Raw genomic sequence first — 56,167 nt, forward strand, 5'->3', positions numbered from 1 at the left:
TGCCGACCTTCGGATTGCCGAACACGATCACTTGGGTCGGGCGCAGCTCCAGATCGGCGTCCTTGGCGTTGGCGCCGTGGTCGAAGGTGGCGAAGACTGGAACTTTGTCGGCGGCAAGCTGCGCCTTGATCCGTGCGACCGTCTCGTCGGCACCGAACTTGCTCTCCTGGGCGACCACCATCTGCGGGTCGACATCTGGGCCGAGGCCGGCCTTGTAGGCCTCCGCGATCTCCCGGGCCAGGCCGGTCATGTCGACGCCTTCCTTGTTGGTCAGCAGCGTCACGCAGACCAGTTCCTTGGCGGCCGTGAAACGGCTCATATAGGAGCTGAAGCCCGGCGAGTTGCCCTTGATCTCCATGAAGCCGGGATGATGGGTGAACTCCCACCCCGCCATCGCCGGCACGACCTTGCCGTTGGCCAGGGTGGCCGGCTTGTAGATCAGGTCGCGATTGGCCTTGTCCTTGACCAGGACGCTGCCTGCCAGGGCGATGTCCCACTTGCTGATGTCCTCGGCGGAGGACCAGATGCCGCCGAAGGCGTAGAGGCTGGCGGAGGCGTCGGTTCCGACCGGGGGCATCCGGCCGTCGGCCTCCCGGTAGCCCGTCGCCGGCTCGACCGGGTCGATGTACTCGACCTGCGACGTGAACTTGACGTGCTGGTTGACGCCGGGCTGCGGCGCCGGGCGGTCGAGGAAGCTCTTGGTCGGCAGGTCGCCGGCGAACATGGTGCTGGTCAGGCCCAGCGGCTCGATCTGATACCTGGTCACATAGTCGTGATAGGACATGCCGCTGGCCTTCTCGACGGCCAGGCCCAGCAGGATGAAGTTGGTCGCGCTCAGCCGGGCGTCCGTCCCGGTCTCGAACAGCAGCTTCCTGTCCCGGACGAGGTTCAGCAGATCGGCCGGCTGGTACGGCTTGGCGGCGTCGAAGCCGTTGTCCCGGAAGTCCGGAATCCCCGACGAATGCTGCAGCAGCTGCAGGATGGTCACCTTGCCCCACTCGGCCGGCAGGTCGGCAACGTAGTTCGAGATGGGGTCATGGATGTCGAGCTTGTGCTGCTCCTGCAGCTGGAACACGGCGACCGCGGTGAAGGCCTGGGTGATGGGTCCGACATTCCACATCGTTTTGGTGGAGGCGAGCTCGTCATTATCCAGGTTGATGCGACCATAGCCGGCTGAGCGCGGAATATACGGCGCCTGCACGATCGCCATCGTGATGCCGGGCAGGCGGTTCTTGGCGACGAAGTCGGCGATCATCTTGTCGATGGTCTCGCCATGGCTCTGCAGCACGGCGCTGCCTCGCGTGATCGGGTAGCGGGCGGTCGCGTCGGGCTGCGCGGCGAGCGCGACCGGTACGCTGGAGATGGTAGCGAGCAGAGTCGCCGCCAGAAGGTGACGTTTCCTGAACAAGCTTGCGTACTCCAAGGAACGAGGGGGCTGGTGCGAGTGGATGTCGGATGGCGCTCTGCGGTCGGCCGATGCAGATTTAATCCGATCCTTGATGGGACGGGATGCCCCCTGGGCTCATTGAAATGACCGATCGGATCAAACCGATCGTGTCGCGACGAGCGCCGGATCCGCCTGCCCCGCTTCGGCAGCGACCTCGATCGGGACCGGCGATCGGCCCATGCCGGCGAAGCCGGTCCCCGGTCGGCATGCCAGCGGCTACTTGCCGAAAGCGGCGGCGATCTGGCCCACGAGCGTGGCCCAGGGCATGTCGAGCGCGCCGTAGACCGCGGCCGCCTCCGGCCGCCCGTTATCCTTGAGGATCTCGACCATCAGGGTCGCGTAGTCGGACAGGACGACCCCGGCCTGCAGCATGCGCAGCAGGCCCGCTTGCCGCTTGGTCTCGCTGAAGGTGCCGGACGCGTCGACGGCCACATACGCGTCCAGCCCCCGCGCGACGGCGGTCATAGCCGGGAAAGCGGCGCAGACCTCCAGCGAGATGCCGGCGAAGATCAGCTTCCTGCGGCCGGTGGTCTCGATCGCCCGGGCGACGCGGGCGTCGTCATAGGCGTTGACGGTGGAGCGGTCGATGATCTCGACGCCGGGCAGTGCGTCGACGAGCTCGGGGAAGGTCGGTCCCCACATGCTGTCACGCGCCGTCGTGGTGACGACGATCGGAAGGCTGAGCGCCTTCGCCGCCTTGGCCAGGGCGACGACGTTGTGCTTCAGCTCGCCGGTCGAATAATCACGGACGCCGGTCATCAGGCCGATCTGGTGATCAACGAGGATCAGCGCGGCGTTGTCGGCGGTGAGCGGCTCATAGCTGCGAACGGACATGGCATCCTCTGCGAGGCTTCGGTTGTGAAGGTGTGATGAGGCGGGGCTTGGCGCTCCGAGGTGGAAGCGCCCGGGCCAGCCGTCGTGACGACCGGAAGCTAGTTCCTGGCCCAGCGGCCCAGAAGCCGGCAAAATCGGAACCCAGCGTCCGTGTGAATGAACGATAGGGCTGAGCATGCTGGATCTGAACGACTTCTTCTACTTTGTGCAGATCGTCGACCGGGGCGGGTTCACGGCGGCCGGGCGGACGCTGCGGGTGCCTAAATCGACGCTCAGCCAGCGCATCCAGCAGCTCGAGGGCGGCCTCGGCGTCCGGCTGCTGAACCGGACGTCACGGCGCTTCGGAATGACCGATGCGGGCGAAGATTTCTACCGACACGCGGTCGCGATGCTGCGGGAGGCCGAGCAGGCCGAAACGGTGGTCCGTCAGCGACTGACGGAGCCGACCGGGACGGTGCGGTGCACCGCCGGCGTCGCCACCATGCAGTTCGCGATGTCGGACATCATTGCCGACTTCCTGGCCCAGTATCCGAGGGTGAATGTCGTCGCGCATGCGGCGGACCGGACGGTCGATATCATCGGAGAGAATTATGATATTGCCATCCGGGCGCATTCGGATCCGCTGCCGGACTCCAACCTTGTGCAGCGGACGCTCGCCCCGGCCCCCTGGTTCCTCTTCGCGGGAGCGGACTACCTCGCCGCCCACGGCGCGCCGAAGACACCCCAGGAACTGCAAAACCATCCTGCGCTGTTCATGATGAGGACGGGCGTCGCCCCGGTCTGGCGGCTTCGCCACGCGCGGCAGGCGAAGAACGAGATCGTGATGCCGCTGGCTCCTCGGCTGCTGGGCGACGACATGGTCGGCCTGCAGCGGGCGGCGATCAAGGGCCTCGGCGTGGTCGCGCTGCCGGGATATGTGTGCCGGGCGGCGGTGCGGTCGGGCGCGCTGCAGCGAGTGCTGCCCGACTGGCTGGCCGGCGATTCCATCATCACGGCCCTGATTCCCTACAGGCAGGGGCTGCTGCCCTCGGTGCGTGCCTTTCTCGACCATCTGGCGGCAGAGTTCCCGAAGGCCGTCCTGATGTAGATCGTTCGTCCTGGTGGACGATGCGTTTGAAACTGGGCGGCTTCCCGGTCGATACGCCCGGCTTCTAGTTTGGCCTCCGTCACAACCATCGTGCTGGAGCAGCCGGCGATGCAGGCGATCGACAGAGATCTCGAAATTCCGGTCCTCGCCGAAAGGCTTGGGCGCGTAGTCGCGGGGATTCCTCACGCCATCGGGGCGGGATTTACCGCGCATCACTTCTCGGAGGAGATGTTCGGCGGAGAGATGGATCCGCTGCTGATGGTGGATGACTTCACCATGAAGGCGCCGACCTTCGAACCCCACCTCCACGCCGGCATCTCCGCCGTGACAGTGATGTTCGAGGACTCGATCGGCGAGTTCCTGAACCGGGACACGCTCGGCCATAACATCGCGCTGAAGGCGGGCGATCTGTACTGGCTGGCCGCGGCCAGCGGTGCCGCCCATGAGGAGCGGCCCGAGGCCGGGGCGCGGACGCATGCCCTGCAGATCTTCGTCAACCTTCCGGCACGGCTGAAGGCGGAGCCGGCGCGCTCGCTTCTCGTACGGGCGGAGGACGTGCCGGTCGTCGAAGGGCAGGGGCACCGCGTGCGGGTCCTGCTGGGGCGCAGCGGCGGGGTCGCCGGAGCCAGCGGTACGCCGGAGGAAACGACGATGCTCGACGGCGTCCTGGGTGGGGCCGGCCGCTTCTCCCATGGCTTGGCGGACGGGCATCAGGCCTGGATATACGCTGTCTCGGGCCGGCTGGCCGTTCGCTGCGGGGAAGAGGCGCGCCTGCTGGAGGAGGGTAGCGCGACGACCGTCGCGGCCGGGCCTGGGATCGACATCGTCCTGGACTCCGGGGCGCCCGCCCATTTCGTCCTGATCGCGGCGAAGCCGATCCGCGAGGCCTTCGTCAGGCATGGACCGCTGGTGATGTCCACGGCGGCGGATGTCCGGCGGACGCTGGTTCGTTACGCCGAGGGCAGTTTCGGCCGCATCCCGGCCTAGCCCTCCCTTTCCCATCAACATCCCTTGCGCCGCGCGCGCTGACGCACCGCGCGGACGGCAGAGCCTTGCCTTGTGGAGCCGACCATGCCGAAGCTCGACACGATCGTGATGGAGATCTCGATCGCAGAGCGCGAGCGGGAGCGCGCCCTGCGCGACCGGTTCGCCCGCTTCTGGAGCAGCGCGAGCGGCGGGCCGAGAACGGTCTACGACGCCTTCATCGCCGCAAGCCCTGTCGCCGGCGGTGTGTCGCTCGAGCCCGCCCGGGCTGGCGGCATCCGGGGCTGGTGGGTCCGCCCCGCGCAGGCCGAGCCGGGGCAGGCGATCCTGTTCCTGCATGGCGGCGGCTATGGGCTGGGCTCCGCCGAGGCCTATCGCGGCTTCGTCAGCCAGATCGTGAGCCGCTCCGGCATCCCCGCGCTGATCATCGACTATCCGCTGGCGCCGGAGGCGACGCTGCCGGCCGCTCCGGCGTCGGCCCTGGTCGCATTGCGGTGGCTGGCAGGGCGGGGGTTCGGGCGGATCGCCGTCGTCGGGGACTCCGCGGGCGGCGGGCTGGCGCTGGTGACGCTGGCGGAACTGGCCCGGCACGCCGAAGGCGCGACACCGGTGGCCGGGGTTGTCTTCTCCCCCTGGACCGACCTGGCCTTCACCGGGGCGTCGATGACCGACCCGGCCGTGGAGGATCCGCTGATCACCCAAGATTATCTGCAAGGCTGCGCCCGCAACTATCTCGGTGCCGTGGAGGCCACGGACCCGCTCGCTTCGCCGCTGTTCGGCGACCTGCGGGGCCTGCCGCCGCTGCTCATCCAGGTCGGAACCGACGAACGCCTGCTCGACGACTCCCGGCAATACGCTGATCGCGCGGCGCAGGCGGGCGTACCCGTGACCCTCCAGATCTGGCAGGGCATGCATCACGTCTTCCAGCTCGATGTCGCGCATCTCGACAGCAGCCGCGCCGCGCTCGACCGGGCCGCCCGCTTCCTTGCCGACGCGTTCCAGCACCAGCGTGAGGCCGCCCGGGCGCGGCCTTCCCATCAGGACATTGGAGATACGACAAGGCATACGAAACCATGACCGAGACGTCTTGCGACGTCGTCATCGTCGGCGGCGGGTCCGCCGGCGCGGTGCTCGCCAACCGGCTGAGCGAGGATTCGGCCCGGCGGGTCCTGCTGCTTCACGAGCCACGATATAGCCCGTTACGGGCGCTCTCCGGCGCCAAACGCAACGGCTGCTCACGAGCGCCGTGCTCCAGCCCGGCTGGCCGGAAGTGCCGGAGTCCCGCGGGCTCTGTCAATGTCCGCTATCGGGATGCCGCCTCTTTGACCGCATATGGCGCACCCCAGCCAGCCAGGCTGGCCGGGAGGGGCAGCGGATGTGAGGGGGAACAGTAGCCGCGTCCTGATCTCGCCGCCGGCGCCGCAAGCCTCGCGAACGTTTCGGGCTGTGCGGCACACCTGGTGATCGGGATGTCCGAGGATCGACCCATCCGCGACGCCGCATGGTACGATTGTCGGCGCCTGCGGCTGCTCAGCCGGTCTTTCGCCGATTGGGGGTTTGGTCCATGGACGATGCAGCCCTCCCAATTCTCGATTGCCATCAGCATTTCTACGATGCGAGGCGCCTGCACTACCCGGTCTTCGCGCAGCGCAGTGCCGGCTTCGAGGCCCTTGTCGGCGACTACGGTGCATTGCCGAGGGTGTACCGTCCCGAGGACTATGCGCAGGACACGGCGGGGTTGAACGTCGTCAAGACGATCTGGGCCGAGTTTATCTCGGAGGATCCGGTGGGCGAGGTGCGATGGGCCGGGGAGCTAGCGCGGGCGACCGGCCGGCCGGACGGCATGATCGGGCTCGCCGACTTCCGAAGCCCCGATCTGGAGCGCAGGCTGGATGCCTACGCTTTGGCGGGGCCCATCCGGTGCGTTCGCCAGCATCTGGGCTGGCATCCGACAGATCCGCTGCTTCGCTACGCGCCGGGACCGGATCTCCTCTCCGATGCCGCGTGGCGGCGCGGGGTGGCGTCGCTCCGCGGCCGCGAACTCGTCTGCGAAATCGAGGTCTTCGGTCCTCAGCTGCCCGATCTCGCCGCCGTGGCCGCCGTCTGCCCCGACATCCAGTTCGTCCTGCCGGTCATGGGCTGGCCTGTCGACCTCACGAACGACGGCCGATCGGCCTGGAAGCGCGGCGTCGCCGCTGTCGCCGACCGGCCCAATGTTGCGCTTAAGATCTTCGGGATGGAGTGCATCTTCGGCATTCGCTGGACGGTCGCCCAAATCCGCCCGTGGATCCTGGAGGCCATCGATGCCTTCGGCCCGCGCCGCTGCATGTTCGCGAGCCATATGCCGATCTGCAAATTGGCCTGCACCTTCCGGCAACTCTATGATGCCTATCTCGAGGTGATCGACGGCTGCAGCCCTTCGGAGAAACGCCAGCTGATGTGCGACACGGCCGCGAGCGTCTACAGGCTGTAAAGCGAAGCCGAACGGATGGCTCCGAATCCCAGTCTTGTGTCCGCAACGGGCCGCCTGCGATCACGTCCGCTCAGGGGAACCTCGGACGATGTCTGGTTGTGGAGCGCTCGAGCTCGCCCCGATAGCCCGCAAATGTCCGGATCCTTTGAGTTCGGGCAATGTCCGCTATCGGGGCATCGGATCTCTGTCCGGAAATGGCGGATATCGTTGAAAAAGTCCCGAACGATTATTTGGAGTGTAAAATCGAGCAAGTTTGCTGCAGATTCGTCCGCCATCTAGCATCTTTTTGTGCTCCGGCCGCCTACTTTTAGTCTCTTTGTTGCGCGCGGAAATGGCGCTCCGACTTTTTCAACAGAATCGGCGCATTCCGGCCGCCCAGTCAGACGCCCCCTACAGTCTCTGTTGTTACCCGATCGGCAACTGTTCTCGTGGTGAACACGTCGCCGATCACCGCTCCATCGGAACCGCGCCGCAACCGGCAATGATGAATGAGGGCGCCGGTCGGCTCGCGGCGCGCCAGCAGGCAAGCCGTAACGGTCTCGCAGCGGTCCACATTGCCGTAGAAGAAGACATCGCGCCGGACCGTCGCCACGGCCCGCGCAAGGACAGGCTCGAACCGCCATTCGGCACGATCGACCATGACGACGAAGCTGGCGAAGTAGAGAAACCCAGCACCGTTGAAATCGAGGCTGGGGCAGGGATTGAATGTCCACGTTCCAAGCTCACTCTCGCGGTGCAGGTCGAACCCCATATGGCGTTCGACGCGGCCCGCCCGGAATCCCGCCGCAAGACCGGCCAGTTTGCTGGCGGACGTGCCTTCGCCGACCGGCGGCAGCCCCTCGATCGCGACGCGCGCCACGGTATGGTTGCCGCCATCGGGCGCGCGGCGCACGAAGGTCGAGATCATGGTGACGACGCCGATCGGCCGGTCCTCGATCGCCAGATGGTGCCGGCTCGACATCTGGGTGCGCGACAGGCGCGCGAGCGACGATGTGATCCTGAGCCTGTCGTTCGCGCGGGCGGCGGCGAAGTTGGCGTCCTCGATCGAAAGCGCGCAGAAGGCGGCATAGACCGGCTGGCCCGCCTCGTCCCGGAAATCCGGCGCGGGCCTGCCGGCGCTCTCGGCCAGGAGCAGCCAATGCCTGTGCCCAAGTTCCTTGAGCAGCCAAATCTCCGACAGGCCGTTGCCGCTGAGATGCGGCATGCCAAGGAGAATCCGGTCCGACCGGGACGGTGGGGCCGCCGGCTCGGCCGGCGCGTGCACGCCGAGCCGGCAGGAGTCACCGAGATCGCTGACAGTGAAAGGCCAATTCATCATCTAGATCAGCCCGCCGCGACAAACTGACGGATGCCGTCGGACCGGACCTCCTCCGGGGCCTTCAGCCTCTCCACGATGCGGTCGGCGAGGTAGCGCGCGTCGCGCGACACGCCGGAGAAGCGCCCGGAGCCCCAGCTGTGCAGCCAGGGCAGCCCGAGGAAATAGACCCCCGTCTCGGCGGCGACGCCGCGGCGATGCTTGGGATGGCCGGCGCCATTGAAGGCGGGGACGTCGAGCCAGGCAAAATCGGGCCGGAAGCCGATGCACCAGATGATGGCGGTGACGCCGGCGGCGTCGAGATCGAGCGCGGTCGGCTCCGCCGCGGGCTGCCAGACCGGCGTGTAGACGGAGGCCGGCGGGGCAGCGATGCCGGCCTCGGCGATGTGCCGGTCGATCGCGGCGTTGATGCCGTTGTAGACGCGGTCGGCCTCGTCGAGGGCGGCTGTCAGCGTCGGGCGGAAGGTGACGCTACCGCCGTCGAGGCCGTCGAGCAGGCCATAGAGCTGCATGCCCTCGAGCGCGAATTTGCGCAGGTCGATGTCGCGCCCGCCATCCCGCCCGGTGACGTAGTGGTTGGTGTTGTCCCGCACGCCCTCGCGCAGCGGATGCTGGTCGACCGACATCTCGTAGTAGTTCATCTCGGCCAGCCAGGTGACGACGTCCTTGCCGCGGTAGAAGCGGGCGCAGCGCGGCGCCCCGCCGACGGCGAGATGAACCTTGCGCCCGGCCAGGTGGAGATCCTCGGCGATCTGGGCGCCGGACTGGCCGGAGCCGACGACCAGGACGGCGCCGTCGGGCAGGGCCTGCGGGTTCCGGTACTGCTCGGAATGGAGCTGCCGGACGTGCGCCGGCAGGCGTTCGGCCATGCGGGGGATGATCGGCACGGTGTAGCCGCCCGAGGCGACGACGACCTGGTCGGCGACATAGTCGCCGTCGGAGGTGGCGACGTCGAAGGCGCCGTCCGCCCGGCGCCCGACGCGCAGCACTGACACCCCCTCGCGCAGCGGGGCGTCGACCTTCGCCCGGAAGCGGTCGAGATAGGCGACGATCTCGTCGCGCTTCATGAAGCCGTCGGGATCGGGGCCGTCATAGGGATGGCCGGGCAGGTCGCATTGCCAGTTCGGCGTGACCAGGCAGAAGGTGTCCCACCGCTGCTCCCGCCAGACATGCATCGCGGTCTTCTTCTCGAAGACGAGATGCGCGATGCCGGCTTCCCGGAGATAGTGGCTGATCGACAGGCCGGCCTGGCCGCCGCCGATGACGGCGACCGGAATGCGGTTCGGGCTTGCGTCCGACATGGCGGATCTCCTCCTCTATTCCTGGAAGGACTCGACGCTGACGAGCGCGCCGGGCTGGTCGATGAAGTGCCGGCACGCCGCTTCGAGGCGGGCGATCTGGCCGGCGGCGCGCGGGCAGTCGAAGCCGAATTTCTGCCGCACCCGGTCGCCGGCGATGGTCAGCGCGGTGCGGCTGCGGTCGAGGAAATCGGCGACCGGATAGGCCTCGCCGAGCGCCAGATGGTCCTTGATGACGAGCGAGGGCGAGTAGCAGGTCTCGCGCGTGCCGTCGGGCCAGCGGATGGCAAAGTGCATCTCAGGCATGTTCGACCTCGCGGATCTGCCGATAGGCCGGGAGATGCGCCGCCGCGGTGCGGGCCCAGCTGTGGGGCGCGAGGATGGCATCGATGCGCCGGGCCAGGTTTGTGCGGGCATGCGGCTGGACGGCCAGCGCCATGGCGTCGGCGATCGACCCCGGGCTGCGCGGGTCGCACCAGACCACCTCGCCCTGGGCGAAATGCTCGGTGAAGGGCGGAATCCGAGAGGTGACGACGGGTGTGCCGCAGGCGATCGCCTCGATCGCCGCCAGGCCGAAACCTTCCTGCACCGATGGGAAGACCAGCGCATCGGCGGCGCGGTACAGTGCCGGCATGTCGTTCTGGTTGATAGGGCCGGTCAGGATCACCCGGGCAGCGACATCGCCGGACCGCTCCAGCTCGGTCCGGAAGGCTGTCTGATAGGCGCTGTGGTCGAGCAGCGAGGCGCCGCCGGCGATCACCAGCTGTGCGGCCGGATGGATGGCGAGGATCTGGCCGAAGGCCTTGAGGATGGCCAGGGTGTTCTTGCGCGGTTCGACGCCGCCGACCGCCAGGACAATCGGTCCGGCGCCGAGGCGGAGGCGCTGCCTGAGGTCGCGGTCCTCGCGGCCGGCCGTCGGGGAGAAGACATCGCGGTCGACGCCGTTGCCGACCGGCGTGGCGGTGATCCGGAAGTCCCGGGCCAGCACGTCGCGCCACAGCCGGCTGACGACGAAGCACCGGTCGGCTTCGACGATGGAGCGGGTCTGCAGGGTAGCGATCCGGTCATCGGTGAAGCTGTCGATATGGTGGACGGTGCGCACGAAGGCGGGGATCAGCCCGCGCTGCTTCAGGCTTGCCAGCGCGTTGCCGGAGATCCCGTCCTGGGCATGGAAGATGTCGAAGCGGCGATGCGCCGGATCCTCGAAATACCTGATGTACTCCGCTATCCGCGTCTCGACGAGATCGTGCAGTGCCGGGCCGACGGGGGAGGCCGGGATCGGGATCGTCCTGCACAGTGCAGGCCGGAAGAAGCCGGCGCCGGTGACGTCGGGGGCATGGACCACGGCGTCATGGCCGAGGCGCGTAAAGGCTTCGGCGACGGCCAGCGCATGCGCCACGCCGCCGCGCGGATTGGTCGAATGCGCCAGGATGGCGATGCGCAGCGGACGGGTCATGCAACGAGCTCCGCCCGGCAAAAGCCGAGCAGGGGCCTGTCCGCCGGATCCCAGATCAGCTCGGTTGTCGTGCCGTCGGTGATCGTCACCGCGCTGCCCGCCCGGATCGTGCCGATATCGGCGGCGGCGATGCCGCGCGCAGCGAACAGCCCCAGGATCGGTCCGGCAGTCTCGGTCGGTGCGGCGATCAAATAGCCGAAGCTGGGGAAGGTCATCAGCCAGCGGTCGAGCGGCACGCCGTCCGGCCGCGGCACCGCCGTCACGTCGATGTCGATTGCCACGCCCGAGCATTCGGCCAGCATCGCGGCGGTGCCGACGATGCCGCCCTGGCTGATGTCCTTGGCGGCGCGGGACAACCCGGCCTCGGCGATCATCGGCAGCAATTCCAGGTCGCCGCGCAGCCGCCCGGCCGGCGCGTCGGTCGCCGCCTCCCAGTTCGAGAACGGCTCACGGTAGCGGCCGCGCAGATCGATGGCCGCCAGCAGCCGGTCGCCGGGCCGGGCATCGAAGCTGGTCAGCAGCGTCTTCGCCTTGCCGAGAATGGCCACCGAAAGCTGGCTGCGGTCGGTGCCGAGATTGGTGTGGCCGCCGACGATGGGGACGCCGAAGCGCTCAGCGGCCGCCCGCATCCCGTCGAAGATCGCGCCGGCGCTCTCCGCGCCATCGGCCCACAGCGCGTCGACCACGGCGACCGGACGCCCGCCCATCGCCGCGACGTCGGAGATGTTCACCATCACGCCGCACCAGCCGGCGAACCAGGGATCGCCGGCGACGAAGGCGTTCATGAAGCCTTCGATCGCCAGCAGGGTGAATCCGTCGCCGTCCGGGATGGCGGCACAGTCGTCGCCGACCGGCGTCGCGGATGTGCCGGACAGGCCGAGCCGGGCCGCGGCGGTCGCGATCTCGGCCTTGGCGGCGATGCCGCGGCTCGCCCGCAGCGTCCCGGCGAGGCGGGACAGGTCGAGGCTGTCCGCCGTCATGCCGCCTTCCTCAAGGCCAGGAACCCCGCATCCGGCGTCCGGAACGGCGGATAGAAGTCGAGGTCCGCCTGCATCCGGTGGTGCGGGCGGCCGTGCAGGTCGACGATGTCGAGCGTCCGCCAGTGCAGGCGCTGGAACAGCGGTGCGTTCTGGCTCTGCACATGGGCGAGGAAGCGGATGGCGCCGCGCGCATGGGCCGAAGCGACAGCGAGCCGGATCAGCGAGGCGCCGAGCGCGCCGACCTTGCGATGGCCCTCGGCCACGGCCAGGCGCGAGCCCCACCACAGGCCGGGCTCCGCCTCATGGATGCGCACCGTGCCCACCACCGCATCGGCGGCGATGCCCAGCAGGGACAGGGCGACGATCGGCGTCGCGATCTCGTCTATGGCGTCGCGGTCGTCGCCGGCGAACAGGCCCTGCTCCTCGCAGAACACCGCCCGCCGCAGGGCAGCGGCGCCCCGTCGTTCCCAGGCCGTGGTGGCGTATTTGACCTGGTACTCGCTGGCGATGAAGGGCTTCCCCAGCTCGATGATCATGCCCCGGCTCCCTGCGCCGCCTGGCCGCGCTCATAGGTGGACAGGGCGGAGCAGGCGCCGCATTTGGCGCAGCCGGCCTTGACGTCGACCGATTTCAGCCCGCCCGCGATCAGCATTCCGGCCAGCGGGCCGAGAATGGAGCTCATGAAGCCGGAGGAGGGCGGCGGATGGCTTTCCAGCGGCGTGCCGGAGATCGGCACGAAGGGCACGACGAAGGGATAGACGCCGATATCGACCAGGCGCTGGCAGGTGCCGAGGATCTCGTCGCGCGTGTCGCCGAGGCCGGCGAGGATGTAGGTCGAGACCTGGCCACGGCCGAAGACCGGGACGGCGGCCTGGAACGCCGTGATGTAGCGCTCGACCGGGATCTGCGCCTTGCTGGGCATGATGCGACGGCGCACGTCTTCGGTGACCGCTTCGAGATGCATGCCCAGGGCATCGGCGCCGGCGTCGGACATGCGGCCGAACCAGGCATCGTCGTCCGGCGGCTCGCACTGCACCTGGATCGGCAGGTCCACCGCGGCCTTCACCGCCGCGGCGCTTTCCGCCAGGATCGCCGCACCGCGATCCCGGCCGGGCGGGGTGCCGGTCGTCATCACCATGTGCTTGACGCCGTCGAGCTCGACCGCGGCCTTGGCGACCTCCGCCAGCTGGGCCGGCGTCTTGCGCTCGATCGTGCGGCCGGCGGCGAGCGACTGGCCGATGGCGCAGAACTGGCAGGTCTTGGTCCGGCTCTGGTACCGGATGCAGGTCTGCAGCACGGTGGTGGCCAGCACGTCGCGCCCGTGCAGCACGGCGATCTTCGAATAGGGAATGCCGTCTGCCGTCACCCGATCGTAGAATTTGGGGCGCGGAGCGAAGGAGACGTCGCCGACCGGCAGCCCGTCGCGCAGGACGCGGCTGCGGCCGTCGGGGGATGGCTGCTCGATCAGATACGGGCTGGCGAAGGCCGGCGCGGTGTGGACCGGCACCATCACGGTCATGCCGTCGACGGTCATCGCCTTGTGGTCCGACGGGCCGGCGCCGCCGCGGCGGCTTTCGGTGCCGGCCCTCGGGTCGACCAGCCTAGCGCCGAAGGATTGCAGCTCGTTGATCAGCTCTTCCGTCCTGAGCGCGGCCGGCGTCATCTGTCTCATCATCGGGTCTCCCGGGGACGAAGGGGGCGGCAAGGGCGGCGGCCGCTTCCCGCAGGGGAAGGGCCGGACGGCTGTCGAGGGTGAGGCTGAGCAGCTCGGGGCGGGCGTAGTGGCCGACCGAATCCATCATCCGCTTGCGCTTGGTGATCAGCGCCATGTCGAGATCGGCGACGAGCAGCCCTTCGCCGGTCGTCAGCGGCGGCACGACGTGGTTGCCCTCGGGGGCGATGATCGCGGTCATGCAGCCGCCCCGCAGCGCCTTCTGCAGCTGTGGGTCGGGCGTCACCGAGGCGATCTGCTCCTCCGTCAGCCACCCCGTGGCGTTGACGACGAAGCAGCCGCTTTCGAGCGCGTGGTGGCGGATGGTCACCTCGATCTGGTCGGCGAAGATCGGGCCGACCAGGGAGCCGGGGAACTGCGCGACGTGGATTTCCTCGTGCTGTGCCATCAGCGCGTAGCGGGCGAGGGGATTGTAGTGCTCCCAGCAGGCCAGCGCGCCGACACGGCCGACGGCGGTCTCGACCACCTGCAGGCCAGCGCCGTCGCCCTGGCCCCAGATCATGCGCTCGTGGAAGGTCGGCGTGATCTTCCGGCGCCGGAGCTTCAGCGTCCCGTCGGCATCGAACACGAGCTGGGTGTTGTAGAGCGTGCCGTGGTCGCGTTCGTTGACGCCGAGCACGATCACCATGCCGTGCCGGCGCGCGGCCGTGCCGACCGCCTCGGTCTCCGGCCCCGGCACGACGACCGCCTCTTCGTAGAGGCGCAGATGCTCGCGTCCCGTGAGGACCGGCGGCAGCACGAAGGAGAAATAGGGGTACCAGGGCACGAACGTCTCGGGAAAGACGAGCAGTTCGGCCCCCTTGTCCGCGGCGTCGGCGATCGCGTTCAGGACCTTGGCCATCGTCTTTTCGCGCGAGGTCAGGTCGGGGGCGATCTGGACCGCGGCGACGCGGACCGTGGCTGTCTCAACCATTGCGGCTGTCTTTCCTATGACCGATGCGGCCGCGGGGCCGGCCGCATCGGTCCGCGGCTCAAAGCGTCCAGGTGTCGAGGATGAAGGCGTTGTCCCTGCGGTGCAGGAGGACGATGTCGAGGACGTCGAGCGGGTTGATCGGGATCACCCCGGGGATGAGCGCGCCTTCGCCATGTCCGTACAGCGCCTGCAGGGCGAAGCGGCAGGCATAGACCTTGCCGCCGTCGGTCATGATCTTCTCGATGCGGTTGTTGAAGTTGAGATGCCCGGGGAAGGCGTCGTCGCCGAGCTTGGGAAAGCCGCGCTGGACGCCGAGAGTCACGCCCGGGCCGTAGAGCAGAACCGAGGTCTCGAACCCCTTCTGGATGAGGCGGGAGGCCTGGAGGAGATTGACGAGACCGATCGAGCCTTCGAAGGCGACGGTGTGGAAGGTGACGAGAGCCTTCTCGCCCGGGGCGGCTTTGACGTCCTCGAACACCTTGGTTTCGTAATCGACGAGGAAATCACCCTTCTGGTTCGCGGGCTTGGTCACGGCTGGCATGGCTCACCTCTCCGAAGCGGGATTGGACTGCGGCAGCGACCGCAGCGTCGGAGACAGTTGATGCAAGCAATATGCCAGTCATTGGATTCCCTCGCTTGCGCATTTTGCCGCGATCTATATGCATTCAATTATACAGTCATTCTGCCTGTCGATTGAGCAAGATTCTGCCCATTTTGATTCCATGAAATGGAAATCTTCCGAGCAACCCGGCCGAAAATTAGCTTGTCGCAGAAAGCAATCAAGATGGGATGTGCATACAAAAATGCAGTCAATAATATGAGGCAATTTCGCGACGTCGCCGTGGCGGCGGTGCAGACAACACGATACAGTCAACCTGCCTTCATCAACGATCGCGCATGATGTACGACTGGACCCCCGACCTCTCGATCTCCGACCGGCCCCGCTATCTCGCCCTCGCCGACCGGATCGCCGCCGACATCCAGTCCGGCAAGCTGGTGACCGGCGACCGCCTGCCGCCGCAGCGCAAGCTGGCGGAACGGCTGGGTGTCGACTTCACCACGGTGGCGCGGGGCTATGTCGAGGCCCAGAAGCGCGGGCTCATCGAATCCCGCCAGGGCCAGGGCACCTTCGTGCAGAGCGGGCCGAAGGCCAGGGCGGTCCCGGCCCCTGCATCACGGCCCCGGCCCGATGCGGTCGATCTCTCGATGAACCTGCCGCCGGAGCCCGACGACCCGCAGTTGATCGAGCGCATGCAGGCCGGGCTGGAGATGGTCGGGCGGGACCTGGTGTCGCTGATGCGGTACCAGGGCTTCGGCGGCGGCCCGATCGACAAGGAGGCGGCGTCCCTCTGGCTCAGCCGCCGCGGGCTGGTTCCGGCGCAGGAACGCATCTTCATCACGCCCGGGGCGCATCCCGCCCTGCTCGGCATCCTCGGCATCCTGGCCAAGCCCGGCCAGGTGGTGCTGAGCGAAGCCATCACCTATCCCGGCATCCGCTCGATCGCCGCGCAGCTCAACCTGTCGCTGGTCGGCCTGCCCATGGATGACGAGGGCATCGATCCGGATGCGTTCTCCGCCGCCTGTTCGAAACTGTCGCCCAAGGCGCTCTATCTCAACCCGACCCTGCAGAACCCGACCACGCTGACCATGTCGCAGAAGCGGCGCGAGACAATCGCCGCGATCGCGCGGCGCTGGGGCGTCCCGATCGTCGAGGACGATGCCTATGGCTTCATCCCGTCCCATGCGCCGGGGCCGCTGGCGTCGGTCGCGCCCGACATCACCTGGTACGTGGCGGGGCTGGCCAAATGCATCGGCGCCGGCATGCGCGTGGCCTATGTCGTGGCCCCCGACGCGCGGTCCGGCTGGGCCTTCGCCGCGGCGGTGCGCTCGGCCACCGTGATGGCCTCTCCGCTGACCGTCGCGCTGGCGACGCGCTGGATCGAGGACGGCACGGCCGACAGCCTGCTGCGCTTCATCCGCATGGAGGCCGCGGCGCGCCAGGCGATCGCGCGCCAGGCCCTGCCGCCGGGAAGCTTCCGGGGCGATCCGGTCAGCTTCAACATCTGGGTTCCGCTGCCGGAGGGCTGGACGCGTTCGGCGTTCATTGGGCACATGCGGACCACCGGGATCGGCGTGGTCGCCAGCGACCCCTTCACCGTGACCGGCAACCCGCCGGAGGCGGTCCGCATCTGCCTGGGCGGGCCGGCGTCGCGCGCGGCCGTGCAGCGCGCGCTCGACTTCGCGGCGCATGCCCTCGAGGAGCTCCCGGCCGTGGCGACATCGTTCCTGTGAACCGATCGTGCTCGAGATTGTGGATTGAAGTCGGTCAAGGCTGACTCGGATAGCGCTGTTCGCAGCAGCGCGCGCCGATGGCGGCGACGTCTGTTTTGAGCGTGCCCGGTCATAGCGTCATGGCGAAGAGGTCGGTTTCGCCTTCGTCCACCATGTTGCCGGCTCGGCAGCCCGCGCATCGCCGCGCTGGGCCACGGCGGCCGGGGCGGAGGCGACAGCCTGAGGGCGTGGGCCGGAGCAGATCATGGCTGCGCCCGGACGGCTTCAGGACGGCGCCGGCGGCCTGGGCTGGACGCCGAGGCGATGACGATCGAGAGCCTTGCCAGCGGCCTGGGCGCCCGCATCAGCACCACCATCACCGGCGACCAGGGCACGGCCCTGGTGCTGCAGGCACGGGCGCGCTGGAAGCACGAATTCTGAACGACCGGGCGGTGCCGGACGCCGGCTGCCGGGCCGCGGCTTCCCATCCGCGGCCACCAGCGGCGATGCGGCCCCTGCCGAATGCTACCGTGACCGCAGCACCCGTCTCCTTTGGGGAGCTTCGGAAGATCCGAACTTCGTTTCCTTCATAAAGATAAACGAGTTAACCAATGTCTGCTGTTGAGACGCTGGCGCGACGTCTCCTTTTTGGCGCCCTCCAGCCGGGCCGCACCGGCCCATCGGGCCGAATCGGACAATGTCCATCCCGGGAACCGCGCTAGCAGCGATGATCCGTGACTTCCCCGCATGGATTGTTCGAAGTGCGATATGGGACCCAAAAGCAAGAGGCCGGCTGGCGAGGTCACCATGACACCGGTGATGACTTCAGGATCCACGACACCAACGCCCACGCAATGCTCGCGCTGGCGCTGAAGGCGAACAAAGTCGGCGCAAATTCCGGATTGCCGCCGAGCCCGGCTGCTGAGGCCAATCCGCAGCCCGGGGTCGCACCAGGCAAGATAAAAAGTGATCCTCTCGACGCGCTAACTGGCCGTTCCATCCCGCGCATAGCGCGCCGGCGGCATGCCCACGTGCCGGGTAAAGGCAGTGCTGAATGTGCTCGCCGACCCATAGCCGACGCGGACCGCGACCTGCGAAATCGCGAACTCGTGCGTGCGCAGCAGGCGTTTGGCGAGCGCCATGCGCCAGGCGAGCAGATATTCCATCGGCGGCAGTCCGACGATGCGGCTGAATCGGGCGAAGAAGGCGGAGCGCGACATCGCGGCTTCGGCAGCGAGGCCGGCGACCGTCCAGCCATGAGCCGGCTTCGCGTGCATTGCCCGCAAGGCGGCAACCAGGCGATTGTCGGAGAGCCCGCGCGCCAGGCTCGGTACCGAACCCGCGTCGGCACCGCAGCGCAGCGCCTCGATCAGCAGCACCTCCAACAGGCGTTCGAGCACCAGTGCACGCCCGGGCCGTGATCGGCGGGTCTCGTCGCCGACCAGTTGCATAAGCGTCGCAAGCCGCGGCTCGCCGCGCGCCACCACCATCGTCGGGAGCAAGGATACGAGGAGGGTGGCATCGGGAGATGCGAAGCTGCACAACCCGACCTGCATCCTGAGGTTGATCGGCGCGTCCGGCCGGCCGACCCGGAAGCGCCCTTCGCCAAGCTCGACCGGCAGCATGTCTATCCCATGAGGCGGCGCGTCGATGCTCTCGATGACCTGATCATTGGTCGACGGCGACAGCACGAAATCACCGGCGCTTACGATGATCGGCGGCTGGCTCGCGCCGACCACGCGGCACTCGCCTTCCAGAACCGCGAAGTAGACGGGCTTGCCCTCGACATCGCGGCGGATGCGCCAGCGCCCGGCATAGTCGACGAGCTTTGAGAAGCTGGCCGATGGCTGGAGCAGGGTCACGATCTCGGCAAGCGGATCGACCGTCATATCTGGACTATCGCCAATTGATTCGAGACGTTCACCCATGGAAGGTATCACGCACGAGAGCCATCTCCGGATCGCCTTCGACAATTCCGGAGCAATGTCATGCCCAGCGTCGTCATCACCGGCTGTTCCTCGGGCTTCGGCCTCGAAACCGCGAAATTGTTCCTTGAGCGTGGCTGGAAGGTGATTGCCACCATGCGCAACCCCAAGGCCGACATCCTGCCGGCGTCCGACAATCTCGTCGTCCTGCGGCTCGACGTCACCGATCCGGCGAGCATCGCCAGCGCAATGGAACAGGCCGGTGAGATCGACGTGCTGGTCAACAATGCCGGGTTCGGGGCAGCGGTGCCGGTCGAACTGATCAAGCCAGAGACGGCACGCCAGTTGTTCGAGACGAACACGCTGGGCACGCTGGCCACGCTGCAGGCGGTGCTGCCCAAGTTCCGCGAGCGCCGGGCGGGCGTGATCGTCAACGTCACATCCACGGTGACCCTCAAGCCCCTGCCGCTCGTCAGCGTCTATCGCGCGAGCAAGGCGGCGGTAAATGCGCTCACCGAAAGCTTGGCGGTCGAGATGGAGCCGTTCGGCGTGCGCGTGCATATCGTGCTCCCCGGCCGTTCGCCCGAAACCCAGTTTGGTGAGAACGCGATGCCGCACCTGCGCGGACTCGACAATCCGGACTACAAGCCGCTGATCGAAGGGATGATCGCCAATTTCCGCGAGGATAGCGGCCCGGTCACGCATGCCGGCGATGTGGCGGAGGCAGTCTGGCGGGCGGCCACGGATGCGAATGCGCCGCTCAGGATTCCGGCGGGAGCGGATGCGGTGCAGTGGATGGCCGAGGCAGCCTGATTCTCGATCAAGGCCGCGCGCCGGTTGCCCATGGATTGTTGAGACCGTGACCGCGCGGCCGACACTGTCATCGGCGGCGCCGGCATCGACACCGCATCCGAGAGCGGTTCGGGGCAACCTTGCCCATCAGCCTCCAGACCGCCGGCGGCGACGGCGAGGGCGACACCCTGACCTGGGTAGAGCAGGTGGTCGCCTCCGCCTTCGCCGACGATCTCGCCGGCGACGCCGGCAACAACACCCTCTGCGGCGTCGCGGGCAACGATGTCATCGCCGGCGGGGCCGACGTGCTGAAGACGCGGCGCCGGTAACGGCACCTTCATCTGCAGCACCATAGCCGAGAGCACGGTGGCGTCGACCGGCAAGGACGCCATCGTCGACTTCGCCAGTGGCGACAGGACCGAGCTCTCCGGTATCGATCCCGACGGCAACGATGCCACTGGCGCCACCGCCTTCAGCTTCGGCACCGGCGGCCTCACCGGCGCGGCGGGCGAACTGCGGGTGATCGACTTCGGCGACGGCCGCCAGGGCGTCTATCTCGACGTCGATGGCGACAAGCGCCCGGACCCTCGTCCCCCTGAGGCGGCCACGAACTCAAGGCGCTGCGCCTGCCCGGGCAGCGCCTACGGCCGGGCCACACGAGCTGAAGCCTCGCCTGCCGCCGGGCCGCTCTTTTTGGACTCAGACCACCACCGTTCTGCGGCCGACTTGGGGTGCTCTGGTCCAGCTCGGTCGGCCGAAAGCGCCGGTATTCTGTGGGTTCGGTCAATGTCCGCTGTCGGCGAGACTATTCGATGACCGCATATGGCGCTCTTCTGCCTAATCCGAGCTGGCGCAGCCAGGGCTCACTGCCCCGGGAACGGTAGGGCGAGTGAATATTGGTCTCGAGAGCAGGATGCTTCGGTCACCAGGCTGCACCGGTGCCATGGCCAAACAGTCCCACCCTGTCCCGATATTTGGCACAGATTGGATTGGATTTTGATTTGGCATTCGGATCTCGGGCAGCTCGTTCCGCATGCCTGACGACCGATGCGACAAGCGAGGGCAACTCGAGGCCGGGCGACTCAGTCTCTCATGCCGCGGCGAGGCGTCTCTCCACGATTCGCGCCAGCAGGCTCGCGCCGACCGGCAGGATGCCGTCATCCAGCACGAAGCCGGAATTGTGCACCGGCACCGAACCCGCATGGCCGATGGTGCAGTAGACGCCCGGCGTCGCGTGCAGCATGTCGGCAAAGTCCTCGCTGCCCATCACCGGCGCCGTCTTCAGATAGGCTTGGTCCGGCCCGACGATGTCGCGGGCCGCTTCGAGATAGCCCTCGACCAGATCTTCGGTATTCACCAGGACGTCGAACACGTTGCGAATGTCGCATTCGATCTCGACCTCGAAGGCGGCGGCGGTGCCCGCCGCGATGGCGCGCATCCGCTGGCGCACGAGCTCATTGACCTCCCGGTCCAGGAACCGGACCGTGCCGGAGACGACGGCCTCCTCCGGCACGATGTTGTAGGCGCTGCCCGCGTGGATCTGGGTGACCGAAAGCACGGCCTGCTTGAGCGGACTGACGTTGCGGCTGACGACCGATTGCAGCGACTGAACCAGCGCGGTGGCGACGATGATCGGGTCGCGCGAATGCTCGGGCATGGCGCCATGGCTGCCGCGCCCGCGGATCCGGAAGTCGAAGAAATCGGCGCCCGCCATGGCTGGTCCAGGCTTGATGCCGATGCGATAGGGCTCATCGGCGGGCGCGTTGTGGAGGCCGTAGATCTCGTCGCAGGGGAAGCGCCGGAACAGCCCGTCGGCCAGCATCGCGCGGGCGCCGCCGCAGCCTTCCTCGCCCGGCTGGAAGATCAGGACGGCGGTGCCGGCGAAGTCGCGAGTCTCGGCCAGGTAGCGCGCGGCCCCCAGCAGCATCGTCGTGTGACCGTCATGGCCGCAGCCGTGGAAGCGCCCGGGGATCTTCGAGGCGTAGGTCAGATTGGTGCGCTCCTCCATCGGCAAGGCGTCCATATCGGCCCGCAACCCGACGGCGCGGCCCGGCCCGCGGCGGCCTTCGATCACGCCGACGACCCCGGTCATGCCCAGGCCGCGATGCACCTCGATGCCCCAGGCCTCCAGCTTTGCGGCGACGATGCCGGAGGTGCGGACCTCCTCGAAGCCGATCTCCGGATGCTGGTGCAGATCCCGCCGGATGGCGGTCAGTTCGTCCTTGTAGCTGTCGATGCGGTTGATGACCGGCATGTCGGGGCCTTTGCAGACGGGGAAACCAGGGTTCGAGCGGATGGGCCTGTGCCGCGGCCCGTTGACGGGATCTCGTGCGCCGGGGCTAGACGGGCTTCTGGTAGGACACGGCGAGATCCTTCGGATCGGCCACCCATTCGCTGCCGCCGAGGAACAGGCGGCCGGCCGTGCCCGAGGCATCGAAACCGCGCTCGACGGTCTCGCCATGGCTGGCAAAGCCGTTGGCGAGCGTGATGCGGCCCCGGTCCGGCCCGGTGGCCTCGATCTCCGTGGCGTCGGCGAAGGGCTTGAGCCCCGCGGGATCGGCGGCCAGCACCAGGTCGCCCATCGGGACGAGGTCGATGGCGCGCCAGAGACTCCACCAGCGCCCGGCCCAGCCGGCGACCGCGGGTGATGGAGCCCCATGGCCGGCGAACCGGTGAAGGATCGAGACGATCCCGTCCAGCCAGGCATGGGCCGGGCCGTCGATGGCGTTGGTGAGGACGGAGAGGCCGATGCCCCAGTCCGGCACCATAGCCGAGCGGCTGATGAAGCCGGGGAAGGCGCCGCCATGGCCGACCAGCACATGGCCGTCGACCCGGCCGATCGTGGTGCCCAGCCCGTAATGCCGGGACTCCGACTGATGCGGCACCTCCCAATGGGGGCGCGTCATCTCGCGCCGGCTGGCGACCGAAAGCACGCTCGACCCGGCTGCCGGGTCGAGGCTGGCGAAGAAGCGGGCGAGGTCCCCGGCCGTGCTGACGAAGCCGGTCGCCGCGGCAAGGGCGAAGGTGGGCTGGTCGCCGGTGATCGCGCCTCGGCCGAAGGGCATGCGGCCGCTATGCCCCGCCGCCAGGGGCGTGCCGGCTGCGAGAGGCATGTCCGGGGCAGTGCTCGCCAGCTCCGAGGCCCCGACGACCTCGCGCGTGATCCAGCGCGCGTAAGGTTCGCCCGTGATCGCCTCGATGGCGAGGCCCAGGAGGCCGAAGCCGAGATTGGAGTATTTGAAGCGGCTGTTGGCGTCTATGGCGAGCGGACGCGCAAGCTCGGCCCGAAGCGCCGCCTCGTCGAAGAAGGGGGCGCGGACCTGCCAGTGCGGGGACCGGGTCCCGTCGCGCATCGTCCCGGAGGCATGGGCGAGCAGCTGGGCGATGGTGGTCTCCGCCACCAGCGCATGCAGGCCCGGCACATGGGTCCCGATCCTGTCGTCCAGATGGAGGCAACCGGCCTCATGCAGCTTCATGATTCCGGCGGCGGTGAAGGTCTTGGAGTGGGAGGCGACGCGGAAGCGGTGGGCCGCGGTCAGCGCCTCGCCGGTCCTGAGGTCGGCGACGCCGAAGGCGCGCTCCCACAAGACAGTCCCGCCTTTTGCCACCGCGACAACGCAGCCGGGCTGCTCGGCCGCCTTCATCTGATAGTCCATCCAGCGGCCGGCATAGGCGAGCGCGGCATCGAGCCATTCGGTCATGACACGGTCTCTCTTTCGCTTCTTCCGGAGTGTGGTTCAGCCGCCTGCCAGGGCGCGCTTCGGGACGGCCGCGCCCTCCGCCGCCCAGCAGGCGACGGCATGCCCGTCATCGACGCCGGCCAGCGCTGGCTCGTGCTCGGAACAGCGGGGGAGGGCGATCGGGCAGCGATTGCGGAAGCGGCAGCCGCTGGGAAGGCGGGCCGGATCGGGCGGGTCGCCGAGCCGTGGTACCGGGTCGTCGCGGCGGGCGAGGTCGAGCGACGGGACGGCGGCGAGCAGCGCCTTGGTGTAAGGGTGGCGAGGGGCCCGGAACAGCTGCTTCGCCGGGGCCATCTCCACGATGCGGCCGTAGTACATGACCGCGACGCGGTCGGCGATGTACTCGACCACGGCGAGATTGTGGGACACGAACAGCAGCGCCAGCTCGAATTCGGCCCGCAGGTCGCGCAGCAGGTTCAGGATCTGCGCCTGCACGGAGACGTCGAGCGCCGAGACCGGCTCGTCGCAGACGATGAGGCTGGGCTTCAGGATCAGCGCACGGGCGATGCCGATCCGCTGCAGCTGGCCGCCCGAGAGCTCGTGCGGGAAGCGGAAGCGGTGCTCGGGCCTCAGCCCGACCTTGTGAAAGATGTCGGCCACGGCCTCGTCCCGCTCATGCCGATCCAGCATCTCCTGGATGTCGAGAGCCATCCTGACCGAGGCGCCGACCGTGCGGCGTGGATCGAAGCAGGTCCTGGGGTTCTGGAAGATGAGCTGGGCATGGCGCCGCTGCCGCTTGAGCTGGTCCGGCGACAGGGCGAAGAGGTCCTGGTTGCGGAACAGGACCGTGCCTGCGCTCGGCCGCTGCAGGGCGATCACGGTCCGACCCAGCGTGCTCTTGCCGCAGCCGGATTCCCCGACCAGCGCCAGCGTCTCGGCGCGGGCCAGCGTCAGGCTCACGCCATCGACGGCGTTGATGGTCCCCACGACGCCGCCGAACAGGCCCTTCCGGACGGGATAGCGGACATGCAGGCCGTCGACCTGGAGGAGGGGTGGAATGCTCACGGTCCGTCTCCCGTCGCATCCGGCGCCGCCCAGCATCGCAGCCGATGGCCCGGAGCCACCGGGTCGAGCGGCGGCATCTCCTCGCGGCAGCGCGCGAGAGCGAGGCTGGCGCGGCGGCCACAGCGCGGCGCGAAGGCGCAGCCCGCCGTGGGGCGGCTGAGATCCGGGATGCCGCCCGGAATGTCCTGCAGCCGCTCGCCGACCGACTGCCCGAGCCGCGGCGCGGCCCGCAGCAGGCCGCGCGCGTAGGGATGGGCCGGGTGGTCCAGCATCGTCGCGACCGGGCCATCCTCCACGATCCGCCCGGCATACATGACCGCCACCCGGTCGGCGAGCCTCGCGACGACGCCGAGATCGTGCGTCACCAGCAGAAGCGATGTGCCGGCGTGGCGGCAGCTGTCGCGCAGTAGCTCCAGGATCTGGGCCTGGATGGTCACATCCAGCGCCGTCGTCGGCTCGTCGGCGATCAGCAGCCGCGGCCTGAGCGCCAGCGCGATTGCGATCATGACGCGCTGGGCCTGGCCGCCCGAGAGCTGGTGCGGATAGGCGAGCGCCTTCTGCTCCGGCGCTGGGATGCCGACCGAGCGGAGCAGGGCGACGGCGCCGTCCCACGCGCCTTTCCGGCTCAGGCGCTCCTGTTGGCGCAGCGGCTCGGCGACCTGCCAGCCGATGCGGCGCACCGGGTTCAGGCAGCCCTGGGGCTGCTGGAAGATGATGCCGATATCGCGTCCGCGCCAGCGGCCGAGGTCGCGGGCCGACATGGCGAGCACGTCGCGCCCGTCGAACAGGATCTTCCCTCCGGCGATCCGGCCGGGCTTCTGGATGAGCCGCATGATGGAGAGGGCCAGCACGGATTTGCCGGAGCCGGACTCGCCGACCAGCCCGACGATTTCCCCGGGCGCGATCCGCAGGTCCACGCCCTGCACCGCGTTGACGGTGGCGGGCCCGAAGCCGAACTGGGTGCGCAGGTCGCGGATGTCGAGAAGCGGCGCGTCGTGCAGGGGCGAAGGCGTCGTCATGGCCTCAGCTCCTCGGGTCGAGCACGTCGCGCAGCCCGTTGCCCAGGATGTTCATGCCGAAGATCGAGATGAACAGCGCGGTGCCGGGGGCGGCCACGGCCCACCAGGCGGAGAACAGGTAGGTGCGGGAGTTGACGAGCATGGCGCCCCATTCGGGGGCCGGCGGCTGGGTGCCGAGACCGGCGAAGGACAGCGCCGAGGCGAGCAGCGCCGCCAGCGGCGTCGCGAAGGAGAGATAGACGATCAGCGGCGACAGCACGTTCGGCAGCACGGTGCGGAACAGGATCTCCGCCTCGCTGGCCCCCAGCGCCCGGACGCTGACGACATAGTCCTCGGACTTCACCGTCAGCACCGTGCTGCGCACGAGCCGGGCGTATCCGGGGATACCGGCGATTCCGACCGCCGCCATGCCGGTCCACAGGCTCGGCCCGAGGATGGCGACCACCACCAGCACCATCAGGATGTAGGGAAAGGCCAGGAGCACATCGATCATCCGCATGATGATCCCGTCCGTCAGCGCCGACCCCGCGCCGGCGACGAGGCCGAGCACGGTGCCGATGGAGGCGGAGATCGATGCGGTGACGGCGCAGATCAGAAGGAAGTAGCGGGTGCCGTGGATGATCCGGCTCAGGAGGTCGCGGCCGACCTCGTCGGTGCCGAACCAATGCAACGTCCCCGGGGGCATCAGGCGCTGGGCAGGGCTGATCTTGAACGGGTCGTAGGGGGCGATCAGCGGGGCGAAGGCCGCGAGAAGGATCAGGATGAGCAGAACTGCGCCGCCGGCCACGGCCGAGGGATTGCGGAGGAGCCGCCCGCGCAGTTGCCGCCAGCGCGGCTCGGCCTTGAAGACCGGTTCCTCGAGCACCGTCTCGGTCACGACACGAGCTCCACACGCGGGTCCAGCCAGGCGTAGAGGATGTCGGCGGCGAGGTTGATCACGAGGTAGGTGACCGCGCTGATCAGGATGATCGACTGCGTCAGCGCGAAATCCCGCCACTGTATCGCGTTGACCGCCAGTTCGCCGATGCCGTGCCAGCTGAAGATGGTCTCGACGATGAAGGCGCCTCCCAGGAGGTTGCCGATCTGCAGCCCCACGACCGTCAGCACCACGATCAGGGCGTTCGGCAGGGCATGGCGCAGGATCAGCGTGGTCTCGCTGGCCCCGCGCGCCCGCGCCGCCAGGATGTAGTCCCGCCTCAGCACGTCGATCATGCTGCTTCTCGCCACCCGCGACAGCGGGGCCGCCTCGATCAGGCCGAGCGCGATAGCGGGCAGCACGATCGCCAGCGGACCGTGGGGGACCACGGGCAGGAGCCTGAGCCAGACCGAGCAGAGGAGGATCAGCAGCAGCCCGAAGAAGAAGGCCGGCATCGAGATGCCGAACAGCCCGATCGTCGTCGCGGTTACGTCCAGCCAGGTGTTGCGCCGGGCGGCGGCGAGGATGCCGGTCGCGAGGCCGACGATCAGCGCGATCGCGAGCGCCGCGCCGGTGAGCAGGATGGTGTTGACGTAGCGGTAGCCGATCTCGTCGATCACCGGCTTGCGTAGACGGATCGACTCCCCGAGATCGCCATGCGCGAGATCGCCGACATAGAGGACGAACTGCTGGTACCAGGGCAGGTCCAGGTGATATTTCGCCCGCAGCGCGGCGATGGCCTGCGCTGCGTCCTGTTCCGAGAGCTGGCCTTGATATATCGCCGTGGCGGCGTCGGTCGGGATCAGGGCCTTCATCAGAAAAGTGATCAGCAGGATGCCGATCACCACCGGGACCAGAAGCAGCAGGCGTTTCAGGACATACCGGCCCATCGCTCTCTATTCCGCGACCTTGAGGTCGGCGGCATAGACATAGCCGAGATAGTCGAGGCGGTAGTCCTGCAGCACCGCGCGGGTCACCGTCATCGGCCAGTCGGTGAGCAGAGGCAGGATCATCCGATCCTCCAGTACGGCCTTCTGCGCGTCGCTGACGAACTGCATGCGCTTGGTCGTATCGAGGGCGGTGTCGGCGGCGACCAGGGCATCGTCGATCGACGGGTTCGGCGGCAGCAGCTGGCGATGGCCGGGGGACCGGAACAGCTGCGACATGACGCTCGGGTCGGACCAGGTCCAACGGTTGAGGTCCATGTCCCAATCCGGCTTCAGCAGGCCGGGATAGAAGGTGCCCCAATCCGCCGTGCCGACATCGACCTGGATGCCGATATCGCCGAGATTGGCCTGGATGACCGCGAGCGCCCGTTCCGTCGTGCTGTCGGCATAGCTGCGGATGGTGAACTTGGCCGGGACACCGTCCTTCGCGCGCACCCCGCCATCGTCCTTCCAGCCGGCGGCGTCGAGGAGAGCCTTGGCTTTGTCCGGGTCATAGGGGGTGCCGTATTTCTGGGCGACGGTGTCGTCATAGCCCGGGATGCCGCGCGACAGCGGACCGAGCGCGATCATGCCGTTGCCGCCGAAGGCCGCAGCCAGGACGGCCTCGCGATCGACCGCGTGGCTGATCGCATCGCGGAAGGCCCTGTCGCTGAACGGGGCCTTCTTGTAGTCGAACTCCATGAACATCAGGTTCTTGGCGTTCTTGTCGTTGATGACGGTGAATTGCGGATCGTCGGCGAGCGGCCGGACCGCGTCCGCCGTCAGCTGCGCGGCGTCGAGCTCGCCGGTCTGCAGGGCCGATGTCACCACGCCTTCCTCGGCCATAACGTTGAGGACGACCCGGTCGAGATAGGGCAGGCCCTGATTGGCCGCATCCGGGCGGTACTGCTTGAAGTTCGGGTTGCGGACCAGCTCGATGCGCGTGCCGGGGGTCCAGCTGTCGAACATGAAGGGCCCGGTCCCAACCGGATGGCGGGCGTAGGCCTGCCCCGCGGCCTTCACCGCAGTCGGGGAGTTGAAGCCGAAATAGGACTGGCCGAGCAGGTTGACGAAGGGCGCGAAGGGCCGGGTGAAATGGAAGACAACGGTGTCGCCGTCCGGGGCGTCGACCTTCTCCAGGGGCCCGACGATACCCTTGGAGGGGGAGGCGCTGTTCGGATCGAGGATCGTGTCGAAATGGAACTTCACGGCCGCCGCGTCGAACGGGGTGCCATCGTGGAAGGTCTTGCCGCTCTTGAGCTTGAAGGTGATGGTGCGGCCTTCGGCGTCCGCCTGCCAGGATTCGGCGAGCCAGGGCCGGGCCACCCCTTTCTCGTCGAGATAGACCAGCGACTCCAGCAGGTAGTTGCCGAGAACGCTGCTCACGGCCAGGGAAATACTCTGCACATTATAGAGGCCTTCCGGATCGATAATCAGGCGGAATCGCGCCACCTTTTCGGTCTGGGCGAAAGACGATCCCGACCTTCCCAGCGCGAGGGCGCCGACGGAGGCCGCGGAGGCGAGCGCGAATTGCCGACGGTTCAGCACCGAAATCTCCCTGTTCGTTATGAAAAGAGTGATTGTGCGGCCGCCATTGGGCAGATGGATCGCGCGGCCTATATCCGAATAATTACTCGGATTGAGGCGGTGCGCAAGAGCCGGTGATGGCCATGCGAATTGGATGCAATTTTCTTGCCAAAGAAAGAAGAGGGTGGCCGGAATGACAAGTTTCACGCCCGGAAAGACGGGAGCGACGGCGAAGCGCAGGCCGGTCCAGGCTCGATCGCGCAAGATCAAGGCGGCGATCATGGAGGCGGCGCACGACGTCATGCGCGAAAGGGGCATCCGGGCGATAACGACCAATGCCATTGCGGAGCAGGCAGGGATCAAAATCGGCTCTGTCTATGATTATTTTCCCAACAAGGAAGCGATCATCGCCGAGATCTACGAGGAGAAGCTGGCCCAGGTGCGCGGCTTCCTCGAAGCGGGATCGGAGAGGATCGATAGGGCAGGCTGGCGGGCGCAGCTTGCCGATCTCATTCGCGAGACCTGGACCTACCAACTCGGCATCGGCCTCGATCGCACCATCGTTGATGCATCCTACTACTATGAAGACCTGCTCCGGATCGCCCGCGCGCATTCGCAGCTCTTCGCGTCGAACTACGTGCGTCTTCTTCGCCGGCTGGGCACGAGCTGGGACGACGAGCGGCTCTTCGACCTCGGCATCAGCATCTACACCCTGGTCAACGCGACATGGAGCTATTGGCGGCTGAGGGAGACCGGCGACCCGGTCGCCATTGAGAGGCAGATCGTTCTGACGATCCGTCTCATCGAGCCAGCGTTGGATCGCGCACCGTAGTTGATGCCACCAGGCGATCCTGATGTTGGAGTACAAGACGCGCGTTGCATCGGCGCGGCTGGGAGCGAGGGCCACGGCATGGTGTTATCCAGCTTCCCCCTCTGGCGATATCGGTATCTCCCGCTGGCGGTCGCCCTGCGGTGTTTGCAGCCAGCTGGTTCGGATCAAAGTCGGCGAAGTCCGCCTCGGAGAGTCGACCACAATGGCCGGTTTCTGGCACTTCGGTCTCCTCGGACTGGGAAGAAGGAGCCGGATTGTGCTGCTCAAACCGATGTCCGGATTCGGAGCGCTGGCATGGCGTCTCCTTATGGCGCGCTCCGGCCACGTCCGAACGACAGCTCGGAGTGGCGGACTTCTGGCCGGACACCGGTCACCGATCCCCGCCTTCGTCCAGGACCAGGCACTGAACCGGGGTGTCGGCTGGGATCAGGTCGCGTCCGTGAAGCTCTTGTAGCAGCCTGAGGCAGCGCTTGCCGATGACGACGCCGTAGCTGCCGTCCGGCCGCTCGTGGACCACGATGACGCCATGCTTGCGCTCGGCGGGCGTCGATGCCTGCAGCTTGTCCAACGGGATCTGTTTCACGTCCTTCATCCTGCTTCGGTTGCGCATGCGACCGAAGACGCCCCGTCGGCGAGGCGCGGGGGTGAAGGCGCAAGGGCAGGGCGGCGGGAGGGGGATCGCCCAGCCCGTCGCTTGCGAAGGGGCGAAGCGCAGCGGAGCGTTGCAGGCCGCGGACGCGGCCGAAACCTGAGGAGGCCCGGTGCCCTGGCGGCCGTGAGGCCGCGGACCCTTGCGCAGAGGGTGGCTGGCCCCCTCAATCGTCCCGCGTCTGCGGAATCATGGCTCTGTGAAGCGTCGATGCCGAGGCTGTTGGTGAACGTGACGGGGCGAGGCCTCCGGCCCGGGCTCTCCTGCGCTGCGCTCCGCCGAGCTCCGCAGTCGCGGATCTCGTCCCCTGCGGGGTGAAACCGATCCCTCTCGCATCACCACGAGCCCGCGGACGCGGGCCCAGGGGAACCCAGGTTCCCGCGCCGGCAAGGGGCGAGCGGCGGCGTTGCCGCCGGCGCCGGGCCGGTCTCCCCAGGTTTCGGCCGAGGCCTGCAACGCTGCGCCCCGGACGCTTCGCGTCCGGGGCGGGTGAATCCCCTCCGGCCCTCTGCTCCCTTGCCTTCGCTCCCTCCCGCCCTCGCCGGGCGGCGTCTCGGTCGCATGCGCAACCGGAGCGCATACCAGGAAGGACGCCTCTCGGACCCGTCTCCCATCGCGACGTTCACGGAACCAGCCGGTAGCGGATGCCGGCCCGTGGCGGGGACCGTCTGGAGACCCGACGTCGGCGCAAGCCGATAGCTCCCACCGTGTCGGGTCCGGGGGAGGCGCCTTCATCAACGGAGGAGCCGATGAACTGATACGAAGCGAAGCTCGCCCGGTGCCGCGATGGCCCGGTCTGCGAGATCGCGGGCCTCGTCGGGCACTCGAAGGGGCACAAGACGACGGTGCGCAAAGATCGGACCGGAGCACTTGGCAGGGCATGTCCGGGCTATCGATGCGTGTGTCGCGTCCATCGCGCCAAGTCGACGACGATGCCCGAATTGCGCCCGCTTCTGACACCGCACCGAGCCGGAAAGGAAAAGGGCCCAGCCGCTTCCGGCTGAGCCTTTTTCTGTCTTGGTGGAGCCAAGCGGGATCGAACCGCTGACCTCTACAATGCCATTGTAGCGCTCTCCCAGCTGAGCTATGGCCCCGAAACTCTGGGTCGACGTCTTCCGGCGTGTTCGGCCGGGGTAGGTCGGCGGGGGCGGATCTTATTCATCCGCCCCGCCTATGCAAGAGGTATTTTCAAGAAATCGATCAGCGGTTCCGTTCTTCGCCGTCATCCTCGATTTCGACGTCGACATCCTCCTCGCCGAGGTCGTCGACATCCTCGATCAGGGCATCGTCTTCCTCGACGATTTCCTCTTCGGGATCGAACTCGTCGGCCGGCGCCTTCTCCTTGGCGGGGACAGGCTCACCATCCTCCTCGCCCAGCCCCTCGTCGAGCTCGCCGCCTTCGATCACCTCGACCTCTTCGACGATCTCCTCGGTGGTCTCGTCCTCTTCGGACTCCTCCTCCAACGGATCGGCGTCCTCATCGGCGACGACCGCGCGGGCCTTCACCGGTGGCTCGTCAACGATCGCGGACCGCGAACGGCGCGACTTCAGGAAGGCCTCCGGGTCGAACTCGGTGCCGCATTTCGGGCAGATAATCGGGTCACGCTGCAAGTCGTAGTAGCGGGCCCCGCAATTGTGGCAGATGCGCTTGGCGCCCCATTCAGGCTTCGCCACGCCGAGCCTCCTCGGATCATGTCAGGATTAGAGGGCGCCATCTGCCATGGCAGCGCGGCCCTGTCAAAAACAAAACGCCTGCGAAAACGCCCGGCTGCCGTTCCGCCCCCGCCGCATCCATGCTATCAGCCCGCGGTTCGACCGTTCTCGCCCCGCTTCCGGCGGGGCCGATTTGGGGAAGGCTTCTTGCAACTCACGATCCCGCACCGCTTCCTGAGGCCCGGCCTCGCCGCGCCGGCGACCGGGCTTTGCGCCCGCCGCGAGGCAGCATGACCGTGATCGCGATCGACGGCACCGCCGCTTCCGGCAAGGGCACTCTGGCCCGCCGCCTCGCCGACGCCTACGGCTTCGACCATCTCGACACCGGCCTTTTGTACCGCGCCGTCGGCCTTGCCGTGCTGCGCGCCGGCGGCGATCCGGAGGATCCGATCGCCGGCCTCGCCGCGGTGCTGGCGCTCGACCTCGGCGCGCTCGGCGACCAGGATCTGCGCGGCGACGCCGCGGCCCAGGCGGCCAGCCGGGTCTCGGCGATTCCGGGGGTGCGCACCGCGCTGCTCGACTTCCAGCGCGCCTTCGCCGGCCGCAAGCCGGGGGCGGTGCTGGATGGCCGCGACATCGGCACGGTGATCTGCCCCGACGCCCCGGCCAAGGTCTTCGTCACCGCGACTCTGGAGACCCGCGCCGAGCGCCGGTGGAAGGAGTTGCTACAGCGCGGCCACGAGGCTATATACACCGAGGTCTTTGACGACCTGAGACAGAGAGACGAGCGCGACCGTCGCCGTGCCGTGGCCCCATTGGTCCCGGCGAGCGACGCTTTTCTGTTGGATACTAGCCAGCTGACGGCGGACCAGGTGTTCGACCAGGCTCTGGCTTTCGTGTCCCGCCGGATCGGCCCTCCGCGCACCGCCACCTGAGCCTCGGGCCGTCACGGACCACAGATGATGGAGATTCGGGCATTGGGCCCGGCCCGGCCATCGCGCTCTCCCAGGCGGGACGACCCGCCGGCGCGACGACCGGTTCGTCTCTAACGGGAGTTTTCATGGCTACCAGTTCCGCCGCCGTCAAATCGGTCGAGAAGGAAAGCTTCGCCGCCCTTCTCGAAGAGTCGCTCGGCCAGTCCGAGAGCTTCGAAGGTACCGTCGTCAAGGGCCGGGTGATCTCGGTCGACAACGACATGGTGCTGATCGATGTTGGGCTGAAGTCCGAGGGGCGCGTGGCGCTCAAGGAATTCGCCGTTCCCGGCCAGGTCGTCGAGCTTGTCCCCGGTGACACCGTCGAGGTGTTCATCGAGCGGATGGAAGACAAGAACGGCGAAGCCGTCCTGTCCCGCGAGAAGGCCAAGCGCGAAGAGTCCTGGACCGCGCTCGAGAAGTCGTTCACCGACCAGCTTCGCGTCACCGGCATCATCTTCGGCAAGGTCAAGGGCGGCTTCACCGTCGACCTGAACGGCGCCGTCGCCTTCCTGCCGGGCAGCCAGGTCGACATCCGGCCGGTGCGCGACATCAGCCCGCTGATGGGCACGCCGCAGCCGTTCCAGATCCTCAAGATGGACCGCTCGCGCGGCAACATCGTGGTGTCGCGCCGCGCCGTGCTCGAAGAGAGCCGCGCCGAGGCCCGCTCCGAGCTGGTCGCCAACCTCAAGGAAGGCCAGATCCTCGAGGGCGTGGTCAAGAACATCACCGACTACGGCGCCTTCGTCGATCTCGGCGGCGTCGATGGCCTGCTGCACGTCACCGACATCGCGTGGCGCCGCATCAACCATCCGTCCGAGGCGCTGCAGATCGGCCAGGCCGTCAAGGTCCAGGTCGTCCGCTTCAACCCGGAGACCCAGCGCATCAGCCTCGGCATGAAGCAGCTCGAGGCCGATCCGTGGGAGGGTGTGGTCGCCAAGTACCCGGCGGGCGCCCGTTTCCGCGGCCGCGTGACCAACATCACCGACTACGGCGCCTTCGTCGAGCTGGAGCCGGGCATCGAAGGCCTGGTCCATGTCTCGGAGATGAGCTGGACCAAGAAGAACGTCCATCCGGGCAAGATCGTCTCCACCTCCCAGGAGGTCGAGGTGATGGTGCTCGACGTCGATCCGGTGAAGCGCCGCATCAGCCTCGGGCTGAAGCAGTGCCTGCCGAACCCGTGGGAAGTGTTCGCCGAGAAGTACCCGGCGGGCACGGAGCTCGAAGGCGAGGTCAAGAACATCACCGAATTCGGTCTGTTCGTCGGCCTGCCGGGCGAGATCGACGGCATGGTTCACCTCTCCGACATCGCCTGGGACCGTTCCGGCGAAGAGGCGATCCAGGAGTTCAAGAAGGCCGACCAGGTCAAGGTCAAGGTCCTCGACGTCGATGTCGAGAAGGAGCGCATCAGCCTCGGCATGAAGCAGCTCACCGAGGACACCTTCGAGAAGGCTGCGTCCGCCCCCACCGGCGGCCTGCGCAAGGGTGAAGTCGTCACCGGCACGGTCACGGAAGTGAACGACGGCGGTGTCGAGGTCTCGGTCGGCGAAGGCCTGGTCGGGTTCATCCGCAAGTCCGACCTGTCGCGCGACCGGTCGGAGCAGCGCCCGGACCGCTTCGCCGTCGGCGACAAGATCGACGCCAAGGTGATCCAGGTCGACCGCGCCACCCGCAAGGTCTCGCTCTCCATCAAGGCCAAAGAGGTCGAGGAGGAGAAGAAGGCGATGGCGGAATACGGTTCGTCCGATTCGGGCGCCTCGCTGGGCGACATCCTCGGCGCCGCTCTGCGCCGGGCCCGCGAGAACACGACCGAAGAGAAGTAAGCACCTGCCACACGGCCGGTGCAGGGCCCGCCTCCGAAAGGAGGCGGGCCTTTTCTTTTGGTTCCGCCTTTTTCTCGGCCGTCATTCCCGCGAAAGCGGGAATCTCCTTTCCGGTCGAGCCACGAGGAGATCCCCGCTTTCGTGGGAATGGCGGAAATTTGGGTATCTGAAAAGCCAGGGGCCACGCACCGGACCGGTCCGCCGGACATATCGGGCCATTGACAACCGACCGGCGGAGGACGAGGGACAGGGCAGGGGGAAAGCAGCGTCGGTTCTGATCCAGAGAGGCCCCATCGTGCGTGCAGCGGCGACATCCCGATCCCAGGCCATGGCCGTCCTCCGCGTCTCCAGCGGCAACTTCCTGGAGATGTACGACTTCATGGTCTACGGCTACTACGCCACCTACATCGCCAAGGTGTTCTTCCCGACCGGCAACGACTTCGCCTCGCTGATGCTGTCGCTCGGCACCTTCGGCGCCGGCTTCCTGATGCGTCCGCTCGGCGCCCTGGTACTCGGCGCCTATATCGACCGACACGGCCGCCGCGCCGGCCTGCTGCTGACGCTCGGGCTGATGGCGGTCGGCACCCTGACCATCGGCCTGCTGCCGGGGTACGAGACGCTAGGCGTGCTGGCGCCGGTGCTGATCGTGCTGGGCCGGCTGCTGCAGGGCTTCTCGGCGGGGGTCGAACTCGGCGGCGTCTCGGTCTACCTGGCCGAGATCGCGACGCCGGGGAACAAGGGCTTCTACACCGCCTGGCAATCCGGCAGCCAGCAGGTGGCGGTGATCGTCGCCGCCTCGCTCGGCGTGCTGATGAGCGCGGTGCTTCCGCCGGAATCGATCGCTCTCTGGGGCTGGCGCCTGCCGCTGCTGGTCGGCTGCATGATCGTGCCGCTGATCTTCCTGCTGCGCCGTTCGCTGGAGGAGACCGAGGCCTTCAAGGCGCGCACCCACCACCCCAGCGCGGCGCAGATCCTGCGCTCCGTGGCCGACAACTGGGGCATCGTCCTGCTCGGCATGCTGCTGGTGACGATGACCACGGTCAGCTTCTACCTGATCACCGCCTACACCCCGACCTTCGGCAGCCAGGCGCTGCATCTCGCCGGCATCGACAGCCTGGTGGTGACGCTGTGCGTCGGCATCACCAACCTGATCTGGCTGCCGCTCGCCGGCGCGCTGTCGGACCGCATCGGCCGCACCCCGATCCTGGTGGTGTGCACCGTGCTCACCCTGCTCACCGCCTATCCCGCGATGCAGTGGCTGGTGTCGGCGCCGTCCTTCGACCGCCTGCTCGCGGTCGAGCTGTGGCTGTCCTTCCTCTACGGCAGCTACAACGGCGCCATGATCCCGTTCCTGACCGAGATCATGCCGGAGGAGGTGCGCACCACGGGATTCTCGCTGGCCTACAGCCTGGCGACCGCGACCTTCGGCGGCTTCACCCCGGCGCTGTGCACCTGGCTGATCCATGCCACTGGAAACCCGGCGATGCCCGGCGTCTGGCTGTCTTTCGCGGCGCTGTGCGGTCTGGCGGCGACCGTGGTGATGGTCCGGCGCGGGGGCCGGCGACCGGTCGGCGAGATCCGCGCCGCGGGCTGACGCCGATCAGGCCTCGAATTCCCGGAATTCCCTTTTTGCAGAGGGACTTGTCCTTGCCTTCGGCCGGCCGTGCTGGCACCATCGCCGCTTGCCGTCAGTTCGGGGCAGCGGCGACGCAACGACCGCGTCGACAACAAGGCGGCGGACAGGGATTCGGGGGACATGACCAAGTCCGAGCTCATCATGCGGCTTGCGGAGCGCAATCCGCATCTCTATCAACGCGACGTCGAGCGCATCGTCACGACCATCTTCGACCGGATCACCGAGGCGCTGGCCGAGGGCCAGCGGGTCGAGCTCCGGGGTTTCGGCGCCTTCTCGGTCAAGCGCCGTGACGCCAGGATGGGGCGCAACCCGCGCACCGGCGTGGCGGTCGACGTGGCGGAGAAGCTGGTGCCGTTCTTCAAGACGGGCAAGCAGCTCCGCGAACGCCTGAATACGGATGACTGATGGGCCCGAGGGTTCGGGCCCGACCCACCGCGAGGGCTAAACCCGTGCGCTACATCGCCTGGATCGTCACCATTCCCTTCGCCCTGCTGCTGCTGTCTTTCGCGATCAGCAACCGCGAGATGGCGACGCTCGGCCTCTGGCCGCTGCCGTTCCGGATCGACGCGCCGCTGTATCTGGTGGCGCTGCTGCCGCTGCTGTTCGGCATGCTGATCGGCGCCCTGGCCCTGTGGTTCGGCCGCTTCGCCTCCGGCTTCCGCATGCGGCGGCTGGAAAGCCGGCTGGCCGCGACCCAGAAGGATCTGGAAGGGATGAAGGCGCGGCAGAAGACCGGCGGCTCCGCCTTCGCCAACCGCAACGCCGCCGACGCGGCACGCCCGGCCCTGCCCACCAGCCAGACCCGCTGAAAGGCCGTTTGAGAATGCGCTGGCATGAGTCGAATGGTGGGGGTTTCGAGAACCGGAGCGCAGCGGACGTTTGGGTCCGTGAGCACCGGAAGCGCAGAAACCACCATCAGGCGGCCATGCCAGTAGCATTATCAAACGGTCTTTGACCTGATGCGCTCCATCGATGCCGCTGCCCTCGATCGGGCGCTCGACACGCGTGCCCTGATCGAGGCGCTGCGCGACGCCTTCCGCCGCGAGGTCGAGGCGCCGCTGCGCCACCACCACACCGTGCCGACCGCGGCCGGTGACGCCACCCTGCTGATCATGCCGGCCTGGGAGCGGGAACAGGCGATCGGCATCAAGCTGGTGTCGCTGATGCCGGGCAACCCGGCCCGCGACCTGCCCTTCATCGTCGGCTCCTACCTGCTGCTCGACGGCGCCACCGGGGTGCCGCGCGCGATCATGGACGGGCCGACCCTGACCAACCGCCGCACCGCCGCGGCTTCGGCCCTGGCCGCCGACTACCTGGCCCGGCCGGATGCGGCGCGCATGGTGATGGTCGGCGCCGGCACGCTGGCGCCGCATTTCATCCGCGCCCATCTCGCCATGCGCCCGCTGACCGACATCGCCCTGTGGGCCCGGCGGCCGGAGCAGGCGTCGGCGCTGGCGGCGCAGCTGGCGGCGGAAGGACTGCCGGTCCGCGCCGTGACCGATCTCGAAGCCGCGGTGCGCGACGCCGACCTGGTGTCCTGCGCCACCCAGTCGCGCGAGCCGATCGTGCATGGCGCCTGGCTGAAGCCCGGCGCCCATCTCGACCTCGCCGGCGCCTATCTGCCGGCGATGCGGGAATGCGACGACGAGGCGGTGCGCCGCGCCCGCATCTTCGTCGACACCCGCGCCGGCGCCCTGGCCGAGGCCGGCGACCTGCTGCAGCCGATCAAGGCCGGCGTGATCGGGCCGGAGGCGATCCTGGCCGACCTGCACGACCTCGCCCGCGGCACGGCCCGGGGCCGTGGATCGCCGGACGAGATCACCCTGTTCAAATCGGTCGGCACGGCGCTGGAAGACCTCGCCGCCGCCCGCCTGGCGGTCGAGGCGCTGGAGGGGCAGGGCACCTAGCCCCGGCCTCTTGCCTTTCTGTCATTGCCGGGCTTGACCCGGCAATCCAGAGGGTGTCGACAGTCTCCGGATGCCCGGGTCAGGCCCGGGCATGACAGTGAAAGAGGGCGGGGACCGTCACACATGACCACCATCGTCGTCGGCGCCGGGGTGATGGGGCTCGCCACCGCGTGGCATCTGGCCCGGGCGGACGAGGCGGTGACGCTGCTGGAACGCGGGCCGATCCCGAATCCGCTCGCCGCCTCCTGGGACAGCCACCGGCTGATCCGCGCCCTCTATCCCGGCTCGCCCGGCTACACCCGGATGGCGATCGATGCCTTCGCGGCCTGGGACGAGGTCTGGCAGGCCGCCGGCGTCAGCCACTACGCCAATTGCGGCTCGATCGCCTTCAGCCGGGCCGAGGGCGACTGGACCGATGGCTGCCGCGCGCCCCTCGACGCGCTTGGCGCCGCCTATGAGCTGGTGCCGCCGGAGGAGCTGGCGCGCCGCTATCCCTTCCTGATCCCGGACGGCATCCGCTGGGGCCTGTTCATGCCCGAGGGCGGGGTGCTGTTCGCCGACCGCATTCTCTCCACCCTGGTCGATCTCTGCCGCGCCGCCGGCGTCGCGCTGCGGCCGCAGGCGCCGGTCCGCGCGGTCGACCCCGACGGCACGGTGACGCTCGAATCGGGCGAGGTGCTCCAGGCCGACTCGGTGGTGGTCGCCGCCGGCGCCTGGGTCGGCGGGCTGTTCCCCGACGTGATCGGCAAGCGGCTGAACCCGTACCGCCAGGTCGTGGTCTATCTCGACCCGCCGGCGGAGGTCGCCGAGGCCTGGGCACGGGCGCCGGGCATCATCGATTGCGGCTTCCCCGACGCGCATTGGGGCATCCCGCCGGTCGGCGGCACCCGGCTGAAGCTCGCGGTCGGGGACTGGAAGCGCCGGGCCGAACCGGGCCTGGATCCGGCGGTCGGCGCCGGCGAGGCCGAAGCCATCCGCGAGCGCTGGCGGCCGGTGCTGCGCGACATCGACCGTTACGCCATTCTCGAAGCGCGCAGCTGCCGCTATATCTTCGCCCCGGACGACCGCTTCGTGCTGGAGCGGCGCGGCCGGGCCTGGCTGGTCAGCCCCTGCTCGGGCCACGGCTTCAAGTTCGGCGCGCTGATCGGCCGGGCGGTGGCCGACGGCGTGCGCGGTCGGCGCGGGCCGGACGAACTGGCGTCCTGGGCGGCCGGCCACCTGCCGGCGGGCCACTTGGCGGCTGAAGGAGAGCGAGCATGACCACCAATCCCGTCTTCTGCGCGATCGACGCGCCGACCCTTGACGAGGCGAAGCGGCTGATCGGCTTGGTCGCGGGCGCGGTCGGCGGCATCAAGCTCGGCCTCGAATTCTTCATGGCCGCGGGGCCGGAGGGGGTCCGGGAGGCCCGCTCCACCGGCGTGCCGCTGTTTCTCGATATCAAGGTGCACGACATCCCGAACACGGTGGCCGGCGCCATCCGCTCGGTGGTGCCGCTGTCCCCGACCTACATCACCATCCACGCCTCCGGCGGCCGGGCGATGATGCAGGCGGCGGCCGAAGCGGCGCGGAGCGAGGCGGACAAGCTGGGCGTGCCGCGGCCGAAGCTGCTCGGCGTCACGGTGCTGACCAGCCTCGACGTCGGCGACCTCGAGGCGGTCGGGCAGGGGATGGAGGTCTCGGCCCAGGTCGAGCGCCTGGCCCGGCTGGCGGAATCCAGCGGCCTCGACGGCGTCATCTGCGCCCCGACGGAGATCGTGCGGCTGCGGCGCATCCTGAAACCCAGCTCGGTGCTGATGGTGCCCGGCATCCGCCCGGCCGGGTCGGATGTCGGCGACCAGAAGCGGGTGATGGCGCCGAAGGAGGCGATGGAGCTGGGGGCCACCCATCTGGTCATCGGCCGGCCGATCACCGGCGCCGCTGACCCGGCCGCCGCGGCCCGTGCCATCGCCGGTGAACTTGGCCTGGCCCTTGATGCCGAGGCGGCGGCGCCCCAGACTCCTGTGCCATGAGCATCGACACCAAGATCTGCGGCATCCGCACGCCCGAGGTGCTGGAGGCGGCCGCGAAGCACGGGGCCCGCTGGGTCGGCTTCAACTTCTATCCGCCCAGCCCGCGCTCAGTGGCGCCGGATCTCGGCGCCGAGCTGGCGCGCATGGTGCCGACCGGGCTGCGCAGCGTCGGCCTGTTCGTCGACCCGGCGGATGACGAGCTCGAGGCCGTGCTCGGCCGGGTGCCGCTCGACATGATCCAGCTGCATGGCGGCGAGACGCCGGAGCGGGTGGCTGAGATCAAGGCGCGCTGGGCCATGCCGGTGATGAAGGCGATCAAGATCGCGACCGTCGAGGATCTCGCCGCGATCCCGGCCTACGCTGCCGTGTCCGATCGCCTGCTGTTCGACGCCAAGCCGCCGAAGGGCGTGGTGTCATTGCCCGGCGGCAACGGCCTGGCCTTTGACTGGTCGATCCTGTCGGGCCGGACCTGGGCCAAGCCCTGGATGCTGGCTGGCGGCCTGACCGAGGCCAATGTCGCCGAGGCGGTTGCCCGCACCGGCGCCACCGTGGTCGACGTCTCCTCCAGCATCGAGGAGCGCCCCGGCCACAAGACGCCGGAGCGGGTGGAGCGCTTCCTCGCCGCCGTCCGCGCCGTAGCCGTGATGGCGAACTGATCCGGGCCTGCCGACCTGCGCCGCCCGCGGGTCTGCACTGCATGCGCTTCGGGCATTCGCGACAAGTGTTTGGCGTGGGGAGTGGTCGCCGGTAAGGTCACCGCTCTTCGCCCTTATTTTGCCACGATCCGTGCCCGGGAGCCGACGCCGCTTGACCGACATCGCACCCCTCCAGCCCCGCCCGAACAGCTATCGCACGGGTCCGGACGAGAATGGCCGCTTCGGCCTCTATGGCGGCCGTTTCGTCGCCGAGACGCTGATGCCGCTGGTTCTCGAGGTTGAAAAGGCCTACGCCGCGGCGCGCAAGGACGCCGAGTTCAACAGCGAGCTGCGCTACTACCTGACGCATTACGTCGGCCGGCCCAGCCCGCTGTACTTCGCCGAGCGGACCACTGAGCATCTCGGCGGCGCCCGGGTGTACTTCAAGCGCGAGGAGCTGAACCACACCGGCGCACACAAGATCAACAACTGCATGGGCCAGATCCTGCTGGCCCGGCGCATGGGCAAGACCCGGATCATCGCCGAGACCGGCGCCGGGCAGCACGGCGTCGCCACCGCCACGGTCTGCGCCCTGTTCGGCCTGCCCTGCACCATCTACATGGGCGAGGTCGATATCGAACGGCAGAAGCCGAACGTGTTCCGCATGAAGCTGCTGGGCGCCGAGGTGGTGCCCGTCGTCTCCGGCAGCCGCACGCTGAAGGACGCGATGAACGAGGCGCTGCGCGACTGGGTCACCAATGTCGACGACACCTTCTACATCATCGGCACGGTCGCCGGCCCGCACCCCTATCCGCTGCTGGTGCGCGACTTCCAGTCGGTGATCGGCAACGAGACGCGTGAGCAGATCATGCAGGCCGAAGGCCGCATGCCGGACACGCTGGTGGCCGCGGTCGGTGGCGGCTCCAACGCCATCGGCCTGTTCCACCCCTTCCTCGACATGCCGGAGATCGCGATCCACGGCGTCGAGGCCGCGGGCCACGGCATCGAGACCGGCAAGCATGCGGCGTCGCTGAACGGCGGGCGGCCGGGCGTGCTGCACGGCAACCGCACCTACCTGCTGCAGACCGAGGACGGCCAGATCGAGGAGGCGCATTCGATCTCTGCCGGCCTCGACTATCCCGGCATCGGGCCGGAGCATGCGTGGCTGCACGATGTCGGCCGGGTGATCTATTCCTCGGTCACCGACAAGGAGGCCCTCGAGGCCTTCCAGCTCTGCGCCAAGCTCGAAGGCATCATCCCGGCGCTCGAATCGGCGCATGCGCTGGCGCATGTGATGCGGATCGCGCCCGACCTGCCCAAGGACAACCTGCTCGTCATGTGCCTCAGCGGCCGTGGCGACAAGGACATCTTCACGGTGGCCGACGCGCTCGGAGTGACGATCTGATGACCCGCATCACCGCGCGCTTCGCTGAGCTGAAGGCGCAAAACCGGGCCGCCCTGGTCACCTTCGTCACCGCCGGCGACCCGGATGCCGAGACCAGCTTCAAGATCCTCGAAGGCCTGCCCAAGGCGGGGGCTGACCTGATCGAGATCGGCATGCCCTTCACCGACCCGATGGCCGACGGCCCGGCGATCCAGGCGGCCGGCCTGCGGGCCCTGGCCGCCGGCATGACCCTGCCCAAGACGCTCGACCTGGTGCGCCGCTTCCGCGCCGGCGATTCGACCACGCCGGTGGTGCTGATGGGCTACTACAACCCGATCTACTCCTATGGCGTGCCACGCTTCCTGGCCGACGCCAAGGCGGCCGGGGTGGACGGGCTGATCGTGGTCGACCTGCCGCCGGAGGAGGATGACGAGCTGTGCGTGCCGGCGCTGGCGGCGGGGGTGGACTTCATCCGCCTGGCCACGCCGACGACGGATGATGCGCGGCTGCCGGCGGTGCTGACCAACACCTCGGGCTTCATCTACTACGTCTCGGTCACCGGCATCACCGGCGCGGCCGCGGCCGACGCGTCGGCGGTGCAGCCGGCGATCGACCGGTTGCGGCGCCACACCGACCTGCCGGTCGCGGTCGGCTTCGGCATCCGCACGCCGGAAGCGGCAGCGGCGATCGCCCGCATCGCCGATGCCGCGGTGGTCGGCTCCGCCATCGTCGAGGAGATCCGGCACTCGCTCCACGCCGACGGCCGGCCGACCGTCGCCACGGTCGACTCGCCCCTGGCCCTGGTCCGCCGCCTGGCCGAAGGCGTCCGCGCGGCGCGCTGAGGGCAGCACGGGCCTCCTTCATTGCGCCACAATGGCGGGCTCTCCTGGTGAGCGTCTGCGCATCCGGCCTGCTTCTGCGGGCCTGACCGTAGAGCTCGCCGGGGGGGAGGGCGCCAGGGTGATGAGAGTTTCCATCGGTCTTGTTGTCTTGATTTTCGGGCTCACGGCCTGCACGGCAAAGCCCGTCATGCAGGAGCAGGGCGCTATGTCCCGGGATGTATCGTCGCTGCCTGCCGTGCCCTGGCAGGGGCACGAGCTTCGGGAAGTCACGTCGCTTGCGGCGCTTCCGGTTTCGGTTCGTCACGCCCTGGGCGCGGATAAGCCAGGATCGGACGGTATCGCCGAGAGGGGCAAACCGTTCAATGCTTCTGACGTCGTCATCATTACTGATGGTGTCAGTGAGGATCCATCACGGCGCTTCATCGCCGCCGGTCATGATGGCGACACGTGGCTCGTCGCCTTCGAGCAGGGCGGGATCGCCCGTACCGCCACGGCGGTCGAGATCTCCGGTGGCGTTGCGCGGCGAGGATGGCAGCTGAGTTGCTGCATGACCACGCTCACGGAGGTGGTGCAGCAGATTTCGATCGCGCCTCCAGGGGCTGCCTTCAATCCGGAAGATTGGCATTGGGATCGGGATGCTGGGCCGTCTGTCAGCATCCCTCTGTCTGCAGTTCTTCCCTTGGTCCCGACACACCCGGCCGATGCGGCGTCCGTGGTGCGCTGGCAGGGTCATAGGCTTCGGGAAGTCACGTCGCTTGCGGGACTTCCGACTGCGATTCGCCAGATGTTGGGAGCCGACGAACCAGGGCTTGAGGGCATCGCGGACAGGGGCAAGCCGTTCAATGCCACAGATGTGATCGTCGAACCTGGGCCGATGCGGCGTTTCATCACGGCCGGACAGGACGGCGGGCTTTGGCTGGTGGCGTTGGAACAGGGTGGCATCGGCTACTCCGTCCAGATACTGGAGTTTTCCAACGGGGCGGTGCGGCGCCATTGGGTGGCGATGGGGCCGCAGGATGGGGTGGACAGTCTGGGAACCCTGGCAAAAGTCGTGCGCCGGATTCGGCAGCTGCGTCCTGAAGACTAAGCCGAGTAGACCTATCACCGGCGACGTGGTTTCGATCTCGGTGCGGAACCGCGCCCATGGCACGGTGGCCTCATCTTGACGTTCGGGGCCGAAAAGCGGAAAACCGCGCCATGAACTGGCTGACCAACTACATCCGCCCGAAGATCCGGGCCCTCGTCTCCTCGTCCCGGCCCGAGACGCCGGACAATCTGTGGACGAAGTGCCCCAACTGCGAGGCGATGCTGTTCCATCGCGATCTGGAGGCGAATCTCTACGTCTGCCAGCATTGCGGCCATCATATGCGGCTGGACCCGGTCAAGCGCCTGGCCATGATGTTCGACGACGGCAAGTACGAGACCATCGAGCTGCCGAAGGCGACCGTCGACCCGCTCAAGTTCCGCGACACCAAGCGCTACACCGACCGGCTGAAGGAAGCGCAGACCAAATCCGGCCGCAGCGACGCCATCGTCGTCGCCCACGGCAAGATGGGCGGCCGCGACACCGTCATCGCCGCCTTCGACTTCAGCTTCATGGCCGGGTCGATGGGCATGGCGGTGGGCGAGGGCCTGGTCGCCGCCTCGAAGCTGGCGGTGATGCAGCACGCGCCGCTGGTCGTGGTCCCGGCGTCGGGCGGCGCCCGCATGCAGGAAGGCATCCTGTCGCTGATGCAGATGCCGCGCTCGATCATCGCGGTCGAGCAGGTCAAGGACGCCGGGCTGCCCTACATCGTGGTGCTGACCGACCCGACCACCGGTGGCGTCACCGCCTCCTTCGCCATGCTGGGCGATGTCCACATCGCCGAGCGCGGCTCGCAGATCGGCTTCGCCGGCGCCCGGGTGATCGAGGAAACGATTCGCGAGACCCTGCCGGAGGGTTTCCAGCGCGCCGAATACCTGCTCGACCACGGCATGGTCGACGTGGTGGTAGTGCGCAAGGACCTGCGCGACACGCTGATCCGCACCCTCGACCATCTCCAGGGCGGCCACGCCCCGGTGGTGGCCGACATTGTGGTCGACCCGGCCGACCTCGCCGCCGCGGCGTCGATCGAGGGCGAGCCCGCCTATCGTGCCTGATGCGCGGGCGGCCGACCTCGAGGCCGCGCTCGACCGGCTGACCCATCTGCACCCCAAGCGGATCGACCTGTCGCTGGGGCGGACCAACCGGCTGCTCGCCGCGGTCGGCGATCCGCATCTCAGACTGCCGCCGGTGGTGCATATCGGCGGCACCAACGGCAAGGGGTCGACCACCGCCTTCCTGCGCGCCTTCCTGGAGCAGGCGGGCTATCGCGTCCATGTCTACACCTCGCCCCATCTGGTGCGCTTTCACGAGCGCATCCGCCTCGCCGGGTCGCTGATCGACAGCGCGACGCTGGTCGAGTTGCTGGAGCGGGTGGAGCGCGCCAATGACGGCCAGCCGGTGAGCTTCTTCGAGGCGACCACGGTGGCCGCCTTCCTGGCCTTCGCCGAGGTGCCGGCCGATGCCGTGCTGCTCGAGGTCGGCCTGGGCGGGCGCTTCGACACCACCAATGTGGTGCCGCGGCCGGCCGCGACTGCGATCACCCGGATCTCGATGGACCACATGCAGTTCCTCGGCGACACGATCGAGAAGATCGCCGCGGAGAAGGCGGCCATCGCCAAACCGGGCGTGCCGATGGTGGTGGCGCCGCAGAAGAGCGACGCCGCCGTCGCGGTGCTGATCCAGGCCGCGGAGGCGGCCGACGCGCCGCTGCACCTCGCCGGGCGCGACTGGTCGGTGGTCCCGGCGGCGGACGGCTTCACGCTGCACACCGCAGCGGGCGACCGGCCCTATCCCCGCCCGGCGCTGCCCGGCGACCACCAGTTCGCCAACGCCGCCACGGCGATCCGGCTGCGCGACCTGCTGGCCGGCTTCGACATCCCGGAGGATGCGGTGCGCCGCGGCGTGGCCTCGGTGGAATGGCCGGGGCGGCTGCAGCGCCTGACCCGCGGCCCGCTCTCCGCGCTGCTGCCGGCGGATTGGGAGCTGTGGCTCGACGGCGGCCACAACGACAGCGCCGGCGAGGTGCTGGGCCAGTGGCTCGGCGGCCTCGATCCGCGGCCGCTGCACCTGGTCTGCGGCATGCTGGAGAGCAAGGAGCCGCAGGCGTTCCTGCGGCCGCTGGCGCCCTTCGCCCGGTCGATCCGCACCGTCCGCATCCCGGGCGAGGAGGCCAGCCTGCCGGCCGAGGCCCTGGCCGATCATGCCCGCGCCGCCGGCCTGGCGGATGTCGCCGCCGCGGACAGCCTCGACGCCGCCGTCTTCGCGGCCGCGCAGGGGGCTGGCCGGTCCGGCCGCGTCCTGATCTGCGGCTCGCTGTACCTCGCCGGCCGGGTGCTCGCGGCCAACGGCTGAGGTTGTGCCGACCGGTTGCCTCTTTCGACCGCCACGCCTATTGTCGCCGCCCGAACGAGAACGGATCGCCCATGGCCGACCGACCCATCCCCGCCGAGATCGTGTCCCTGAGCTTCGAGGACGCGCTGGCCGAGCTGGAAACCATCGTCCGCCAGCTTGAGGCCGGCCAGGGCAAGCTCGACGACAACATCTCCGCCTATGAGCGCGGCGCCTTGCTTCGCGCCCATTGCGAGACGAAGCTGCGCGAGGCGCAGGCGCGGGTCGAGATGATCTCGCGCGCCGCCGATGGCAGCGTCACCACCAAACCCGCGACTTTCGATTGAGGCCCCAGTCTTGAGTGATCTGAGCCGAGCCATGGCCGAGACGGGCACGCAGGTCGAGCGCGTCCTGGACCGCCTCCTGCCCAAGCCGGAACGGGGCGAACCCGCCCTCGCCGAGGCCATGCGCTACGCGGCGCTGGGCGGCGGCAAGCGGCTGCGCCCCTTCCTGGTGGTGTCGTCGTCGCGGCTGTTCAGCGTCGGCGAATCCTGCGCCCTGCGCGTCGCCGCCGCGGTCGAGATGATCCATTGCTACTCGCTGGTCCATGACGACCTGCCGGCGATGGACAATGACGACCTGCGCCGCGGCAAGCCGACCACGCACAAGGCCTATGACGAGGCCACCGCGATCCTGGTCGGCGATGCGCTGCTGACCCAGGCCTTCGAGGTGCTGGCCGATGTCGAGACCCATGCCGACCCCAAGGTCCGCATCGCCCTGGTCACCGCCCTGGCCCGGGCCTCGGGCGCGGCCGGCATGGTCGGCGGCCAGGCGCTGGACATGGCGGCGGAGGTCACTCCGCTGACCGACATCGGCTCCATCACCCGGCTGCAGCGGCTGAAGACCGGCGCGCTGTTCGAGTTCTCCTGCGAGGCCGGGGCCATCCTGGGCAAGGTCGAGGATTCCCGGCGCGGTGCGCTGCAGGCCTATGCCCACGACATGGGGCTGGCCTTCCAGATCGCCGACGACCTGCTCGATGTCCGCGGCCGCGCCGAGGAGATCGGCAAGACCCCGGGCAAGGACCAGGCGGCGGGCAAGGCGACCTTCGTCTCGATCCTCGGCCTCGACCGGGCGGAAGCCCAGGCCCGGCTGCTGGCCGAGCAGGCGTGCCGCCATCTCGACGTGTTCGGCGGCCGCGCCGACGACCTGCGCGCCGTGGCCCATTTCGTGGTCGACCGCCGGGCCTGACAGCCTTCACGGATACGGCCTTCGCGGATCCCGGATGATCGCCGCGGCCCGTCTTGCGCTTGCGCATGACGGGCCCGAGCCCTTGCCGCTTCCGTCCGGCCCCGTCCTCGGGCAGACAGGGCGGAACGGGTCGGGGGGAACGCATGGCGGCGGTCGGGATCAACAAGGCGGAGGGCGGCCACGGCCCGGGGATCCTGCTGTTCTTCCTCGGCATGTCGCTGTTCACCTTCAACGACGCGCTAGGCAAGTGGCTGGTGGCCGAATACACCGTCGGCCAGATCCTGCTGATCCGCAGCATCGCGGCGCTGCTGCTGATATCGCCCTGGGTGGTCCGCGGCTTCCGCGGCCTGCTGTCGTCCGACCAGCCCTGGCTGAACCTGCTGCGCGTCGTCCTGATGGTGGCCGAGGTCGCCGCCTTCTACCTGGCGGTGCGCGGGCTGCCGCTGGCCGACGTGATGACCTTCTACATGGCCGCGCCGCTGATGGTGACCGCCCTGTCGGTGCCGCTGCTGGGCGAAAAGGTCGGGCCGCGACGCTGGGCGGCGGTGCTGATCGGCTTCGTCGGCGTCCTGATCGTGCTGCGGCCGACCGGCGCGGCGCTGTCGCCCTCGGCGCTGATCGCGCTGGGCGGCGCCACCCTGTTCAGCCTGATCCTGATCGTCACCCGCCGGCTGCGCCAGACCGGCGGCCTCGGCCTCATCACATACCAGATGCTGGGCACCGGCCTGGCCGGCGCCGCCACCGTGCCCTTCGCCTGGGTGACGCCCAGCGGCTTCGACCTGGTGCTGCTGCTCGGCCTCGGCGCGGTGGCGATGGGGGCGCATCTGTGCCTGAACCGGGCGCTGTCGCTGGCCCCGGCCGCGGTGGTCGCGCCCTACCAGTACTCCACCATCGTGATCGCCGCGGCGCTCGGCTGGGCGATCTGGGGCGACGTGCCGACGCCGCAGATCATCATCGGCAACCTGGTGATCATCGCCTCCGGCCTGTTCGTCTACTACCGCGAGCGGCAGATCAAGGGGACGTAAGGCGGCGCCGGCGGCTACAAGTTCCCTGGATTGCCCGGCTTCAGCTCGCCGACCGCGACCAGCGAGCCGTCGTCGCCAGTCAGCTGCACCTTGGCGCCGTCCAGCTGCACCCGGTCGCATTCCTTGGTCTCGCCCAGGTCGAAGCACATGTGGTCGCCCTCGATCGACCACTGCCCGGCATAGGGTCCGTCGTCGCCCAGCCCGTGGATGGTGCCGTCGGCGGCGTAGAACTCGGTGTACTCGACGTCGCCGGCCGTGCCCTCGATGGTGTTGCCGACGATCTGGGCCTGGATCTGCGGCCCGGTCAGCGGGTCGGCGGCCAGGGCGACGGCGGTCGGCAGCAGCAGCGAAACGGCGAGCGCCAGGGGTCGGATCATCGGCAAGACTCCGCGAAAGAGGGCGGGATCATAGACGGGTCTCCGGCAGGGTGGGAGGGGCCTTCGTCTGCCTCGGTTGCGTCATGGTTTCGACGCGATCTTCCGTGTAGTTTGATCGCGCGCCACGGCCAATGCGCGTGGCGGCGACCTTGGGGGGAAGCCATGGCCTCGAAGCTGCGTTTCGCATCCGCTGCCGCCGGGGCGGCGCTCATGATCGCGCTGCTGGCCGGTCCCCCGGTCGCGTCGGCCTTCGAGGCGCCGGGCCTCGCCGCCGGCGCGGCGGAGTTCACCAAGAAGCTGGAGCGGCAGACCAGCGCCATCCCGCCGGAGCAGCGGGTGGCGCTGAAGGCGCTGCGCGCCCGCGCCGCCGATGCCGCCCAGGGCGAGCGCTGGGCCGACGCGGTCGAGGCCTACCAGCTGATTCTCGGCCAGCGCTCCGACGACGCCGGCGCGTGGTACGGGCTGGGCCAGGCGCTGCAGCAGACCGACACCTATTCGCAGACCACGCTCGACGCCGCCTACAACGCCTATGCCACCGCCAGCACCGACAAGCTGCGCGGCGCCGCCCTGATCCTGCTGGCCCAGGGGCTGGAGAAGCAGGACAAGGGCCGCGAGGCGATCAAGGCCGCGGCCGAGGGCGCCCAGCTGTCGCCGAGCGACGACAACACCGAATACGCCAACACCCTGCGCCAGCAATACGGCTTCCGCGTCACCTCGACCTACGCCCAGAACGACCGCGACGCACCGCAGCTCTGCGCCGACTTCTCCGACCCGATCCTCGACGGCCGCAGCGTCCACTACGCCGACTACGTCAAGATCGAGCCGGCGGTGCCGGTCGAGGTGATCCCGTCGGACAAGCAGCTGTGCCTCGAGGGTGTCGCCTTCGGCCAGACCTACAACGTCACCATCCGCGCCGGGATCAAATCGGTCGACGGCGACGTGCTGGAGGGCGACGACAGCTTCGACCTGACGGTCGAGGACCGGCCGGCCAGCGTGGTGTTCCGCGGCAACGCCTATGTCCTGCCCAAGGGCGGCGAAGGCACGGTGCCGGTGACCACGGTCAATGTCTCGGCGGTCAAGCTGCGCCTGCTGCGCATCAACGACCGCAACCTGGTCGACCAGGTGGCCCAGGGCCGCATCGGCCAGATGCTGGAAAGCTACGACCTCGACAGCCTGGCCCAGGATGCCGGCGAAGAGGTGTGGACCGGATCGATGCCGGTCGACAGCCAGACCAACAAGGCGGTGGTCACCGGCGTGCCGATGGACACGGTGCTGCCGCAGCCCAAGCCGGGCGTCTACCTGCTCTCGGCGGTCGACGCCAAGGCGGATGAAGACAGCTCGCCGACTCCGGGCACCCAGTGGATCGTGGTCACCGATCTCGGCCTCGCCACCTTCTCCGGCCAGCAGGGGCTGACCGTGGCGGCGCGCTCGCTGTCCTCGGCCAAGGCCGATGCCGGGGTCAAGCTGACCCTGATCGCCCGCAACAACGCCGTGCTGGGCGAGGTCGAGACCGACGCCGCCGGCCTGGCCGTGTTCCCGGCCGGGGTGATGGCCGGGCAGGGCGGCAACCGCCCGGCCGCGGTCTACGCCTATGGCGCCGGCGACTTCACCTTCCTCGAGCTGACCGGCCCGGCCTTCGACCTGTCCGACCGCGGCGTCAGCGGCCGGCCGGAACCCGGGCCGCTCGACGCCTTCCTGTACCCCGAGCGCGGCGTCTACCGCCCGGGCGAGACGGTGCAGCTGACCACGCTGCTGCGCAACGAGCGCGCGGCGGCGATCGACGGCGTGCCGCTGACCATCAAGATCAGCCGGCCGGACGGGGTCGAGGCCCAGGTCCAGCAGGTCTCGGACGCCGGCGGCGGCTCCTACAGCCTGGCCGTGCCGCTGGCCGACAGCGCCTACACCGGCACCTGGACGGCCGAGGCCTATGTCGATCCCAAGGGCCAGGCGATCGGCTCGACCAGCTTCCAGGTCGAGGATTTCGTCCCCGCCCGCATCCGCGTCGACCTCAAGACCGACGCCAAGGACCTGCGCGTCGGCACCCCGGCCACCGTCACCATCGACGCCCAGTTCCTGTACGGCGCCGCGGCGGCCGAGCTGGCGACCGAGGCCAGCGTGACCCTGCGCCAGGCGGCCAAGCCGTTCGCCGACTTCGCCGACTACCAGTTCGGCCTGGTCCAGGACGCCTATGCGCCGCGCACCCGCCCGATCACCACCCCCGCCACCGATGCGGCGGGGCAGAGCAAGGTGGTGGTCTCGCTCGACGCGCTGCCGGACACCACGGTGCCGCTCGAGGCCGAGCTGCGCACCGCGGTGTTCGATTCCAGCGGCCGCTCGGCCAACGAGACCATGACCCTGCCGGTGCGCCAGGCCCATCCCTGGATCGGCATCAAGCCGCTGTTCGCCGGCGCGCTGCAGGAAGGCGCCGATGCGCGGTTCGAGCTGATCGGCCTCGACGCCGACGGCCGGCCGGCCGCGATCAAGGGCCTGCGCTGGGACCTGGTGGAGGAGATCCACGACTACCAGTGGTATTCGACCGACGGCCGCTGGGACTACAAGGTCCTGATCCGCGACCGCAAGGTGGCCGACGGCACCGCCGACGTGGCGCCCAACGCGCCGGCCGCGGTGCGCCAGCAGGTCGGCTGGGGCAATTTCCGGCTCGACGTCTACGACCCCAAGGGCGGCGGCGCCTCCTCGGTCCGCTTCGCCGCCGGCTGGTGGGTGTCGGACAATCCGAACCCGACCCCGGACAAGCTGACCGTCGCCCTCGACAAGACCAGCTACAAGGCCGGCGACACCGCCAAGGTGCGGATCGAGCCGCCCTTCGCCGGCGACGTGCTGCTGTTCATCGCCAATGACCGGGTGCTGGAGACGCGCGACGTCGCCGTCCCGGCCGAAGGCACCACGGTCGAGATCCCGGTCTCGGCCGATTGGGGCAGCGGCGCCTATGTGCTGGCCACCGCCTTCCGCCCGGCGGGCGAGGCCGGCGAACGCCGCCACGGGCCCGGCCGCGCCGTCGGCGTTGCCTGGTTCGGCATCGACGTCACCGAACGCGTGCTGGGGGTGCAGATCGACGCCCCGGCCGAGATCCGCCCGAACCAGACGCTCGACCTGCCGCTGACCGTCACCGGCGTGCCGCAGGGCCAGAATGCCTGGGTCACCGTGGCCGCGGTGGATGAGGGCATCCTGCTGCTGACCGACTTCGTCTCGCCCGACCCGACCGACCATTACTTCGGCCGCCGTGCCCTCGGGGTCGAGATGCGCGACGCCTATGGAAGGCTGATCGTCAGCGAAGGGCCGCGCGGCCAGGTCCGCAGCGGCGGCGACGCCTCGGCCCAGCAGATGGCCGGGCTGCCGAAGCGGTCGACCCGCACCGTCGCGCTCTACAGCGGCATCCTGCCGGTGGGCCCCGACGGCCATGTCTCGGTGCCGCTGGCCCTGCCGGACTTCGACGGCGAGCTGCGGCTGATGGCGGTGGCCTGGACGCCGACCTCGCTGGGCGCCGCCTCGACCGCGATGAAGGTGCGCGACCCCGTCATCGCCGAAATCGGCGTGCCGCGCTTCCTGGCGCCGAACGACCAGGCGCCGCTGGCCTTCTCGCTGCGCAACCTGTCGGGCGCGGCCGGCGACTACGGCGTCCGCGTCGCGGTCGAAGGCCCGCTGGCGATCGCCGGCCCGGCCAAGTTCGTCGAGACCGTGGCCACCGGGGCCGAGGCGCGCCGCCTGATCCCGGTCACCGCCACCGCCAGCGGCGTCGGCAAGATCCGGATCAGCGTCACCGGCCCCAACGGCTTCCAGCGCGAGCGCGACTGGGACCTGTCGGTGCGGCCGGCCCAGGCGCTGACCACCCAGCGCGTCGCCACGCTGGTCAAGCCGGGCCAGGCGGTGACGCTGAACGCCGATCTGACCAAGGGCTTCCTGCCCGACACGGTGCAGGTCTTCGCCAGCTTCTCGACCCGCCCGACCTTCGACATCCCGGGCCTGTTCAAGGCGCTCGACGACTACCCCTATGGCTGCGTCGAGCAGACCACCAGCAAGGCGCTGCCGCTGCTGTACCTGTCCAAGGTGGCGGAGAAGATCGACAGCAGCTTCCGGCCGGACGACGTCCACCGCCGGGTGCAGGGGGCGATCGACCGGATCATGACGGCGCAGCAGCCGGGCGGTGCCTTCGGCCTGTGGACCGCCTTCAGCGACGCCGACCCCTGGCTGTCCTCCTACGCGCTCGACTTCCTGACCCGGGCGCGGGCCGAGGGCAGCTACCGCATCCCGGAACGGGCCTACCAGCGCGGCATCCGCTACCTCTCGAACTATCTCGACTGGTACGAGGCGCGCACCGACTGCACCCCGGCCAGCGCCTATGCCCTCTATGTCGTCTCGCGGGCTGGCGCCGGCGATGTCGGCACCATGCGCTACTACGTCGACAACTGCCTGCCGAAGTACCAGACCCCGGTGTCGCAGGCCCAGGTCGCCGCCGCCGCCGCCCAGTTCGGCGATACGGCGCGCACCGCCAAGGCCTTCGCGGCGGCAACATCGACCGAACGGCCGGTCAATTTCAGCGGCGACTACGGCTCGCCGCTGCGCGACCACGCCGCTGCCGCAGCACTGCTGCACGAGGCCAAGCAGCCGGTGGACGAAGTGCTGGGCCAGGCCGACATCGCCGGCCAGGTCTTCGCCAAGGAGAAGTACTGGAGCACCCAGGACATGGCGTGGCTGCTGATCGCGGCCGACGCCGCGCTGGACGGGGCCAAGCCGCTGTCGCTGGACGTCGCCGGCCAGGCGGTGGCCAACCCCGGCGCGATCTACCGCTTCACGCCGGATGCGGCGGCGCTGGCCGCGGGCATCGCGGTGAAGAACACCGGCGACGGGCCGATGCGCCAGGTGCTGTCGGTGCGCGGCGTGCCGGCGGCGCCGCTGGCCGCGGGCGGCGACGGCTTCGAGATCGAGCGCACCTATCTCGACCGCGACGGCCGGCCCTTCGACCCGGCCAAGACGGCGGTGAAGCAGGGCGACCTGGTCACCGTGCTGCTGCGCGGCCGCGCCACCGACGACCTCGACCACCAGGCGCTGATCGTCGACCTGCTGCCGGCGGGGCTGGAGATCGAGAACCCGTCGGTCGGCAAGGGCGCCCAGCTGGGCGACATCGCCGACACGCTGTCGGACACCCAGCATGTCGAGATGCGCGACGACCGCTATGTCGCGGCGATCGACCTGACCGGCGACACCAGGAGCTTCACCGTCGCCTATCTCGCCCGCGCGGTGACGCCGGGGCACTTCGCCCTGCCGGCCACCTATGTCGAGGACATGTACCGCCCGCAATACAACGCCCGCGGCAGCTTCGGCGCGATGACCGTCGAGGTGCGGAAGTAAGGGAAAATTGCCTCCTTCTTTCATCGTCATTCCCGCGAAAGCGGGAATCTCTCGCCTCTCAAGGTGCTGTGAGATCCCCGCTTTCGCGGGGATGACGGTTTCTTTTGGGGCTTTCGTCTGACCGTCGCGACGAGTTGATGGGCGCCTGGAGGCGCATTCATGGTTGAGACGACGACGAAGCTGTTCGAGGAGGCGAAGGCGCGCGGGGACGACCGGCTGCGTGGGCCTCGGGCCGAGAGCGCCCATTACGATGCCGGGCGGAACCGGGTCATCGTGCGGCTGACGACCGGCGTCGAGATCGGCCTTGCCCCGAAGGACATGGAAGGGCTGCACGACGCATCGGCCGATGATCTCAAGGTGATCGAGGTGGAGCCGTTCGGCCTGGGCATCCACTTCCCGCGATTAGATGCCGATCTCTACGTGCCGGTGCTGCTGGAAGGTGTGCTGGGCTCCAAGCGCTGGATGGCGGCCCGCCTCGGCAAACCCGGCGGCGACTCCCGCAGCGAGGCCAAGGCCGCCGCGAGTCGCGCCAATGGAAAACGCGGCGGACGGCCTCGGAAGGCGGCCCATTCTTAGCCCCGCAGGGCGGGTGGATTGAGCATTCTCCCGGCGCCGCCATTGCTTCGTCAACGTCCGTTTACCCTGGATGACCGCATGGTGGCACCGACTCTGACAACCTCTCGGCTTCGGCTGCGGTTCTGGCGCGACGAAGACCTGGAACCGTTCGCCGCGCTCAACGCGGACCCGCGGGTGATGCGGCATTTCCGGGCCCCGTTGACGCGCGATGAAAGCGATCTGATGGCGGCTCGCATCCGCGACCGCATGTCGGACCAGCCCTTCGGCCTGTGGGCTGTCGAAGTGCCGGGGACGGCTGATTTCATCGGGTATGTCGGGCTGTCGGTGCCCGGGTTCACGGCCCATTTCACGCCATGCGTGGAGGTCGGCTGGCGTCTGGCGTTCGACCATTGGGGCAGGGGCTATGCCAGCGAGGCCGCCCGCGCGGCCCAGGCCCACGCATTCTCGTCCCTTCGGATGGAGGAGGTGGTCTCCTTCACCGTCCCGGCCAACCTCAGGTCCATCGGCGTGATGGAACGCATCGGCCTCACGCGGTTGCCGGCGGATGATTTCCTGCATCCCTCCTTTCCGGAGGGGCACCCCCTCCGGCCACATGTGCTCTACCGGCTCAGCCGCGCCGGCTGGATGGCTGGAAAGCAGGGTTGACCGGACGTCCGGGTCTCGCCTTCGCCGATGGTGAACACGAAGGTCCGTATCCTTAACTCCCGATCTTGTTCATGATATGTTCTATGGACAAGGCGCCCTCCGCCCTCGAGCCGGCTCCGCCGAGCGATCCCGACCTGCGCTGGACGGGATGGGCGCTGCACATGCTGCGCGAGGCGGCCGAGATCGACCTGCGGGCCAAGCGGATGACCGCGCAGCAGCAATCGGTCACCCTGGCGGGGCCGCAGGCGCCGGATTTCGCGCTGATGCAGTCGCGGCTGTCGCGGTCGCTGCGGCTGTCGATCGCCATGACCGAGCGGATCCGCACCGAGTACCTGATGCGCAAGGGCGAGCGGGAGGGCTCGGGCGAGCAGGAGCGCCGCCGCCGGCGCCGGGAGCAGGCCGCCGAGGCCGCGACCCGGCTGGCCGCGGCGCCCGGGGAGGGCTGGAGCGTCGAGCACACCCGGTCGGCGGTGTGGGAGAAGCTGGTCGAGGACGAGATCCTGGACGTGCAGCTCGACACCCTGTCGCCCGAGGAG

Annotated in this window: 52 protein-coding genes and 1 tRNA gene (2 of these 53 cut by a window edge); 30 read left to right on the forward strand and 23 right to left on the reverse strand. The window is 68.8% G+C overall.

The window, feature by feature from the left end; genetic code table 11:
• Together E9232_RS19870 and E9232_RS19875 are read right to left on the reverse strand one after the other, a co-directional pair.
• A protein-coding gene (locus E9232_RS19870; RefSeq protein ID WP_309796709.1) for a serine hydrolase crosses the window boundary here: on the reverse strand, positions 1 to 1,408 show its 5' portion. Its footprint begins 212 nt before the window's first position; 1,408 of the gene's 1,620 nt are visible here — the first part of the coding sequence; its start codon is at positions 1,406 to 1,408; its stop codon lies off the left edge, out of view.
• A gap of 255 nt (positions 1,409 to 1,663) precedes the next feature.
• Positions 1,664 to 2,281, reverse strand: a complete 618-nt coding sequence (locus E9232_RS19875) for an isochorismatase family protein (protein ID WP_309796711.1) — start codon at positions 2,279 to 2,281, stop codon at positions 1,664 to 1,666.
• Positions 2,282 to 2,456: 175 nt separating this feature from the next.
• On the opposite strand from E9232_RS19875, the gene E9232_RS19880 reads away from it, so the two are divergent.
• From E9232_RS19880 to E9232_RS19900, 4 genes are all read left to right on the forward strand, one after another.
• Positions 2,457 to 3,368, forward strand: coding sequence for a LysR substrate-binding domain-containing protein (locus tag E9232_RS19880; protein ID WP_309796713.1), 912 nt, complete (start codon positions 2,457 to 2,459; stop codon positions 3,366 to 3,368).
• A gap of 108 nt (positions 3,369 to 3,476) precedes the next feature.
• Positions 3,477 to 4,355: a pirin family protein gene (locus tag E9232_RS19885; protein WP_309796716.1), complete on the forward strand. Its 879-nt coding sequence runs from the start codon at positions 3,477 to 3,479 to the stop codon at positions 4,353 to 4,355.
• Positions 4,356 to 4,439: 84 nt separating this feature from the next.
• Positions 4,440 to 5,429 carry an alpha/beta hydrolase gene (locus E9232_RS19890; RefSeq protein ID WP_309796718.1) on the forward strand — a complete coding sequence of 330 codons (990 nt, stop codon included), beginning with the start codon at positions 4,440 to 4,442 and terminating at the stop codon, positions 5,427 to 5,429.
• A gap of 487 nt (positions 5,430 to 5,916) precedes the next feature.
• Complete coding sequence (locus E9232_RS19900; protein WP_309796722.1) at positions 5,917 to 6,825, forward strand: amidohydrolase family protein; 909 nt, start codon at positions 5,917 to 5,919, stop codon at positions 6,823 to 6,825.
• A gap of 379 nt (positions 6,826 to 7,204) precedes the next feature.
• On the opposite strand, the gene E9232_RS19905 is transcribed toward E9232_RS19900, so the two are convergent.
• From E9232_RS19905 to E9232_RS19945, 9 genes are read right to left on the reverse strand one after another with little or no spacing between them, the layout of a single operon-like run.
• Positions 7,205 to 8,143: a Pnap_2097 family protein gene (locus tag E9232_RS19905; RefSeq protein WP_309796724.1), complete on the reverse strand. Its 939-nt coding sequence runs from the start codon at positions 8,141 to 8,143 to the stop codon at positions 7,205 to 7,207.
• 5 nt (positions 8,144 to 8,148) lie between these two features.
• Positions 8,149 to 9,441 (reverse strand): MSMEG_0569 family flavin-dependent oxidoreductase, encoded by a 1,293-nt coding sequence (locus tag E9232_RS19910; protein ID WP_309796726.1) that lies wholly within the window; start codon positions 9,439 to 9,441, stop codon positions 8,149 to 8,151.
• Positions 9,442 to 9,456: 15 nt separating this feature from the next.
• A complete protein-coding gene (locus tag E9232_RS19915) occupies positions 9,457 to 9,744 on the reverse strand; it encodes an MSMEG_0570 family nitrogen starvation response protein (protein ID WP_309796728.1) in 288 nt (95 codons plus the stop codon).
• Positions 9,737 to 10,894: an MSMEG_0565 family glycosyltransferase gene (locus tag E9232_RS19920; RefSeq protein WP_309796730.1), complete on the reverse strand. Its 1,158-nt coding sequence runs from the start codon at positions 10,892 to 10,894 to the stop codon at positions 9,737 to 9,739. The genes E9232_RS19915 and E9232_RS19920 overlap by 8 nt, the downstream gene beginning before the upstream one ends.
• The gene (locus E9232_RS19925; RefSeq protein ID WP_309796732.1) at positions 10,891 to 11,874 is read right to left on the reverse strand and encodes a sll0787 family AIR synthase-like protein; all 984 of its coding nucleotides are present in this window, start codon (positions 11,872 to 11,874) and stop codon (positions 10,891 to 10,893) included. The genes E9232_RS19920 and E9232_RS19925 overlap by 4 nt, the downstream gene beginning before the upstream one ends.
• The gene (locus E9232_RS19930) at positions 11,871 to 12,410 is read right to left on the reverse strand and encodes an MSMEG_0567/Sll0786 family nitrogen starvation N-acetyltransferase (protein ID WP_309796734.1); all 540 of its coding nucleotides are present in this window, start codon (positions 12,408 to 12,410) and stop codon (positions 11,871 to 11,873) included. Before E9232_RS19930 ends, E9232_RS19925 begins: the two co-directional genes overlap by 4 nt.
• A complete protein-coding gene (locus tag E9232_RS19935; protein ID WP_309796736.1) occupies positions 12,407 to 13,546 on the reverse strand; it encodes an MSMEG_0568 family radical SAM protein in 1,140 nt (379 codons plus the stop codon). The genes E9232_RS19930 and E9232_RS19935 overlap by 4 nt, the downstream gene beginning before the upstream one ends.
• Complete coding sequence (locus E9232_RS19940; protein ID WP_309796738.1) at positions 13,476 to 14,519, reverse strand: Nit6803 family nitrilase; 1,044 nt, start codon at positions 14,517 to 14,519, stop codon at positions 13,476 to 13,478. The genes E9232_RS19935 and E9232_RS19940 overlap by 71 nt, the downstream gene beginning before the upstream one ends.
• Before the next feature lie 58 nt (positions 14,520 to 14,577).
• Complete coding sequence (locus E9232_RS19945) at positions 14,578 to 15,060, reverse strand: MSMEG_0572/Sll0783 family nitrogen starvation response protein (protein ID WP_309796740.1); 483 nt, start codon at positions 15,058 to 15,060, stop codon at positions 14,578 to 14,580.
• 356 nt (positions 15,061 to 15,416) lie between these two features.
• On the opposite strand from E9232_RS19945, the gene E9232_RS19950 reads away from it, so the two are divergent.
• Positions 15,417 to 16,811 (forward strand): aminotransferase-like domain-containing protein, encoded by a 1,395-nt coding sequence (locus tag E9232_RS19950; RefSeq protein WP_309796742.1) that lies wholly within the window; start codon positions 15,417 to 15,419, stop codon positions 16,809 to 16,811.
• Positions 16,812 to 17,773: 962 nt separating this feature from the next.
• Here E9232_RS19950 and E9232_RS19955 read toward each other — a convergent pair.
• On the reverse strand, positions 17,774 to 18,679 hold the full coding sequence (locus tag E9232_RS19955) for an AraC family transcriptional regulator (protein WP_309796744.1): 906 nt from the start codon (positions 18,677 to 18,679) through the stop codon (positions 17,774 to 17,776).
• Positions 18,680 to 18,778: 99 nt separating this feature from the next.
• On the opposite strand from E9232_RS19955, the gene E9232_RS19960 reads away from it, so the two are divergent.
• The 3 genes from E9232_RS19960 to E9232_RS19970 all read left to right on the forward strand — a co-directional run bounded on the left by E9232_RS19960 (position 18,779) and on the right by E9232_RS19970 (position 20,323).
• Positions 18,779 to 19,528: an SDR family oxidoreductase gene (locus tag E9232_RS19960; protein WP_309796746.1), complete on the forward strand. Its 750-nt coding sequence runs from the start codon at positions 18,779 to 18,781 to the stop codon at positions 19,526 to 19,528.
• 119 nt (positions 19,529 to 19,647) lie between these two features.
• On the forward strand, positions 19,648 to 19,836 hold the full coding sequence (locus tag E9232_RS19965) for a hypothetical protein (protein ID WP_309796748.1): 189 nt from the start codon (positions 19,648 to 19,650) through the stop codon (positions 19,834 to 19,836).
• A gap of 37 nt (positions 19,837 to 19,873) precedes the next feature.
• On the forward strand, positions 19,874 to 20,323 hold the full coding sequence (locus tag E9232_RS19970; RefSeq protein ID WP_309796749.1) for a hypothetical protein: 450 nt from the start codon (positions 19,874 to 19,876) through the stop codon (positions 20,321 to 20,323).
• A gap of 274 nt (positions 20,324 to 20,597) precedes the next feature.
• Here E9232_RS19970 and E9232_RS19975 read toward each other — a convergent pair whose 3' ends face one another.
• From E9232_RS19975 to E9232_RS20005, 7 genes are all read right to left on the reverse strand, one after another.
• Positions 20,598 to 21,761: a M20 aminoacylase family protein gene (locus tag E9232_RS19975; RefSeq protein ID WP_309796752.1), complete on the reverse strand. Its 1,164-nt coding sequence runs from the start codon at positions 21,759 to 21,761 to the stop codon at positions 20,598 to 20,600.
• Positions 21,762 to 21,846: 85 nt separating this feature from the next.
• On the reverse strand, positions 21,847 to 23,208 hold the full coding sequence (locus tag E9232_RS19980) for a serine hydrolase domain-containing protein (RefSeq protein ID WP_309796753.1): 1,362 nt from the start codon (positions 23,206 to 23,208) through the stop codon (positions 21,847 to 21,849).
• A 36-nt stretch (positions 23,209 to 23,244) separates the two neighbouring features.
• Positions 23,245 to 24,252: an ABC transporter ATP-binding protein gene (locus tag E9232_RS19985; RefSeq protein ID WP_309796755.1), complete on the reverse strand. Its 1,008-nt coding sequence runs from the start codon at positions 24,250 to 24,252 to the stop codon at positions 23,245 to 23,247.
• Positions 24,249 to 25,271, reverse strand: a complete 1,023-nt coding sequence (locus E9232_RS19990) for an ABC transporter ATP-binding protein (RefSeq protein WP_309796756.1) — start codon at positions 25,269 to 25,271, stop codon at positions 24,249 to 24,251. The genes E9232_RS19985 and E9232_RS19990 overlap by 4 nt, the downstream gene beginning before the upstream one ends.
• Positions 25,272 to 25,275: 4 nt before the next feature.
• Complete coding sequence (locus tag E9232_RS19995; protein WP_309796758.1) at positions 25,276 to 26,148, reverse strand: ABC transporter permease; 873 nt, start codon at positions 26,146 to 26,148, stop codon at positions 25,276 to 25,278.
• Complete coding sequence (locus tag E9232_RS20000) at positions 26,145 to 27,077, reverse strand: ABC transporter permease (RefSeq protein WP_309796760.1); 933 nt, start codon at positions 27,075 to 27,077, stop codon at positions 26,145 to 26,147. The genes E9232_RS19995 and E9232_RS20000 overlap by 4 nt, the downstream gene beginning before the upstream one ends.
• A gap of 6 nt (positions 27,078 to 27,083) precedes the next feature.
• A complete protein-coding gene (locus E9232_RS20005) occupies positions 27,084 to 28,922 on the reverse strand; it encodes an ABC transporter substrate-binding protein (protein ID WP_309796762.1) in 1,839 nt (612 codons plus the stop codon).
• Here E9232_RS20005 and E9232_RS20010 point away from each other — a divergent pair.
• Positions 28,921 to 29,472, forward strand: a complete 552-nt coding sequence (locus E9232_RS20010; RefSeq protein WP_309796764.1) for a TetR/AcrR family transcriptional regulator — start codon at positions 28,921 to 28,923, stop codon at positions 29,470 to 29,472. The two genes, E9232_RS20005 and E9232_RS20010, sit on opposite strands and share 2 nt — an antisense overlap.
• A gap of 370 nt (positions 29,473 to 29,842) precedes the next feature.
• On the opposite strand, the gene E9232_RS20015 is transcribed toward E9232_RS20010, so the two are convergent.
• From E9232_RS20015 to E9232_RS20025, 3 genes are all read right to left on the reverse strand, one after another.
• Complete coding sequence (locus tag E9232_RS20015; protein WP_309796765.1) at positions 29,843 to 30,055, reverse strand: ParB N-terminal domain-containing protein; 213 nt, start codon at positions 30,053 to 30,055, stop codon at positions 29,843 to 29,845.
• A 1,084-nt stretch (positions 30,056 to 31,139) separates the two neighbouring features.
• A tRNA-Ala gene (locus E9232_RS20020) sits at positions 31,140 to 31,215 on the reverse strand.
• Positions 31,216 to 31,321: 106 nt separating this feature from the next.
• Entirely contained in the window at positions 31,322 to 31,795 is a 474-nt protein-coding gene (locus tag E9232_RS20025; protein ID WP_309796767.1) for a TIGR02300 family protein, read from the reverse strand.
• 269 nt (positions 31,796 to 32,064) lie between these two features.
• On the opposite strand from E9232_RS20025, the gene cmk reads away from it, so the two are divergent.
• The 17 genes from cmk (at position 32,065) to E9232_RS20110 (ending at position 48,666) form a co-directional block, all read left to right on the forward strand.
• Positions 32,065 to 32,709, forward strand: coding sequence for a (d)CMP kinase (gene cmk, locus E9232_RS20030; RefSeq protein ID WP_309796769.1), 645 nt, complete (start codon positions 32,065 to 32,067; stop codon positions 32,707 to 32,709).
• Positions 32,710 to 32,834: 125 nt separating this feature from the next.
• Complete coding sequence (gene rpsA, locus E9232_RS20035; protein ID WP_309796771.1) at positions 32,835 to 34,568, forward strand: 30S ribosomal protein S1; 1,734 nt, start codon at positions 32,835 to 32,837, stop codon at positions 34,566 to 34,568.
• A gap of 295 nt (positions 34,569 to 34,863) precedes the next feature.
• Positions 34,864 to 36,162: an MFS transporter gene (locus E9232_RS20040; RefSeq protein WP_309796773.1), complete on the forward strand. Its 1,299-nt coding sequence runs from the start codon at positions 34,864 to 34,866 to the stop codon at positions 36,160 to 36,162.
• A gap of 162 nt (positions 36,163 to 36,324) precedes the next feature.
• Positions 36,325 to 36,609: an integration host factor subunit beta gene (locus E9232_RS20045; protein ID WP_309796776.1), complete on the forward strand. Its 285-nt coding sequence runs from the start codon at positions 36,325 to 36,327 to the stop codon at positions 36,607 to 36,609.
• 44 nt (positions 36,610 to 36,653) lie between these two features.
• Positions 36,654 to 37,013: a lipopolysaccharide assembly protein LapA domain-containing protein gene (locus tag E9232_RS20050; RefSeq protein WP_309796778.1), complete on the forward strand. Its 360-nt coding sequence runs from the start codon at positions 36,654 to 36,656 to the stop codon at positions 37,011 to 37,013.
• A 150-nt stretch (positions 37,014 to 37,163) separates the two neighbouring features.
• Entirely contained in the window at positions 37,164 to 38,111 is a 948-nt protein-coding gene (gene lhpI / locus E9232_RS20055; RefSeq protein ID WP_309796779.1) for a bifunctional Delta(1)-pyrroline-2-carboxylate/Delta(1)-piperideine-2-carboxylate reductase, read from the forward strand.
• A gap of 123 nt (positions 38,112 to 38,234) precedes the next feature.
• Positions 38,235 to 39,371: an NAD(P)/FAD-dependent oxidoreductase gene (locus E9232_RS20060; RefSeq protein ID WP_309796782.1), complete on the forward strand. Its 1,137-nt coding sequence runs from the start codon at positions 38,235 to 38,237 to the stop codon at positions 39,369 to 39,371.
• Positions 39,368 to 40,120, forward strand: a complete 753-nt coding sequence (gene pyrF / locus E9232_RS20065) for an orotidine-5'-phosphate decarboxylase (protein WP_309796784.1) — start codon at positions 39,368 to 39,370, stop codon at positions 40,118 to 40,120. The genes E9232_RS20060 and pyrF overlap by 4 nt, the downstream gene beginning before the upstream one ends.
• On the forward strand, positions 40,117 to 40,776 hold the full coding sequence (locus tag E9232_RS20070; protein ID WP_309796786.1) for a phosphoribosylanthranilate isomerase: 660 nt from the start codon (positions 40,117 to 40,119) through the stop codon (positions 40,774 to 40,776). The genes pyrF and E9232_RS20070 overlap by 4 nt, the downstream gene beginning before the upstream one ends.
• 151 nt (positions 40,777 to 40,927) lie before the next feature.
• On the forward strand, positions 40,928 to 42,160 hold the full coding sequence (trpB, locus tag E9232_RS20075; protein WP_309796788.1) for a tryptophan synthase subunit beta: 1,233 nt from the start codon (positions 40,928 to 40,930) through the stop codon (positions 42,158 to 42,160).
• Positions 42,160 to 42,981, forward strand: coding sequence for a tryptophan synthase subunit alpha (trpA, locus tag E9232_RS20080; protein ID WP_309796792.1), 822 nt, complete (start codon positions 42,160 to 42,162; stop codon positions 42,979 to 42,981). Before trpB ends, trpA begins: the two co-directional genes overlap by 1 nt.
• Before the next feature lie 121 nt (positions 42,982 to 43,102).
• Positions 43,103 to 44,068, forward strand: a complete 966-nt coding sequence (locus E9232_RS20085) for a hypothetical protein (RefSeq protein WP_309796794.1) — start codon at positions 43,103 to 43,105, stop codon at positions 44,066 to 44,068.
• Between the two features lie 110 nt (positions 44,069 to 44,178).
• The gene (gene accD, locus E9232_RS20090; RefSeq protein WP_309796795.1) at positions 44,179 to 45,120 is read left to right on the forward strand and encodes an acetyl-CoA carboxylase, carboxyltransferase subunit beta; all 942 of its coding nucleotides are present in this window, start codon (positions 44,179 to 44,181) and stop codon (positions 45,118 to 45,120) included.
• Positions 45,113 to 46,417 (forward strand): bifunctional folylpolyglutamate synthase/dihydrofolate synthase, encoded by a 1,305-nt coding sequence (locus E9232_RS20095; protein WP_309796798.1) that lies wholly within the window; start codon positions 45,113 to 45,115, stop codon positions 46,415 to 46,417. Before accD ends, E9232_RS20095 begins: the two co-directional genes overlap by 8 nt.
• Positions 46,418 to 46,488: 71 nt before the next feature.
• On the forward strand, positions 46,489 to 46,740 hold the full coding sequence (locus E9232_RS20100; protein ID WP_309796801.1) for an exodeoxyribonuclease VII small subunit: 252 nt from the start codon (positions 46,489 to 46,491) through the stop codon (positions 46,738 to 46,740).
• Between the two features lie 31 nt (positions 46,741 to 46,771).
• Positions 46,772 to 47,641, forward strand: coding sequence for a polyprenyl synthetase family protein (locus E9232_RS20105; RefSeq protein WP_309796802.1), 870 nt, complete (start codon positions 46,772 to 46,774; stop codon positions 47,639 to 47,641).
• Between the two features lie 143 nt (positions 47,642 to 47,784).
• Positions 47,785 to 48,666, forward strand: coding sequence for a DMT family transporter (locus E9232_RS20110; protein WP_309796804.1), 882 nt, complete (start codon positions 47,785 to 47,787; stop codon positions 48,664 to 48,666).
• Positions 48,667 to 48,680: 14 nt separating this feature from the next.
• Here E9232_RS20110 and E9232_RS20115 read toward each other — a convergent pair whose 3' ends face one another.
• Positions 48,681 to 49,043 carry a hypothetical protein gene (locus E9232_RS20115; RefSeq protein WP_309796807.1) on the reverse strand — a complete coding sequence of 121 codons (363 nt, stop codon included), beginning with the start codon at positions 49,041 to 49,043 and terminating at the stop codon, positions 48,681 to 48,683.
• Between the two features lie 162 nt (positions 49,044 to 49,205).
• On the opposite strand from E9232_RS20115, the gene E9232_RS20120 reads away from it, so the two are divergent.
• The 4 genes from E9232_RS20120 to E9232_RS20135 all read left to right on the forward strand — a co-directional run.
• Entirely contained in the window at positions 49,206 to 54,410 is a 5,205-nt protein-coding gene (locus E9232_RS20120) for an alpha-2-macroglobulin family protein (protein WP_309796809.1), read from the forward strand.
• 159 nt (positions 54,411 to 54,569) lie between these two features.
• Positions 54,570 to 54,986 (forward strand): DUF2442 domain-containing protein, encoded by a 417-nt coding sequence (locus E9232_RS20125; RefSeq protein ID WP_309796812.1) that lies wholly within the window; start codon positions 54,570 to 54,572, stop codon positions 54,984 to 54,986.
• Positions 54,987 to 55,064: 78 nt separating this feature from the next.
• The gene (locus E9232_RS20130; protein WP_309796814.1) at positions 55,065 to 55,631 is read left to right on the forward strand and encodes a GNAT family N-acetyltransferase; all 567 of its coding nucleotides are present in this window, start codon (positions 55,065 to 55,067) and stop codon (positions 55,629 to 55,631) included.
• Positions 55,632 to 55,714: 83 nt separating this feature from the next.
• Positions 55,715 to 56,167: the 5' portion of a hypothetical protein gene (locus E9232_RS20135; RefSeq protein ID WP_309796816.1), read on the forward strand. It continues 219 nt past the right edge of the window; 453 of the gene's 672 nt are visible here — the first part of the coding sequence; it begins with the start codon at positions 55,715 to 55,717; its stop codon lies off the right edge, out of view.

The sequence above is a fragment of the Inquilinus ginsengisoli genome, from assembly GCF_031453975.1.
Taxonomy (GTDB): Bacteria; Pseudomonadota; Alphaproteobacteria; order DSM-16000; family Inquilinaceae; genus Inquilinus; species Inquilinus ginsengisoli_A.

Excerpts from the sequence above, each read along its gene's own strand:
- E9232_RS20105 (WP_309796802.1), top strand. The coding sequence starts at position 46,772 with ATGGCCGAGACGGGCACGCAGGTCGAGCGCGTCCTGGACCGCCTCCTG.
- E9232_RS20110 (WP_309796804.1), top strand. The coding sequence starts at position 47,785 with ATGGCGGCGGTCGGGATCAACAAGGCGGAGGGCGGCCACGGCCCGGGG.
- E9232_RS19930 (WP_309796734.1), bottom strand. The coding sequence starts at position 12,410 with ATGATCATCGAGCTGGGGAAGCCCTTCATCGCCAGCGAGTACCAGGTC.
- E9232_RS19910 (WP_309796726.1), bottom strand. The coding sequence starts at position 9,441 with ATGTCGGACGCAAGCCCGAACCGCATTCCGGTCGCCGTCATCGGCGGC.
- E9232_RS19945 (WP_309796740.1), bottom strand. The coding sequence starts at position 15,060 with ATGCCAGCCGTGACCAAGCCCGCGAACCAGAAGGGTGATTTCCTCGTC.
- cmk (WP_309796769.1), top strand. The coding sequence starts at position 32,065 with ATGACCGTGATCGCGATCGACGGCACCGCCGCTTCCGGCAAGGGCACT.
- lhpI (WP_309796779.1), top strand. The coding sequence starts at position 37,164 with ATGCGCTCCATCGATGCCGCTGCCCTCGATCGGGCGCTCGACACGCGT.
- E9232_RS20130 (WP_309796814.1), top strand. The coding sequence starts at position 55,065 with ATGGTGGCACCGACTCTGACAACCTCTCGGCTTCGGCTGCGGTTCTGG.
- E9232_RS19960 (WP_309796746.1), top strand. The coding sequence starts at position 18,779 with ATGCCCAGCGTCGTCATCACCGGCTGTTCCTCGGGCTTCGGCCTCGAA.
- E9232_RS19975 (WP_309796752.1), bottom strand. The coding sequence starts at position 21,761 with ATGCCGGTCATCAACCGCATCGACAGCTACAAGGACGAACTGACCGCC.
- E9232_RS19925 (WP_309796732.1), bottom strand. The coding sequence starts at position 11,874 with ATGACGGCGGACAGCCTCGACCTGTCCCGCCTCGCCGGGACGCTGCGG.
- E9232_RS19920 (WP_309796730.1), bottom strand. The coding sequence starts at position 10,894 with ATGACCCGTCCGCTGCGCATCGCCATCCTGGCGCATTCGACCAATCCG.
- E9232_RS20085 (WP_309796794.1), top strand. The coding sequence starts at position 43,103 with ATGAGAGTTTCCATCGGTCTTGTTGTCTTGATTTTCGGGCTCACGGCC.
- E9232_RS19875 (WP_309796711.1), bottom strand. The coding sequence starts at position 2,281 with ATGTCCGTTCGCAGCTATGAGCCGCTCACCGCCGACAACGCCGCGCTG.
- E9232_RS19890 (WP_309796718.1), top strand. The coding sequence starts at position 4,440 with ATGCCGAAGCTCGACACGATCGTGATGGAGATCTCGATCGCAGAGCGC.
- E9232_RS19990 (WP_309796756.1), bottom strand. The coding sequence starts at position 25,271 with ATGACGACGCCTTCGCCCCTGCACGACGCGCCGCTTCTCGACATCCGC.
- E9232_RS19905 (WP_309796724.1), bottom strand. The coding sequence starts at position 8,143 with ATGATGAATTGGCCTTTCACTGTCAGCGATCTCGGTGACTCCTGCCGG.
- accD (WP_309796795.1), top strand. The coding sequence starts at position 44,179 with ATGAACTGGCTGACCAACTACATCCGCCCGAAGATCCGGGCCCTCGTC.
- E9232_RS20000 (WP_309796760.1), bottom strand. The coding sequence starts at position 27,077 with ATGGGCCGGTATGTCCTGAAACGCCTGCTGCTTCTGGTCCCGGTGGTG.
- E9232_RS19900 (WP_309796722.1), top strand. The coding sequence starts at position 5,917 with ATGGACGATGCAGCCCTCCCAATTCTCGATTGCCATCAGCATTTCTAC.
- E9232_RS20005 (WP_309796762.1), bottom strand. The coding sequence starts at position 28,922 with ATGATCGCCGCCTTGATCTTGCGCGATCGAGCCTGGACCGGCCTGCGC.
- E9232_RS20125 (WP_309796812.1), top strand. The coding sequence starts at position 54,570 with ATGGTTGAGACGACGACGAAGCTGTTCGAGGAGGCGAAGGCGCGCGGG.
- pyrF (WP_309796784.1), top strand. The coding sequence starts at position 39,368 with ATGACCACCAATCCCGTCTTCTGCGCGATCGACGCGCCGACCCTTGAC.
- E9232_RS20120 (WP_309796809.1), top strand. The coding sequence starts at position 49,206 with ATGGCCTCGAAGCTGCGTTTCGCATCCGCTGCCGCCGGGGCGGCGCTC.
- E9232_RS19935 (WP_309796736.1), bottom strand. The coding sequence starts at position 13,546 with ATGAGACAGATGACGCCGGCCGCGCTCAGGACGGAAGAGCTGATCAAC.
- E9232_RS20010 (WP_309796764.1), top strand. The coding sequence starts at position 28,921 with ATGGAGGCGGCGCACGACGTCATGCGCGAAAGGGGCATCCGGGCGATA.
- E9232_RS20070 (WP_309796786.1), top strand. The coding sequence starts at position 40,117 with ATGAGCATCGACACCAAGATCTGCGGCATCCGCACGCCCGAGGTGCTG.
- E9232_RS19950 (WP_309796742.1), top strand. The coding sequence starts at position 15,417 with ATGATGTACGACTGGACCCCCGACCTCTCGATCTCCGACCGGCCCCGC.
- E9232_RS19980 (WP_309796753.1), bottom strand. The coding sequence starts at position 23,208 with ATGACCGAATGGCTCGATGCCGCGCTCGCCTATGCCGGCCGCTGGATG.
- E9232_RS20045 (WP_309796776.1), top strand. The coding sequence starts at position 36,325 with ATGACCAAGTCCGAGCTCATCATGCGGCTTGCGGAGCGCAATCCGCAT.
- E9232_RS19880 (WP_309796713.1), top strand. The coding sequence starts at position 2,457 with ATGCTGGATCTGAACGACTTCTTCTACTTTGTGCAGATCGTCGACCGG.
- E9232_RS19885 (WP_309796716.1), top strand. The coding sequence starts at position 3,477 with ATGCAGGCGATCGACAGAGATCTCGAAATTCCGGTCCTCGCCGAAAGG.
- trpA (WP_309796792.1), top strand. The coding sequence starts at position 42,160 with ATGACCCGCATCACCGCGCGCTTCGCTGAGCTGAAGGCGCAAAACCGG.
- E9232_RS20100 (WP_309796801.1), top strand. The coding sequence starts at position 46,489 with ATGGCCGACCGACCCATCCCCGCCGAGATCGTGTCCCTGAGCTTCGAG.
- E9232_RS19955 (WP_309796744.1), bottom strand. The coding sequence starts at position 18,679 with ATGACGGTCGATCCGCTTGCCGAGATCGTGACCCTGCTCCAGCCATCG.
- E9232_RS19940 (WP_309796738.1), bottom strand. The coding sequence starts at position 14,519 with ATGGTTGAGACAGCCACGGTCCGCGTCGCCGCGGTCCAGATCGCCCCC.
- E9232_RS20115 (WP_309796807.1), bottom strand. The coding sequence starts at position 49,043 with ATGATCCGACCCCTGGCGCTCGCCGTTTCGCTGCTGCTGCCGACCGCC.
- E9232_RS20060 (WP_309796782.1), top strand. The coding sequence starts at position 38,235 with ATGACCACCATCGTCGTCGGCGCCGGGGTGATGGGGCTCGCCACCGCG.
- rpsA (WP_309796771.1), top strand. The coding sequence starts at position 32,835 with ATGGCTACCAGTTCCGCCGCCGTCAAATCGGTCGAGAAGGAAAGCTTC.
- E9232_RS19915 (WP_309796728.1), bottom strand. The coding sequence starts at position 9,744 with ATGCCTGAGATGCACTTTGCCATCCGCTGGCCCGACGGCACGCGCGAG.